The 55,280-nt window shown below is 71.6% G+C and carries 54 protein-coding genes and 1 pseudogene (2 of these 55 only partly in view); 25 read left to right on the top strand and 30 right to left on the bottom strand.

All coding sequences use genetic code 11. The features are described 5' to 3' along the window. On the top strand, window positions 1-400 hold the end of the coding sequence (locus ACO0M4_RS00795) for a phospho-sugar mutase (protein WP_430367565.1). 1,283 nt of this gene lie to the left of the window's left edge; the window shows 400 of its 1,683 coding nt (coding positions 1,284-1,683); its start codon lies off the left edge, out of view; it ends in the stop codon at window positions 398-400. A gap of 152 nt (window positions 401-552) precedes the next feature. On the opposite strand, the gene ACO0M4_RS00790 is transcribed toward ACO0M4_RS00795, so the two are convergent. After that, entirely contained in the window at window positions 553-1,179 is a 627-nt protein-coding gene (locus ACO0M4_RS00790) for a PH domain-containing protein (RefSeq protein WP_430367564.1), read from the bottom strand. Between the two features lie 155 nt (window positions 1,180-1,334). Between ACO0M4_RS00790 and deoC the strand changes: the two genes are divergently transcribed. The 3 genes from deoC to ACO0M4_RS00775 are packed head-to-tail and all read left to right on the top strand — an operon-like array spanning window position 1,335 to window position 4,619. Continuing rightward, window positions 1,335-2,333 (top strand): deoxyribose-phosphate aldolase, encoded by a 999-nt coding sequence (deoC, locus tag ACO0M4_RS00785; protein ID WP_430371170.1) that lies wholly within the window; start codon window positions 1,335-1,337, stop codon window positions 2,331-2,333. A 2-nt stretch (window positions 2,334-2,335) separates the two neighbouring features. Next, window positions 2,336-3,766, top strand: a complete 1,431-nt coding sequence (locus ACO0M4_RS00780; protein ID WP_430367563.1) for an aldehyde dehydrogenase family protein — start codon at window positions 2,336-2,338, stop codon at window positions 3,764-3,766. Then, on the top strand, window positions 3,759-4,619 hold the full coding sequence (locus tag ACO0M4_RS00775) for an aldehyde dehydrogenase family protein (RefSeq protein ID WP_430367562.1): 861 nt from the start codon (window positions 3,759-3,761) through the stop codon (window positions 4,617-4,619). Before ACO0M4_RS00780 ends, ACO0M4_RS00775 begins: the two co-directional genes overlap by 8 nt. 142 nt (window positions 4,620-4,761) lie before the next feature. Here ACO0M4_RS00775 and ACO0M4_RS00770 read toward each other — a convergent pair whose 3' ends face one another. Beyond that, complete coding sequence (locus ACO0M4_RS00770; RefSeq protein WP_430367561.1) at window positions 4,762-5,202, bottom strand: hypothetical protein; 441 nt, start codon at window positions 5,200-5,202, stop codon at window positions 4,762-4,764. A gap of 178 nt (window positions 5,203-5,380) precedes the next feature. Here ACO0M4_RS00770 and ACO0M4_RS00765 point away from each other — a divergent pair, with 178 nt between their 5' ends. Then, a complete protein-coding gene (locus ACO0M4_RS00765; RefSeq protein ID WP_430367560.1) occupies window positions 5,381-6,025 on the top strand; it encodes a uridine kinase family protein in 645 nt (214 codons plus the stop codon). 170 nt (window positions 6,026-6,195) lie between these two features. Here the strand turns inward: ACO0M4_RS00765 and ACO0M4_RS00760 are convergent, their stop codons facing one another. After that, window positions 6,196-7,017 (bottom strand): SigE family RNA polymerase sigma factor, encoded by an 822-nt coding sequence (locus tag ACO0M4_RS00760; protein ID WP_430367559.1) that lies wholly within the window; start codon window positions 7,015-7,017, stop codon window positions 6,196-6,198. 282 nt (window positions 7,018-7,299) lie between these two features. On the opposite strand from ACO0M4_RS00760, the gene afsQ1 reads away from it, so the two are divergent. The 5 genes from afsQ1 to ACO0M4_RS00735 all read left to right on the top strand — a co-directional run bounded on the left by afsQ1 (window position 7,300) and on the right by ACO0M4_RS00735 (window position 11,220). Next, window positions 7,300-7,977 carry a two-component system response regulator AfsQ1 gene (gene afsQ1 / locus ACO0M4_RS00755; protein ID WP_430367558.1) on the top strand — a complete coding sequence of 226 codons (678 nt, stop codon included), beginning with the start codon at window positions 7,300-7,302 and terminating at the stop codon, window positions 7,975-7,977. Beyond that, a complete protein-coding gene (locus ACO0M4_RS00750) occupies window positions 7,974-9,716 on the top strand; it encodes a sensor histidine kinase (protein WP_430367557.1) in 1,743 nt (580 codons plus the stop codon). The genes afsQ1 and ACO0M4_RS00750 overlap by 4 nt, the downstream gene beginning before the upstream one ends. Further along, window positions 9,713-10,345: a hypothetical protein gene (locus ACO0M4_RS00745; protein WP_430367556.1), complete on the top strand. Its 633-nt coding sequence runs from the start codon at window positions 9,713-9,715 to the stop codon at window positions 10,343-10,345. Before ACO0M4_RS00750 ends, ACO0M4_RS00745 begins: the two co-directional genes overlap by 4 nt. 67 nt (window positions 10,346-10,412) lie before the next feature. Next, window positions 10,413-10,964: a VanZ family protein gene (locus ACO0M4_RS00740; RefSeq protein ID WP_430367555.1), complete on the top strand. Its 552-nt coding sequence runs from the start codon at window positions 10,413-10,415 to the stop codon at window positions 10,962-10,964. 46 nt (window positions 10,965-11,010) lie between these two features. Then, complete coding sequence (locus tag ACO0M4_RS00735) at window positions 11,011-11,220, top strand: PspC domain-containing protein (protein ID WP_100605028.1); 210 nt, start codon at window positions 11,011-11,013, stop codon at window positions 11,218-11,220. 104 nt (window positions 11,221-11,324) lie between these two features. Here ACO0M4_RS00735 and ACO0M4_RS00730 read toward each other — a convergent pair whose 3' ends face one another. Both ACO0M4_RS00730 and ACO0M4_RS00725 read right to left on the bottom strand, forming a co-directional pair. Then, a complete protein-coding gene (locus ACO0M4_RS00730; RefSeq protein ID WP_430367554.1) occupies window positions 11,325-11,612 on the bottom strand; it encodes a hypothetical protein in 288 nt (95 codons plus the stop codon). A gap of 142 nt (window positions 11,613-11,754) precedes the next feature. Further along, window positions 11,755-12,948 (bottom strand): adenosine deaminase, encoded by a 1,194-nt coding sequence (locus ACO0M4_RS00725; protein ID WP_430367553.1) that lies wholly within the window; start codon window positions 12,946-12,948, stop codon window positions 11,755-11,757. Between the two features lie 103 nt (window positions 12,949-13,051). Here ACO0M4_RS00725 and ACO0M4_RS00720 point away from each other — a divergent pair, with 103 nt between their 5' ends. Continuing rightward, entirely contained in the window at window positions 13,052-13,819 is a 768-nt protein-coding gene (locus ACO0M4_RS00720; protein WP_430367552.1) for an alpha/beta hydrolase, read from the top strand. Window positions 13,820-13,857: 38 nt separating this feature from the next. Here ACO0M4_RS00720 and ACO0M4_RS00715 read toward each other — a convergent pair whose 3' ends face one another. Continuing rightward, window positions 13,858-14,841: a LysR family transcriptional regulator gene (locus tag ACO0M4_RS00715; RefSeq protein WP_430367551.1), complete on the bottom strand. Its 984-nt coding sequence runs from the start codon at window positions 14,839-14,841 to the stop codon at window positions 13,858-13,860. Window positions 14,842-14,937: 96 nt separating this feature from the next. Between ACO0M4_RS00715 and ACO0M4_RS00710 the strand changes: the two genes are divergently transcribed. Continuing rightward, window positions 14,938-16,260: an MFS transporter gene (locus ACO0M4_RS00710; RefSeq protein ID WP_430367550.1), complete on the top strand. Its 1,323-nt coding sequence runs from the start codon at window positions 14,938-14,940 to the stop codon at window positions 16,258-16,260. 111 nt (window positions 16,261-16,371) lie between these two features. Here the strand turns inward: ACO0M4_RS00710 and ACO0M4_RS00705 are convergent, their stop codons facing one another. Both ACO0M4_RS00705 and ACO0M4_RS00700 read right to left on the bottom strand, forming a co-directional pair. After that, the gene (locus tag ACO0M4_RS00705) at window positions 16,372-16,857 is read right to left on the bottom strand and encodes a hypothetical protein (protein WP_430367549.1); all 486 of its coding nucleotides are present in this window, start codon (window positions 16,855-16,857) and stop codon (window positions 16,372-16,374) included. A gap of 12 nt (window positions 16,858-16,869) precedes the next feature. Then, window positions 16,870-18,318, bottom strand: a complete 1,449-nt coding sequence (locus tag ACO0M4_RS00700; RefSeq protein ID WP_430367548.1) for a hypothetical protein — start codon at window positions 18,316-18,318, stop codon at window positions 16,870-16,872. 127 nt (window positions 18,319-18,445) lie between these two features. On the opposite strand from ACO0M4_RS00700, the gene ACO0M4_RS00695 reads away from it, so the two are divergent. Together ACO0M4_RS00695 and ACO0M4_RS00690 are read left to right on the top strand one after the other, a co-directional pair. After that, window positions 18,446-18,844, top strand: a complete 399-nt coding sequence (locus ACO0M4_RS00695) for a DUF6415 family natural product biosynthesis protein (protein ID WP_430367547.1) — start codon at window positions 18,446-18,448, stop codon at window positions 18,842-18,844. Beyond that, entirely contained in the window at window positions 18,844-19,044 is a 201-nt protein-coding gene (locus ACO0M4_RS00690) for a hypothetical protein (protein ID WP_430367546.1), read from the top strand. Before ACO0M4_RS00695 ends, ACO0M4_RS00690 begins: the two co-directional genes overlap by 1 nt. 278 nt (window positions 19,045-19,322) lie before the next feature. Here ACO0M4_RS00690 and ACO0M4_RS00685 read toward each other — a convergent pair whose 3' ends face one another. From ACO0M4_RS00685 to ACO0M4_RS00635, 11 genes are all read right to left on the bottom strand, one after another. Further along, on the bottom strand, window positions 19,323-20,600 hold the full coding sequence (locus tag ACO0M4_RS00685; protein ID WP_430367545.1) for a thymidine phosphorylase: 1,278 nt from the start codon (window positions 20,598-20,600) through the stop codon (window positions 19,323-19,325). 110 nt (window positions 20,601-20,710) lie between these two features. Then, window positions 20,711-21,112: a cytidine deaminase gene (locus tag ACO0M4_RS00680; RefSeq protein WP_430367544.1), complete on the bottom strand. Its 402-nt coding sequence runs from the start codon at window positions 21,110-21,112 to the stop codon at window positions 20,711-20,713. Between the two features lie 58 nt (window positions 21,113-21,170). Continuing rightward, window positions 21,171-22,451 (bottom strand): ABC transporter permease, encoded by a 1,281-nt coding sequence (locus ACO0M4_RS00675; protein WP_430367543.1) that lies wholly within the window; start codon window positions 22,449-22,451, stop codon window positions 21,171-21,173. Then, window positions 22,448-23,656, bottom strand: coding sequence for an ABC transporter permease (locus ACO0M4_RS00670; protein WP_430367542.1), 1,209 nt, complete (start codon window positions 23,654-23,656; stop codon window positions 22,448-22,450). Before ACO0M4_RS00670 ends, ACO0M4_RS00675 begins: the two co-directional genes overlap by 4 nt. Then, window positions 23,653-25,167: an ABC transporter ATP-binding protein gene (locus tag ACO0M4_RS00665; protein WP_430367541.1), complete on the bottom strand. Its 1,515-nt coding sequence runs from the start codon at window positions 25,165-25,167 to the stop codon at window positions 23,653-23,655. Before ACO0M4_RS00665 ends, ACO0M4_RS00670 begins: the two co-directional genes overlap by 4 nt. 190 nt (window positions 25,168-25,357) lie before the next feature. Then, complete coding sequence (locus tag ACO0M4_RS00660; RefSeq protein ID WP_430367540.1) at window positions 25,358-26,395, bottom strand: BMP family lipoprotein; 1,038 nt, start codon at window positions 26,393-26,395, stop codon at window positions 25,358-25,360. 204 nt (window positions 26,396-26,599) lie between these two features. Continuing rightward, the gene (locus tag ACO0M4_RS00655) at window positions 26,600-27,814 is read right to left on the bottom strand and encodes an amidohydrolase (protein WP_430371169.1); all 1,215 of its coding nucleotides are present in this window, start codon (window positions 27,812-27,814) and stop codon (window positions 26,600-26,602) included. A gap of 152 nt (window positions 27,815-27,966) precedes the next feature. Next, window positions 27,967-29,118 (bottom strand): hypothetical protein, encoded by a 1,152-nt coding sequence (locus ACO0M4_RS00650; RefSeq protein ID WP_430371168.1) that lies wholly within the window; start codon window positions 29,116-29,118, stop codon window positions 27,967-27,969. 151 nt (window positions 29,119-29,269) lie between these two features. After that, a complete protein-coding gene (locus ACO0M4_RS00645; RefSeq protein WP_430367539.1) occupies window positions 29,270-30,229 on the bottom strand; it encodes an N-acetylneuraminate synthase family protein in 960 nt (319 codons plus the stop codon). 111 nt (window positions 30,230-30,340) lie between these two features. Next, window positions 30,341-31,564, bottom strand: a complete 1,224-nt coding sequence (locus tag ACO0M4_RS00640) for a cytidylyltransferase domain-containing protein (protein ID WP_430367538.1) — start codon at window positions 31,562-31,564, stop codon at window positions 30,341-30,343. Window positions 31,565-31,689: 125 nt separating this feature from the next. Further along, window positions 31,690-33,066 (bottom strand): DUF6716 putative glycosyltransferase, encoded by a 1,377-nt coding sequence (locus ACO0M4_RS00635; protein WP_430367537.1) that lies wholly within the window; start codon window positions 33,064-33,066, stop codon window positions 31,690-31,692. Window positions 33,067-33,276: 210 nt separating this feature from the next. On the opposite strand from ACO0M4_RS00635, the gene ACO0M4_RS00630 reads away from it, so the two are divergent. From ACO0M4_RS00630 to ACO0M4_RS00620, 3 genes are read left to right on the top strand one after another with little or no spacing between them, the layout of a single operon-like run. Then, a complete protein-coding gene (locus ACO0M4_RS00630; RefSeq protein WP_430367536.1) occupies window positions 33,277-34,254 on the top strand; it encodes a glycosyltransferase family 2 protein in 978 nt (325 codons plus the stop codon). Next, entirely contained in the window at window positions 34,254-35,618 is a 1,365-nt protein-coding gene (locus ACO0M4_RS00625) for a polysialyltransferase family glycosyltransferase (RefSeq protein WP_430367535.1), read from the top strand. The genes ACO0M4_RS00630 and ACO0M4_RS00625 overlap by 1 nt, the downstream gene beginning before the upstream one ends. Next, on the top strand, window positions 35,618-36,853 hold the full coding sequence (locus ACO0M4_RS00620; protein WP_430367534.1) for an acyltransferase family protein: 1,236 nt from the start codon (window positions 35,618-35,620) through the stop codon (window positions 36,851-36,853). Before ACO0M4_RS00625 ends, ACO0M4_RS00620 begins: the two co-directional genes overlap by 1 nt. Before the next feature lie 76 nt (window positions 36,854-36,929). On the opposite strand, the gene ACO0M4_RS00615 is transcribed toward ACO0M4_RS00620, so the two are convergent. Next, a complete protein-coding gene (locus ACO0M4_RS00615; RefSeq protein ID WP_430367533.1) occupies window positions 36,930-37,610 on the bottom strand; it encodes a TetR/AcrR family transcriptional regulator C-terminal domain-containing protein in 681 nt (226 codons plus the stop codon). Window positions 37,611-37,648: 38 nt separating this feature from the next. On the opposite strand from ACO0M4_RS00615, the gene ACO0M4_RS00610 reads away from it, so the two are divergent. Continuing rightward, window positions 37,649-39,247, top strand: a complete 1,599-nt coding sequence (locus tag ACO0M4_RS00610; protein ID WP_430367532.1) for an FAD-dependent monooxygenase — start codon at window positions 37,649-37,651, stop codon at window positions 39,245-39,247. Between the two features lie 98 nt (window positions 39,248-39,345). Here the strand turns inward: ACO0M4_RS00610 and ACO0M4_RS00605 are convergent, their stop codons facing one another. Next, a complete protein-coding gene (locus tag ACO0M4_RS00605) occupies window positions 39,346-39,717 on the bottom strand; it encodes a winged helix-turn-helix transcriptional regulator (RefSeq protein ID WP_430367531.1) in 372 nt (123 codons plus the stop codon). 84 nt (window positions 39,718-39,801) lie between these two features. Here ACO0M4_RS00605 and ACO0M4_RS00600 point away from each other — a divergent pair, with 84 nt between their 5' ends. The 5 genes and pseudogenes from ACO0M4_RS00600 (at window position 39,802) to ACO0M4_RS00580 (ending at window position 43,582) form a co-directional block, all read left to right on the top strand. Then, window positions 39,802-40,710, top strand: a complete 909-nt coding sequence (locus ACO0M4_RS00600) for an NAD(P)-dependent oxidoreductase (RefSeq protein ID WP_430367530.1) — start codon at window positions 39,802-39,804, stop codon at window positions 40,708-40,710. Between the two features lie 180 nt (window positions 40,711-40,890). Then, a pseudogene (locus tag ACO0M4_RS00595) lies at window positions 40,891-41,316 on the top strand (Tn3 family transposase); the annotation flags it as partial. A gap of 105 nt (window positions 41,317-41,421) precedes the next feature. Continuing rightward, the gene (locus tag ACO0M4_RS00590; RefSeq protein WP_365210128.1) at window positions 41,422-41,751 is read left to right on the top strand and encodes a PadR family transcriptional regulator; all 330 of its coding nucleotides are present in this window, start codon (window positions 41,422-41,424) and stop codon (window positions 41,749-41,751) included. 2 nt (window positions 41,752-41,753) lie between these two features. Beyond that, entirely contained in the window at window positions 41,754-42,134 is a 381-nt protein-coding gene (locus tag ACO0M4_RS00585) for a DUF1048 domain-containing protein (protein ID WP_430367529.1), read from the top strand. Window positions 42,135-42,346: 212 nt separating this feature from the next. Then, window positions 42,347-43,582, top strand: coding sequence for a serine hydrolase domain-containing protein (locus ACO0M4_RS00580; protein WP_430367528.1), 1,236 nt, complete (start codon window positions 42,347-42,349; stop codon window positions 43,580-43,582). 196 nt (window positions 43,583-43,778) lie between these two features. On the opposite strand, the gene ACO0M4_RS00575 is transcribed toward ACO0M4_RS00580, so the two are convergent. From ACO0M4_RS00575 to ACO0M4_RS00560, 4 genes are all read right to left on the bottom strand, one after another. After that, entirely contained in the window at window positions 43,779-44,297 is a 519-nt protein-coding gene (locus ACO0M4_RS00575) for a hypothetical protein (protein WP_430367527.1), read from the bottom strand. A gap of 123 nt (window positions 44,298-44,420) precedes the next feature. After that, window positions 44,421-45,626: a helix-turn-helix domain-containing protein gene (locus ACO0M4_RS00570; RefSeq protein ID WP_430367526.1), complete on the bottom strand. Its 1,206-nt coding sequence runs from the start codon at window positions 45,624-45,626 to the stop codon at window positions 44,421-44,423. A gap of 383 nt (window positions 45,627-46,009) precedes the next feature. After that, window positions 46,010-47,437: a gluconate:H+ symporter gene (locus tag ACO0M4_RS00565; RefSeq protein WP_430367525.1), complete on the bottom strand. Its 1,428-nt coding sequence runs from the start codon at window positions 47,435-47,437 to the stop codon at window positions 46,010-46,012. A 153-nt stretch (window positions 47,438-47,590) separates the two neighbouring features. Beyond that, a complete protein-coding gene (locus ACO0M4_RS00560) occupies window positions 47,591-48,106 on the bottom strand; it encodes a gluconokinase (RefSeq protein ID WP_430367524.1) in 516 nt (171 codons plus the stop codon). Between the two features lie 200 nt (window positions 48,107-48,306). Between ACO0M4_RS00560 and ACO0M4_RS00555 the strand changes: the two genes are divergently transcribed. Continuing rightward, the gene (locus ACO0M4_RS00555; RefSeq protein WP_430367523.1) at window positions 48,307-49,017 is read left to right on the top strand and encodes a FadR/GntR family transcriptional regulator; all 711 of its coding nucleotides are present in this window, start codon (window positions 48,307-48,309) and stop codon (window positions 49,015-49,017) included. A 19-nt stretch (window positions 49,018-49,036) separates the two neighbouring features. Here ACO0M4_RS00555 and ACO0M4_RS00550 read toward each other — a convergent pair whose 3' ends face one another. Further along, window positions 49,037-49,249 carry a hypothetical protein gene (locus ACO0M4_RS00550; protein ID WP_067347577.1) on the bottom strand — a complete coding sequence of 71 codons (213 nt, stop codon included), beginning with the start codon at window positions 49,247-49,249 and terminating at the stop codon, window positions 49,037-49,039. Window positions 49,250-49,303: 54 nt separating this feature from the next. Continuing rightward, a complete protein-coding gene (locus ACO0M4_RS00545; RefSeq protein WP_430367522.1) occupies window positions 49,304-50,884 on the bottom strand; it encodes an acyl-CoA mutase large subunit family protein in 1,581 nt (526 codons plus the stop codon). A gap of 100 nt (window positions 50,885-50,984) precedes the next feature. Here ACO0M4_RS00545 and ACO0M4_RS00540 point away from each other — a divergent pair, with 100 nt between their 5' ends. Further along, complete coding sequence (locus tag ACO0M4_RS00540; protein WP_430367521.1) at window positions 50,985-51,341, top strand: peptidoglycan-binding domain-containing protein; 357 nt, start codon at window positions 50,985-50,987, stop codon at window positions 51,339-51,341. A 207-nt stretch (window positions 51,342-51,548) separates the two neighbouring features. Here ACO0M4_RS00540 and ACO0M4_RS00535 read toward each other — a convergent pair whose 3' ends face one another. From ACO0M4_RS00535 to ACO0M4_RS00525, 3 genes are all read right to left on the bottom strand, one after another. Further along, on the bottom strand, window positions 51,549-52,607 hold the full coding sequence (locus tag ACO0M4_RS00535) for a hypothetical protein (RefSeq protein ID WP_430367520.1): 1,059 nt from the start codon (window positions 52,605-52,607) through the stop codon (window positions 51,549-51,551). After that, window positions 52,607-53,344, bottom strand: coding sequence for an RNA polymerase sigma factor (locus ACO0M4_RS00530; protein WP_430367519.1), 738 nt, complete (start codon window positions 53,342-53,344; stop codon window positions 52,607-52,609). The genes ACO0M4_RS00535 and ACO0M4_RS00530 overlap by 1 nt, the downstream gene beginning before the upstream one ends. 520 nt (window positions 53,345-53,864) lie before the next feature. After that, window positions 53,865-55,280, bottom strand: partial view of a beta-N-acetylhexosaminidase gene (locus ACO0M4_RS00525; protein ID WP_430367518.1) — the 3' portion only. 294 nt of this gene lie beyond the right edge of the window; only the last 1,416 of its 1,710 coding nucleotides appear in the window; its start codon lies off the right edge, out of view; it ends in the stop codon at window positions 53,865-53,867.

Here is a 55,280-nt window from a genome sequence, read left to right as displayed (position 1 = left end):
CGACGACCTGGCCGTGGAGTTCGGCCTGCACGCCACCGACCAGCTCTCGGTGCGGGTTACGGACCTGTCGCTGATCGCCGACGCGATGGGCCGGCTGCGCGCCCAGCCGCCGACGACCCTCGCGGGCCTGACGGTGACCCGGGCGGACGACCTGAACGCGGGCAGCGCCGCCCTCCCGCCGACCGACGGGCTGCGCTACTACCTGGCGGGCGCGCCGGCGGACGGCATCGAGGCGGCCCGGGTCGTGGTCCGGCCCAGCGGCACCGAGCCCAAGCTCAAGTGCTATCTGGAGGTCGTGGTGCCAGTGGCCGGCCGGGACGGACTGCCGGACGCGCGGGCCAAGGCTGCGGCCACCCTGACGGCGGTCAAGAAGGACCTGTCGGCGGCGGCCGGGATCTGACGACCGGTGCGGCGGGCCGGGCGCGGGTGACGCGCTCCGGGCCGCCGCACGGCGTGTCCACGCGCGAAGGGGCCGGGCTCTCGACGAGAGCCCGGCCCCTTCGCGTACCGGGGGGCGACCGTACGCATCGGTCGCGGCGTCGGCCGGCGCGGCTACAGCGCCAGCATCACCGCCAGCCCCACCGCGCCCACCAGGCTCGGCGCGAGGACCGCGTAGGACCAGCGGACCTGCGGTGCGCCCTGGGCGGTGGTGCGGTGCTCCGCGCGTTCCTTGATCTCGCGCAGTTCGGCGAGGGTCTGGTCGGCCATCGCCTTCGGGACCGGTCCGGAGTCCGCGTTGAGGCCGAAGCGGGGCCGGGCGGCGCGCGGCCCGCGGGCGGCCTGCCGGGCCACCTTCTTGCGCTGCCGCAGCGAGACCGGGACGGCCCACAGCTGGTACTTGCCGGTGCTGGTGAACACCTCGGCGGAGAAGGCCGCGCGCAGTTCGTCGACGGCGGCCCAGGGCAGCGTGATGGTGCGGAACGGGTTGCGCACCACCAGTCGGTCCTCGTTCGCCCGGACCAACGGCCGCAGCGAGAAGGCGGCGACCAGTGGCACCCCGAGGAGCAGCAGGAAGAGCGCGGTGAGCTTGGTGTGGACGGTGCCGCGCAGCAGGGCGTCGGCGCCGAGCCAGAGCCCGAGCAGGATGAGCAGCGCGCCGCCGACCAGGGCCGCCGGCGAGCGGTAGCTGCGTTCCGCGTACTGCTGCGGGGGCGAGGTGGACCGTTCCGGGCTCGTCATGCCGCCGATTCTGCCTGACCGTCCGGATGCCGGACATTGCGTTACGGCATCGATGCGGGCGCCGCGCGCCCCCGGCCGTTCCCGGGTGCCCGGGAAGTGGATTCGGCCGGGGGCTGGCATGTCGCTACGCGCGTAGATATGCTCCCCTCGTGACCATGCCCACCACTGTTCCCGCATACGGCAACGAAGCCGCGGGGCGCCTGGCGTCGATGGCGGACGTGACCGCCTCGGACGGAGCGCTGCGCCGCTTCCTGCACGGACTCCCTGGCGTCGACGCGGTAGGGCTCCAGGCCCGCGCCGCCACGCTCGGCACCCGCTCGATCAAGACCACGGCGAAGGCGTACGCCATCGACCTGGCCATCTCGATGATCGACCTGACGACGCTCGAAGGCGCGGACACCCCCGGCAAGGTCCGGGCGCTGTGCGCCAAGGGCGTCCATCCCGACCCCACCGACCGCACCGCCCCCAAGGTCGCCGCGATCTGCGTCTACCCGGACATGGTGGCGACCGCCAAGGAGGCGCTCGGCGACTCCGGTGTCCACGTCGCGTCCGTCGCCACCGCCTTCCCGGCGGGCCGGGCCGCGCTCCCGGTCAAGCTGGCCGACACCCGGGACGCGGTGGCCGCCGGCGCCGACGAGATCGACATGGTGATCGACCGGGGCGCCTTCCTCTCCGGCCGCTACCTGGACGTCTTCGAGGAGATCAAGGCCGTGAAGGAGGCGTGCGCCCGGCCTGAGGGAGGGAGCGCCGCCCACCTGAAGGTCATCTTCGAGACCGGCGAGCTCCAGACGTACGACAACGTCCGCCGGGTCTCCTGGCTCGCGATGCTGGCCGGCGCGGACTTCATCAAGACCTCGACGGGCAAGGTGGCGGTGAACGCCACGCCCCCGGTCACGCTGCTGATGCTGGAGGCGGTGCGGGACTTCCACGCGGCGACCGGCGTCCAGGTCGGCGTCAAGCCGGCCGGCGGCATCCGGACGACCAAGGACGCGATCAAGTACCTGGTGATGGTCAACGAGACGCTGGGCGACGCGTGGCTGACCGCCGACTGGTTCCGGTTCGGCGCGTCCAGCCTCCTCAACGACCTGCTGATGCAGCGTCAGAAGCTCAGCACCGGCCGCTACTCCGGCCCCGACTACGTCACGGTGGACTGACCATGACCTTTGACTACGCACCGGCGCCCGAGTCGCGTTCCGTCGTGGATCTCGCGTCCTCCTACGGGCTCTTCATCGACGGCGAGTTCACCGAGGGGGCCGGCGGCGGTCTGCGCAAGACCGTCTCACCCGCCACCGAAGAGGTGCTGGCCGAGTACACCCAGGGCACCGCCGACGACGTCGACCGCGCCGTCAAGGCGGCCCGCGCGGCGTTCGAGAAGTGGTCGGCGCTGCCCGGCACCGAGCGCGCCAAGTACCTCTTCCGGATCGCCCGGATCATCCAGGAGCGCTCGCGCGAACTGGCCGTCCTGGAGACGCTGGACAACGGCAAGCCGATCCGCGAGTCGCGGGACGCCGATCTGCCGCTGGTGGCCGCGCACTTCTTCTACTACGCGGGCTGGGCCGACAAGCTCGACCACGCGGGCTACGGGCCGAACCCGCGCCCCCTGGGCGTGGCCGGCCAGGTCATCCCGTGGAACTTCCCGCTCCTGATGCTGGCGTGGAAGATCGCCCCGGCGCTGGCCTGCGGCAACACCGTCGTCCTCAAGCCCGCCGAGACCACCCCGCTGTCCGCCCTGTTCTTCGCGGACATCTGCCGCCAGGCCGGGCTCCCCAAGGGCGTCGTCAACATCGTCACCGGTGACGGCTCGACCGGCGCGGCGCTGGTGGCCCACCCCGGCATCGACAAGGTCGCCTTCACCGGTTCCACCGGGGTCGGCAAGGCGATCGCCCGTACGGTCGCCGGTACGGACAAGAAGCTCACCCTCGAACTGGGCGGCAAGGCGGCCAACATCGTCTTCGACGATGCGCCGATCGACCAGGCCGTCGAGGGCATCGTCAACGGCATCTTCTTCAACCAGGGCCACGTGTGCTGCGCGGGCTCCCGGCTGCTGGTCCAGGAGTCGGTCCAGGACGAGCTGCTGGACGCGCTCAAACGGCGGATGGCCACCCTCCGGGTCGGCGACCCGCTGGACAAGAACACCGACATCGGCGCGATCAACTCCGCCGAGCAGCTGGCCCGGATCACCGAGCTCGCCGACGCGGGCGAGGCCGAGGGCGCCGAGCGCTGGTCCCCGGCCTGCGACCTGCCCGGCTCCGGCTACTGGTTCGCGCCGACGCTGTTCACCGGCGTCACCCAGGCACACCGGATCGCCCGCGAGGAGGTGTTCGGCCCGGTGCTGTCCGTGCTGACCTTCCGCACGCCGGAGGAGGCGGTGGCCAAGGCCAACAACACGCCGTACGGCCTGTCGGCGGGCATCTGGACCGAGAAGGGCTCGCGGATGCTGTGGATGGCGAGCAAGCTGCGGGCCGGGATCATCTGGTCCAACACGTTCAACAAGTTCGACCCGGCCTCGCCGTTCGGCGGCTACAAGGAGTCGGGCTTCGGTCGCGAGGGCGGCCGGCACGGTCTGGAGGCGTACCTCAATGTCTGATCGTTTGAGCGTTCTCAAGACCTACAAGCTGTACGTCGGGGGCAAGTTCCCCCGGTCCGAGAGCGGGCGGGTGTACGAGGTGACCGACTCGAAGGACAGGTGGCTGGCCAACGCCCCGCTGGCCTCCCGCAAGGACGCGCGGGACGCGGTGGTCGCGGCCCGCAAGGCGTTCGGCGGCTGGTCGGGCGCCACGGCGTACAACCGCGGGCAGATCCTCTACCGCGTCGCGGAGATGCTGGAGGGCCGCCGGGACCAGTTCGTCGCCGAAGTGGCGGACGCCGAGGGGCAGTCGAAGGCCAAGGCCGCGGCGCAGGTGGACGCGGCGATCGACCGCTGGGTCTGGTACGCGGGCTGGTCCGACAAGGTCGCCCAGATCGCCGGGTCGTCGAACCCGGTGGCGGGTCCGTACTTCAACCTCTCCGCCCCGGAGCCGACCGGTGTGGTGGCCGTGGTGGCGCCGCAGGAGTCGTCGTTCCTGGGTCTGGTCTCGGTGCTCGCCCCGGTGATCGTCACCGGCAACACCGCCGTGGTCGTCGCCTCGGAGCGGGCCCCGCTGCCGGCGCTGTCGCTGGCCGAGGTGCTCGCCACCTCCGACCTGCCGGGCGGGGTGGTCAACCTCCTCTCGGGCCGGACCGCGGAACTGTCCGCCCCGCTCGCCGCCCACCAGGACGTCAACGCCCTCGACCTGACCGGCGCCGGGCCCGAGTTGGCGACGGAGCTGGAGGTCGCGGCGGCCGACAACCTCAAGCGGGTGCTGCGCCCGCGGGCCGCGGACTGGTCCGCCGACCCGGGCACCGGCCGGCTGCTGGCCTTCCTGGAGACCAAGACGGTGTGGCACCCGATGGGCGTCTGACCCGGCTCCGGCACGGCTCCGGAACGGACGAACGGCGCGGGACCTCGCCCTGGTGGGCGGGGTCCCGCGCCGTTGTGCGGGAACGGGGCGACGGTACGGGGCGCGGCGGAGGCGGACCCGGTTCTCGTCGGCCGGCGGCCGGTCAGCCGGGCAGCAACCGCATCGCGGTGCCGGTCACCGGCAGGTCCCGCAGCGCGCCGCCCTTGGTCACCGGGTCCGTCACCTGCGTGGTGCTCACCGGCTTGAAGTCGGCGACCTGGGTGCCGATGCCGTTGGCCAGCGGGTCGACGCCGGTGTTGGCCATCGGGTCCAGCTTGAGGTTCTTGACCGGACCGAGGCCCCGGCCGGTGGAGTCCGTCATCGCGTGGACCAGTGCGTGGCCCACGACACCGTCGTCGGACACGGGCTGCCGCGGGGTCGTACCGCCGGTCGTGCCGCCTGCGGTGCCGCCGGGCGCGGGGGCGGCCGCGCCCGCCGCCGCCGCGCCGCCCGTGAGCGCGACGCCGGCCGCGGAGATCACCAAACCGGCGCGCAGCAGACCGCGGGGCACGCGGCTGGGCTTGGGACGTGCGTGGGAGGGCATGTGTGCCACCTGCCTGTGGATCGGAGGAGCGGAATTGCGGTTTCGCACCGACTGCGCGAGGGAAATGTGAACCCTCTACGTAATCGATTGACTGCGTAGCGTAGTTGAGCGGTGGCGGGGGTTCCACCTCGCGCGCCAGGGGTACCCCCCACGGCGCAATGCCCGACAATGAGTGCCCGTGAACTCCCATTCGCCCACCCGGCCACCGTCCGCCCGCGTCCTGTTGTTGACCGGCCCCTCCGGCTCCGGAAAGACGTCCCTGGCCGCCGCGACCGGTCTGCCCGTCCTCAACCTCGACGACTTCTACAAGGAGGGCACGGACCCGTCGCTGCCGCAGTTGCCGGACGGCGGCGGCGCGGACTGGGACTCGCCGCTCTCCTGGGACGCGGGCGCCGCGGTCGCGGCCATCGAGGAACTGTGCCGTACGGGGCGGACCGCGGTCCCGGTGTACGACATCGCGACCAGCGCCCGGACCGGTTCCTCGGCGCTGGTGCTCGACGGGGCACCGCTGTTCGTCGCGGAGGGCATCTTCGCCGCCGACGTCATCGACCGGTGCCGGGCGGCGGGGCTGCTGGCCGATGCGCTGTGCCTGCGCGGGCGGCCCGCCACCACCTTCCGCCGGCGCCTGGCCCGGGATCTGCGCGAGGGCCGCAAACCGGCGGTCTACCTGGTGCGGCGGGGCCTGCGACTGCTGCGCAGCGAACGGACGATCGTGGCCCGGCACACCGCGCTCGGCGCCCACCCGTGCGCCGGGCCGGAGGCGCTGGCCCGGATAGCGGCAGCGCGGACGGGGTGCCCGGTGGAGACCGCGGCGCGGCGCTGACGCGCGCCTCTCCGGCACGCGGACCGGCGCACCCGGCACACCCGGCGCAAATGGAAGAGCGGGTTCGGGCAGACCCCCCGGCCGCCCGAACCCGCTCGCTTCCCCCGTGTTCCCCCGTGTCCCCCCTCGGGCTCTCCCCCCGGATCCCCCTCGGGCCTTACCCCCCGTCCTCAGGCGACCAGTGCGCCGAAGGACTCCTGCTCGTCACGGCCGAAGCTGAGGACCTCGTCCTCGCGCAGCCGGCGCAGCGAGCGCCAGATGCTGGACTTCACCGTGCCGACACTGATGTTGAGGATGTCCGCGATCTCCGGGTCCGTGCGGCCCTCGTAGTAGCGCAGCACCAGCATGGTGCGCTGCGCCTCGGGCAGCCGGGCCAGCGCCTGCCACAGGACGGCGCGCAGTTCGGTGCCGCGCATGGCGTCCGCGTCGGCGGCGGTCTCGGGCAGTTCCTCGGTCGGGTACTCGTTGAGCCTGCGCCGGCGCCAGGCGCTGATGTGCAGGTTCGTCATGGTGCGGCGCAGGTAGCCGCCGAGCGCCGCCTTGTCGCTGATCCGGTCCCAGGCCCGGTAGGTCGAGAACAGGGCGCTCTGGAGCAGGTCCTCGGCCTCGTAGCGGTCACCGGTCAGGTGGTAGGCGGTGGCGTACAGGGAGGCGCGGCGCTCCTGGACGTAGGCGGTGAAGGCCGCTTCGGCCTCGGCCGCTTCCGCCGCGGTGCGCCGGTCCCCCGTCTCCCTGTATCCCGTGCCCCCGTCGGTGCTCTCCTGGCCCCCGTTTCCCCCGCTGAGCCCCTGGGGCACCACCATCGCGTCAATGGCCACCATGTACGGCGGCCGCTGACGCCCGGTGCTGCGAGCGCACCCCCGCCCTCCCGTAAGCCCCCGGCTTCGCTCGGGCAGGGAGGTACCCCCATCGGCACCGGACTTCTCCCGCCCAATGTCGTGGAGGCGCGTGACGACTGCGCCGGAAGTCGTGCCGTGCAGTGTGTTCTTCATCGTGCTGCCCCCCGTCGGTCGAGCCAGTTCGTTCGGTGTGTCACCGGTCGGGATCCCACCTCGGCGGTGTTGATCTCTCCCGGCTGACCCAAAGACTGCCAACCCAGTTTCATCGCGTTGTCCGCCGTCTGTCACAGACGTGTCACAGGGGAGATCGCGGCGCGGCGTGGCTCCGTGAACGACGGTCGATCGGGCCCGGCGGGCGCCACCGGACGGCCACCGGGCGGACATCGGACGGCCACCGGTCGATCTACCGGCATCCCATGCGCCAGAATGGCGGACGTGCCTTTCCTGTTGCTGATCGAGGACGACGACGCCATCCGCACGGCCCTCGAACTCTCGCTGTCTCGCCAGGGTCACCGTGTGATGACCGCGGCGACGGGCGAGGACGGCCTGAAGTTGCTGCGCGAGCAGCGGCCGGACCTGATCGTGCTGGACGTGATGCTGCCCGGCATCGACGGTTTCGAAGTGTGCCGGCGGATCCGGCGGACGGACCAACTGCCGATCATCCTGCTCACCGCGCGCAGCGATGACATCGACGTGGTGGTGGGGCTGGAGTCCGGTGCGGACGACTACGTGGTCAAGCCCGTACAGGGCCGGGTGCTGGACGCCCGGATCCGGGCGGTGCTGCGGCGCGGGGAGCGGGAGTCCAGCGATTCGGCGACGTTCGGCTCGTTGGTGATCGACCGGTCGGCGATGACCGTCACCAAGAACGGCGAGGACCTGCAACTGACCCCGACCGAGCTGCGGTTGCTGTTGGAGCTGAGCCGGCGGCCCGGACAGGCGCTGTCCCGGCAGCAGCTGCTGCGGCTGGTGTGGGAGCACGACTACCTCGGTGACTCGCGGCTGGTGGACGCCTGTGTGCAGCGGCTGCGCGCGAAGGTGGAGGACATCCCGTCCTCGCCGACGCTGATCCGCACCGTCCGCGGCGTCGGCTACCGACTGGACGCGCCGCAGTGACGGCAGGCACCCCGCACGGCGGTGGGCCCGGGGAGGGCGAGCGGGGCACCGGGGACGGCGACGCGTCCGGCGGTCGGCTGGTGCGGCTGCTGCGCCGGGCCGCGGGCCTGCTGCGGCTGACGAGCCTGCGGCTGCGGCTGGTCGTGGTGTTCGCGCTGGTGGCGCTGACCGCGGCGGTCTCGGCGTCCGGGATCGCGTACTGGCTCAACCGCAACACGGTCCTGGACCGGACGCAGAACGCCGCCCTGAAGGACTTCCGCAAGTCGCTGGAGGACAGCGCCCACTCGCTGCCGCTGCGTCCGCGCTGCGCCGAACTCCAGGACGCGGCCCGCCAGATGGCGGCCGGCCCGCAGAACTACACGGTGCTGCTGATCGGAGTGGACAGCGCGGGCAAGGAGTGCGCGGCCACCACCGACAAGAACCTACTGACGCTGCAGACCATCCCGCAGTCGCTGCGCAACGCCGTCGACCAGGTGCGCCCGGTCGACGAGAACAACCCGTCCGCACACCACCTGTACTGGCAGCGCAAAGAGGTCCGGGACGTCCCGTACCTGGTCGCCGGGGCGAAGGTGATCGGCGGCGGGCCCACCGGCTACATGATGAAGTCGCTGGCCACCGAGCGGCAGGACCTGACGTCGCTGGGGTGGTCGCTGGGGATCGCCACGGCGCTGGCGCTGGTCGGTTCGGCGCTGCTGGCGCAGGCCGCCGCGACGACCGTGCTGCGGCCGGTGCAGCGGCTCGGGTACGCGGCGCGGCAGCTGGGCGAGGGGCGGTTGGACACCCGGCTGCGGGTCACCGGCACCGACGAACTGGCCGATCTGTCGCGGACCTTCAACCGCACCGCGGAGCGGCTCCAGCAGCGCGTCGAGGAGCTGAGCGGCCGGGAGGCGGCGTCCCGGCGGTTCGTCGCCGACATGTCGCACGAGCTGCGGACGCCGCTGACCGCGATCACCGCGGTCAGCGAGGTGCTGGAGGAGGAGGCGGACTCCCTCGACCCGATGATCGCGCCGGCCGTGCAGCTGGTGGTCAGCGAGACCCGGCGGCTGAACGACCTCGTGGAGAACTTGATGGAGGTCACCCGGTTCGACGCGGGGACGGCCCGGCTGGTGCTGGACTACGTCGACGTCGCCGACCAGGTGACCGCCTGCATCGACGCCCGGGCCTGGCTGGACGCGGTGGAGCTGGACGCCGACCGCGGCACCATGGCCCGTTTGGACCCGCGACGGCTGGACGTGATCCTGGCGAACCTGATCGGCAACGCCCTCAAGCACGGCGGTTCGCCGGTGCGGGTGTCGGTCCGTACGGAGCCCGCGGAGCCGGTGGCTGCGGCGCCGGCCGCGGACGGTGCGGAGCCGGCGGAGCCGGTGGCGGAGGAGGCCGGGCCCGGCGGGGATGCCGACCCGTTCGAACAGGGTCGGGAACTCGCGGGCGGGCAGCTGGTCATCCGGGTGCGGGACCACGGTCCGGGCATCCCGGAGGAGGTGCTGCCGCACGTCTTCGACCGCTTCTACAAGGCAAGCGCGTCCCGGCCGCGGTCCGAGGGCAGTGGTCTGGGCCTGTCGATCGCGCAGGAGAACGCGCACATCCACGGCGGCCGGATCAGCGCCGCCAACCACCCCGAGGGCGGCGCGGTGTTCACCCTGTGGCTGCCGATGGACGCCTCCCGGCTGACCGACGGCGACGAGCCGGCGGACGGCGGCGGGCGGCCGAAGGGCGAGGGCCCGGAGGGCCGACGATGATCCGGCGCGTCCGGCCCGGGTCGGGGCGGTACGCCGCCGCGGTGGCGGTGCTCGCACTGGCCGCCGCGGGCTGCGGGATCCGCGGCACGTCCGTGCCCGTCGACGCGGGCGGTGCCCCGTCGCGGGTGAGCTGCCACGCGCCGGAGTCCGATACGTCCACGGCAGCGGCGGGCGCGGCGCGGGTCCCGGTGTATTTGGTGTGCGGGTCGACGCTGGTCCCGGTGGAGCGGGCGGTGGAGCAGCCGCCGGGCACCCCGGGGGCCGCGATCCGGCTGCCGGCGGCTCGCGCGTTGCTGGCCGAGTTGCAGCGGCCGCCGACGCCCGACGAGGCTCGGGCCGGGTTCAGCACCGCGCTGCCCACGGCGCTGCGGGTGGCGGGGCCGCGCGCCGGCGACGCGCCGGAGGCGCTGCGGCTGTCCGTCGAGCCGGACGACCTGCCGTCGTTCGCGCTGGCGCAGTTGGTGTGCACCTACGGCAGGAGCGGCGCGCTGGGGCGTACCGGGGGCGCGCTGCTGGGCGGCCCGGGCCCGGCGGCGGCGCACCGCTACGACTGTTCGCCGGACGTCCAGGCCAACCCGGCCGTCGCGCAGCACGCGGGCTGGGGCGACCCGCAGGCCGAGGAGAGCTGAGCGCTTCCGGCCAAGACGGGCGCAACGGGGCGGAACCGCGGCCCCCGCTAGCGGCGTCCTGGCCTGTGTGCAGCGTCATGGCCCCGGCAACACCGTCGCCCCCCGTTTGCGCGCCACCGGGTTTCTCCTCCTTGTGGCGCATCTGCTGATCGTCGGCTGGCTGATGTTGCGTCCGCGTACGGTGCCGTGGGTGCCGGCCGCGAATCTGGAGCCGCTGGCGTCGATCCACGCCGAGCTGGTGCGGGGCGGCTGGTCGGCGGTGTGGCATCTGGGCGCGCCGATGTTGTTGCTGGCGCCGCTGGGGGTGCTGCTGCCGTTGGCCGGCGGGCGCGTGAACGTTTCCCCCTTGGGCTCGATGGCCCGTACCGTCTTCGCCGGGGCGATGATCTCGTTGACGATCGAGCTGCTGCAGACCGCGGTGCCGGGCCAGGTCCCGGACGTCGACACGGTGCTGCTGAATACGCTCGGGGTCGCACTGATGCATCTGGCGGTCGTTCCTGGGGCCCGGTCCCGGCTCCGCCGTCGGGACGAGCGGTGTGAGGGTGTGACCCCGAGAATCTCCAGGGTCGGCCTGGCCCCGCAGGCTGACGTTTTCTCCGGCGGCCGGACCTACTTTTGAGGCATCGGGGCAGCCGCCCCGGATCGTCGAGAAGGAGTAGCCCGTCATGGCCGCCGCACTGGTCCGTCCCGCCAACAACCGCATGATCGCCGGTGTCTGCGCCGGCCTCGCCCGCCGCTTCGGGACGTCCCCGGCGACGATGCGGGTGATCTTCCTGGTCTCCTGTCTGCTGCCCGGTCCGCAGTTCCTGGTCTACCTGGCGCTGTGGGTCCTCCTCCCCTCGGAGGACAAGGCGCGCGACGCCGCGGCCTGGTAGCCCGGCACGCCCCGGACACGACGGCGCCCCGGCCCGTACGGGATACCGCGTACGGACCGGGGCGGTCCTGGGGAGGCGTCCCCTGGGGGACGGCAGGGGCCGGATCAGCCGCCGATGGGGAGGTTCTTGGTGACCGCGCCGGCGGGGATGCCGCCGAGCAGCTGGTTGCCCTTCTTGTTCAGGTGGGTCTTGACGTCGCTGCCGCCGCCCCTGGTGTTGGTGGCCCCGGAGAGGGTGCTGGTGGCGTCCTTCACCGGCAGGCTGTGCAGCACACCGTTGGTGTCGATCGAGTTGCCCGCCGGGGTGGCGGCGGAGGCCGCACCCGCGGCGGTGGCTGCGATGGCGGCGCCGAGCGCGACGGCACCAAGAGTCTTGACCGTTCCCTGCTTCATTGCTTTACGTCCTCGTGATGGGGGCTAGACCGGCTAGGAAACCTAGTGATTCCGCCGGCGCTGCCGCAAACACCCCTGGCAAGCGGAAAAACGGCCGGTGGACAATCCACCGGCCGTTGCGCTAGACGCCTCACACGGGCGCTCACTCAGCGTCAGACTCCCTGCTGGGGGCGGGAGTTGTGGCCGACTGACGGAAGAGCCATTCCGAGCGCAATTCCGCGTATCCGGGCTTGATGACGTCATTGATCATGGCCAGACGTTCATCGAAAGGAAGGAAAGCAGACTTCATACCATTGACCGTGAACCACTGGAGGTCATCGAGCGTGTAGCGGAATGTCTTGACCAGGTGCTCGAATTCCCGGGACATGCTGGTGTCGCCCATGAGGCGGTTGTCGGTGTTGACCGTGCAGCGGAACTGCAACCGCCGCAGCAGGCCGATGGGGTGCTCCGCGTAGGAAGTGGCGGCCCCGGTCTGGAGGTTGGAGGTCGGGCACAGCTCCAGCGGGATGCGCTTGTCCCGGACGTAGGAGGCGAGCCGGCCGAGGGTGACGGAGCCGTCGTCGGCGACCTCGATGTCGTCGATGATGCGGACGCCGTGGCCGAGCCGGTCGGCGCCGCACCACTGGAGCGCCTGCCAGATGGACGGCAGGCCGAAGGCTTCGCCGGCGTGGATGGTGAAGTGGTTGTTCTCCCGCTTGAGGTACTCGAAGGCGTCGAGGTGACGGGTGGGCGGGAAGCCGGCCTCGGCGCCCGCGATGTCGAAGCCGACCACGCCCAGGTCGCGGTAGCGGTTGGCGAGTTCGGCGATCTCCAGCGCCCGGGCGGCGTGCCGCATGGCGGTCAGCAGGGCTCCGACGCGGATCCGCTGGCCGCGCTCACGGGCCCGTCGTTCGCCCTCCCGGAAGCCCTCGTTGACGATCTCGACCACCTCTTCGAGGCGGAGCCCGCTCTCCAGGTGCTGCTCCGGCGCGTAGCGGACCTCGGCGTAGACGACGCCGTCCGCGGCCAGGTCCTCGGCGCACTCGGCGGCGACCCGGAACAGCCCTTCGCGGGTCTGCATGACGGCGCAGGTGTGCGCGAAGGTCTCCAGATAGCGTTCCAGCGAACCGGAGTCGGCGGCCTCGCGGAACCAGATCCCGAGCTTCTCGGGGTCGGTCTCGGGGAGTCCGGCGATGGGGGCACCGCCCACGCCGTCCAGGCTGTGGGGGACGATCTCGCGGGCCAGGTCGACGACGGTGCCGGGGCGCAGCCCGCCGTCGAGGTGGTCGTGGAGCAGCACCTTGGGGGCACGGCGGATCTGTTCGGCGGTCGGGAGGTTGCTGAGCTCGCTCGTCATTTCGGCACTGTAGCCCCTACGCGCGTAGATCTCGCCGAACGATACGTAACAGTGACCCGTCCACAGGGTGGACAGGGCGCCGCCTTCTGCCATCGTTCTCGTCATGGCTCAGCAAGCACTGCCGGTGCGCGAGGCCCGGCTGGGAAAACCACTGGGAGCGGGCGGCTCGGACCGGACGGTGAACGCCGTCGCCCTCCTCCTGCCCGGGTGCGGACCGAACGGGCTGCGCCGGCCGTCGCCGGTGCCGGCCCTGACCGTACGCCCGCTGGCCGCCCGGCTGGCCCGGGCCGGCCGCCCCGAGGGGCTGACCGTCCACGTGGTCCACTACCGCTGCCGCGGCTGGAACGGCTCCGCGGCGCACCCGGCGCAGGACGCCACCTGGGCGCTGGAGGAGGTGGTCCGGCGCTACGGTGACGTCCCGGTCGCGCTGGTCGGCACCGGCATGGGCGCCCGCGCGGCCCTGCACGCCGCCGGCCACCCGGCCGTGCACGCCGTCCTGGCCCTCGCCCCCTGGCTGCCCGATCCGCGCCAGTACGGCAGCGGCCCCGACCCGGTGAAGCAACTGATCGGCCGTCAGGTCCTCCTGGTACACGGCACCAACGACGAACACATCGACCCCGACCTCTCCTACCGCTACGCCCAACGCGCCAAGAAGATCAACCGCGACACCTGCCGCTTCGAGGTCCACTCCGACAGCCACTCCCTGCACCAGCACCGCTCCGAGGTGCACGCCCTCGCCACCGACTTCCTCCTCGGCTCCCTCTTCACCCACGCCTACGCCCGCCCCGTCAAGGACGCCCTGGCCGCTCCCCCACCCCTGGGCCTCCGCATGCCTCTGGCATCGGGCTTCGGAACGTCACTACGGCACTGACCGCCGGGGCAACTCCGGTGCGGGGGTGGGGTGTCGGGTCACGACAGCAACGCCCCCCGGCGGCTCAGGAGGAACTTTTTGAAGGCGGCTACCGGGGGTGTGTCCAGCCGGCCGTCGAGCCAGGCGACGCCGATCTCGCGGACCGCTCGGGGGGCGGTGACGGTCAGTTCGGCGACGCCGGGGCGGGGGACGGCGGGTGGGGGAAGGAGGGCGACGCCCAGGCCGGCGGCCACCAGGCCGCGGAGGGTTTCGGCTTCTTCGCCCTCGAAGGCGACGCGCGGGGTGAAGCCGGCCTCGGCGCACAGTGCGTCGGTGATCCGGCGGAGGCCGTAGCCCGGTTCGAGGGTGACGAAGAGCTCGCCGGCCGCCTCCGCGAGGCGGATCCGCTTGCGGCCGGCCAGCGGGTGGTCGTCCGGGACGACCAGGCGGAGCTTCTGCTCGTCGAGGCGGCGCGCCGCCAGGTCCGGGTAGTCGGGGACCGGGGAGGTCAGGCAGAGGTCGAGGTCGCCGGCGCGGAGACGTTCGATCATCGCCTCGCCGTAGTTCTGGACGAGCTGGAAGCGGATGCCCGGGTGGTCGGCGCGGAAGCTGCGGATCAGGCCGGGGACGGTCTCGGAGCCGAGGGTGTGCAGGAAGCCGAAGGCGACCTTGCCGGCGGTCGGGTCGGCGTCGGCGCGGACGGATTCGGTGGCGCGTTCCAGGTCGGTCAGGGCGCGTTCGGCGGCGGCGCGGAAGGCGCGGCCGGCCGGGGTGAGGGAGAGGGTGCGGCCGTGCCGGGCGAAGAGGGCGACGCCGAGGTCGTCCTCCAGCCGGACCAGGGCGCGGCTGAGGGTCGGCTGGGGCATGCCGAGTTCGTGAGCGGCGCGGGTGACGTGCTCGTGGCGGGCGACGGCGGCGAACTGGGCGAGCCGCGGGGCGAGGGTCAGCGCCCAGGAGTCGGGGCCCAGCTCGGCGGCCTCGGGGGCGGTCGGCGGGACCGAGTGGGGGTGTTCCGAAATGTCTTTTCTGTTGCGAGCTTGCAACAGAGACGGTTGTGAGCTGCGATCATGTGTCACAGCATCGATTATCGCGTTTTGATGCATTGGACGCATGAGATGTCGTCCTTCTACCTTCGGAGCATGCCTCCCGCTGATACCGGGGCGTCCGTCACCGACCGTGCGGCCGCCTCTCCCCAGTCCTCCACAGACTCCCCTTCTCCTTCCGCCGCGGCCACCGACCCCGAGTCGGACAAGCTGCGGCCGGGCGGCCCCGGCTACCGCCGAATGAGCTTCGCCCTGTTCGCCGCCGGAGTGGCCACCTTCGCCCTGCTGTACTCCACGCAGGCACTGCTGCCGGCCATCTCCGCGGACCTCAACGTCGCACCGGACCAGGCGAGTTGGACCGTCTCCGCGGCCACCTTCGGGCTGGCCCTCGGGGTGATCCCGCTCAGCGCGCTCTCCGAGCGGTTCGGCCGCCGCACCATGATGACGGCCTCCCTCACCGTCGCCGCGGTGATCGCGCTGCTGGTGCCGTTCGCCCCCTCCCTCGGCACGTTGATCGCGCTGCGCGCCGTCCAGGGCCTCGCGCTGGCCGGGCTGCCCGCGTCGGCGATGGCGTTCCTGGCCGAGGAGGTGCGCGCCAAGGCGCTGGTGGCGGCGATCGGCCTGTTCGTGGCCGGCAACAGCATCGGCGGGATGTCCGGGCGGATCGTCACCGGCTGGGTCGCCCAGGCGTGGGGCTGGCGGGCGGCGCTCGGCGCGGTGGGCGTGCTGGCCGTGGTGTGCGCGGTGGCGTTCCGGCTGTTGGTGCCCCGGGCCCGGCACTTCGTGGCGCGCTCGGTGGGCCCACGGGCGCTGGCCCGTACGCTCGGCGGGCACCTCGCCGATCCGCTGCTGCGCCGCCTCTACGCCATCGGCGCCCTGTTCATGACGGTCTTCGGCGCGGTCTACACGGTGATCGGCTACCGCCTGGTCGCCGAGCCGTTCAACCTGCCGCAGGGCATCGTCGGCTCGATCTTCGTGGTCTACCTGGTCGGTACGGTCTCCTCGGCCGCGGCCGGGAAGCTGGTCGGCCGGGTCGGCCGGCGCGGTGCGCTCTACCTGGCCGTGGGCACCACCACCGTCGGTCTGCTGTTCACCCTGGCCTCGTCGGTGGGCGCGGTGCTGGCGGGCCTGATCCTGATCACCGCGGGCTTCTTCGCGGGCCACGCGGTCGCCTCGTCGTCGGTCAGCCGCACCGCCAAGACCGCCCGGGCCCAGGCGTCCGCGCTGTACCAGTGCGCGTACTACATCGGCAGCAGCCTGGGCGGCGCGCTCGGCGCCGCCGCCTTCCACTCCGCCGGCTGGTCGGGCACCGTCCTCCTCGGCCTGGCCGCGATGGTCGGCGCCGCCGGCATCACCCTGTACGCCACCCGCAAGGCGAGCGCCGAACGCCGCCTTCTGCACCTCCAGAAGGCCGCGTAACACCCCCCAGCGCGAAGGGCCCGCCCCGCCACCTGTCCTGGTGGGGCGGGCCCTTCGTCTTCGTCGCGCCCTTCGCCGCTCGGCCCGCAGCCGGACGTGCGGCGTGCACGGTCACGCACCGCGCGCGGCGCCGACCGGCCACACCACGTCAACGGGCAGTCCCGCACTCCGAGCCTGTTCGACCGTGTCCGCGGTCCCGCCTCCCTTGCCCGAGGGCGGGGTGCCGTCCCACACGGCCACGAGCCGATCGGCGCGCCTGAGCAGTTCGCCGTTGGCGGTCTCGTACGCCTGCCGGTTGGCGGCATCGTAGGGCATGGTCACGACATCGGCGTGGGCAGCGAGCCGGTCGAAAGTCGGCGCGTGGTCAGGCTTGACCTTGACCTGGCGGTAGTCGCGTGAGGGGAGGATGACGACGAGGCGCCCACCGGCTTCGACGACAGCCTCGGCGAACAGCGTGTCAGCACCGCGGGCAAGACAGGTGACGCCGACCAGTTCTTCCCGGGCGTATGCGCGCAGAAGCTCCTGCATGGCTCCTTGCACGAGCGGCACGGTGCTCGGGGTCAGGTCCATGTGGCCGGTTACGGCGATGGCGGTCATGGCGGGTCTCTTTCAAGCGACGGCGAGCAGCGTACGGATCTCCTCCCGGGCCTCGCGGAGAGAGCCGGGAGCCTCCCTACCGACCGTATAGGGATAGAGCCGGGACAGCTGATCGCGGACGCGGGCAGACTGTGTGAGCCCAGCGGCGTCTACCGCTCGCCGAGTGCAGGCGGCCGCTTCTGTGGTGTCTCCGACGAGGAAGTGGCACTCGGCGAGGCCGATCCAGTCGAGCGCGTGGCTTCGGCGAGCTTCAGGGCTGCGGTGATCAAGGGCGGTTCGGATCGCCTCCGCTGCGCTCCGTGCATGCTGTCGGGGGGCTTGCCTGGCCAGGTCGAGCAACCGACCGCCGGTGACGCCTGCCAGTTCGGCCGCGTCGAAGTAGCTGATCCAGTGAGGCTCATCGCTGTGGCCGGTGGACGCCAACGCCTCGTGAGATTGTCCAGTAGCACGCCGGAAAGCCGCACTTCGCCCCATGGCTGCGTAAGCCCATGCCTCGCGGGTGTGAAGCATCGCGCGCAACCGCGGACCGGCTGTGGTGCGGACTCCGTCCTGGGCAAGACGGACCAGTTCGAGAGCGTCTTGCGGACGGTCCCCGTAGAGCATCTGGCGCGCCATGCCGGCGAGCACGTTGGCACCGAATGCGGTGTCGCCGGCAGCATGCGCTGCGCGTAGCGCGAGCAAGTAATAGTCCTGGGCGCGCCGCTGGAGCCCTGAGTCCCAGGCCATCGTGGCCGCGGTGCCCGCGAGTTGGGCCATGACGCCGTGCAGCCGCCGTTCGATAGCTCGGGGCTGGTTCTCGTCGAGCGCGGAGGCGACCTCGTTCAACTGTCCGAGGACCGCTTTGCGACGCAGCCCTCCGCCGTATTTATGGTCCCAAGCGCGAAATGTTCGCGCGGTGGTTTCCAGATCGTCCAGGTCGCATGCTCCCAAACGCCCGGGGCGTCGGTCACGATTATCCGCGGTGGCGGGTTGCAGCCAGCCTTCGAGGGAGTCGAGCAACGTGACCCCGGTAACTGCTGCTGCGGACAGAGTGCGTGCGGCGACGCGGCGGGTCATCACGAGATCGCTCCTCGTCAGGTGGTGGGCTAAGCCGACTGTGGCATCAGGGCACCACGGCACCCCCTTGGAAGGCTGACGATCATCCGTGGTCGGGGGTTTGGAATCGGGAGGTGACGTCGCTTCCCATGGCCGTGAAGCGAGCCCGAGCATGGCTCCCGGGATGGCAAGACCGTCGGAGATACGGCGGATGACGGCCATCGAAGCGATCTGGTGCTTCCCCGTGATGACGTGTGAAACCTTCCCGGGCGTCAACGCGCAGGCCACAGCGATCTTGTTCTGGCTGAGGCCGCCCCACTTCTTGATCAAAGCGAAGACAGCGGCGAAATCGTGCTCTTCGAGCGCTCGGCGCAGATCGTCACGCTCCAGCACCTCATGGCCGTGCAGGGGACCGGGGGTGTCCATAGGGCCCACTTCCAGGGTGATCCTCGGCGCGATCAATCATCGCGTCGCACCGGCAACGAGTCTATTTCCGCCTCGGTAACCCCTGCCGGTCATTCCCGTAGCCCCGCATCCCGACAAAGCTCGTCGCATGCCAACGAGAGGGGCGCAGGATATGAACAATCCTCAGAAAACCGTGCTCGGTTTGCAGCAGCGGTTGCGACTCGACACAGAGACGATCTCTGCGACCATCCGCTGGGCTTTGCACTTCGGCGCCGGCCGTCCCACTCCGGGGGAACTGGCGGAGGCGGAGGGACTTCTCCGAGGGCACATCGCGGTGCTTCTCACTGAGGTACGAGAAGAAGCTCCTGATCAGAAAAATCCCAGCGGCGCCGAGGTATGTCAGATGACCAGCCGGCTCAAGGCCATTGGGCGGCAGATGGCAGAGGGACTCGGTGACAGCCCACTGGCCGCCCACGTCAAGGTGCGGCACCTCGCCCGGGACTGCCAGTGGCTGCTGGCGCACTACACGGCGAGGGCAGGCTGGTGATGCCCAGGACGACGGCCCACGGACCATCCGGAATGGCCGGCACGGTCGGAGACGACGTCATCACCGTCCACGAGATCGTCCAGGTTGGCGAAGCGCTGCGCACCAAGTGCGGCGATGGAGGGCCCGACGACGAGGTCGAGGAGTGGTTGCGCGCCGTGAACTGCCCTGCGTGCCTGGAGACGAGATGGGCTCCAGCATGAGCGGACCGAATGCGTTCAGCAGGATCCGTGGGGACATGAAGCGCCATGCTCACGCCGCAAAGGACGACGTGAAACGACGGCCTGGGGGCGGACCCCCCGACACCAGAGGCTCCGCCTCATACCGGACCGCCGGCACCCACGACCTGAAGGGCCCGCCCCGCCACCTGTCCTGGTGGGGCGGGCCCTTCGTCTTCGTCGCGCCCTTCGCGGGCGGAACGTGGCGAAGGGGAACGGTGGCGGGCCTCCGGTCCCCTTCGCCTGCGTGGGGGAGGCGCAGGTCAGGCGATGCGTTCCAGGACCACCGGGCGGGTGGTGAAGGTCGTGTCGGACGGGCCGATTTCGATGCCGCCGTCCAGGGCCCGGAGCGCGTAGTCGAACTTCTCCGGGGTGTCGGTGTGGAGGGTGAGGAGGGGCTGGCCGGCGGTCACCGGGTCGCCGGGCTTGGCGTGGAGTTCGATGCCCGCGCCGGCCTGCACCGGGTCCTCCTTGCGGGCCCGGCCGGCGCCCAGGCGCCAGGCGGCGAGGCCGACGGCGTAGGCGTCCAGGGTGGTGAGGGTGCCGGTGGTGGTGGCGGTGACGGTGTGCTGTTCGCGGGCGACGGGGAGCGCGGCGTCCGGGTCGCCGCCCTGGGCGGTGATCATGCGGCGCCAGTGGTCCATGGCGGAGCCGTCGGCCAGCGCCTTGGCCGGGTCGGCGTCCTTCAGGCCGGCCGCGTCGAGCATCTCGCGGGCGAGGGCGAGGGTGAGGTCGACGACGTCGGACGGGCCGCCGCCGGCCAACACCTCGACGGATTCGCGGACTTCGAGGGCGTTGCCGGCCGTGCGGCCGAGGGGGGTGGCCATGTCGGTGAGGAGGGCGACCGTCTTGACGCCGTGGTCGGTGCCCAGACCGACCATGGTGGAGGCGAGTTCGCGGGCGTCGTCGAGGTGCTTCATGAAGGCGCCGGAGCCGACCTTGACGTCGAGGACGAGGGAGCCGGTGCCTTCGGCGATCTTCTTGGACATGATGGAGGAGGCGATGAGCGGGATCGACTCCACGGTGCCGGTGACGTCGCGGAGGGCGTAGAGCTTCTTGTCGGCGGGGGCGAGTCCGTCGCCGGCGGCGCAGATAACCGAGCCGACGTCGCGCAGGACGTCCAGCATCTCGGCGTTGCTGAGCTGGGCGCGCCAGCCGGGGATGGACTCCAGCTTGTCGAGGGTGCCGCCGGTGTGGCCCAGGCCGCGGCCGGAGAGCTGCGGGACGGCGGCGCCGCAGGCGGCGACCAGCGGGGCGAGCGGGAGGGTGATCTTGTCGCCGACGCCGCCGGTGGAGTGCTTGTCGGCGGTGGGCCGGGTCAGTGCGGAGAAGTCCATCCGCTCACCGGAGGCGATCATGGCGGCGGTCCAGCGGGCGATCTCCTTGCGGTTCATGCCGTTGAGGAAGATGGCCATGGCGAGGGACGACATCTGTTCGTGGGCGACGTCGCCGCGGGTGTAGGCGTCGATGACCCAGTCGATCTGTTCCGGGGTCAGCTCACCGCGGTCGCGCTTGGTACGGATGACGGAGATGGCGTCCATGGACGGGTTCCTTTCGAACGGGTAGCTCCCGTTCTACACGCATAGACGCGACGGCCGCCAGGGCAGGCGGCAGGCGGCGCCACCCGCTGTCCGCGGGGCGCCGCCCGCCGTCATTCCGCCAGGTGTCCCGGACCGAACGCGTCCGGCAGCAGTTCCGCCAGCGGCCGGATGCCGGCCGCGGTGTCCACCAGCATCTGCGGTCCGCCGTGCTCGTGGAGGAGTTGTCGGCAGCGGCCGCACGGCACGAGCAGCTCGCCCTTGCCGTCGACGCAGGTGAACGCGGTCAGCCGGCCCCCGCCACTGGCGAACAGGGCGGAGACCAGGCCGCATTCGGCGCACAGCGCGAGACCGTACGAGGCGTTCTCGACGTTGCAGCCGGTGACCGTGCGGCCGTCGTCCACCAGGGCGGCGGCGCCGACGGGATAGCCGGAATAAGGGGCGTAGGCCCGGGACATGGCGTCCCGGGCCTGCGTCCGCAGTGCGGTCCAGTCGACCGGCACTTGGTGCGTCATGCGCGCTGTCTTCCTTCGTTTCTTGCTTCGCGCGGGGTGCGGGGATCCGCTCCCCGCGTCAGTGGCCCTGGCCCTTGCGGTAGGGCTTGCCGATCGCCTTCGGGGCCCGCAGGCGCTGTGAGAAGAGCGCCAGGACCAGCAGCGTAGCGATGTACGGGCTGGCCTCGACCAGTTCCAGCGGGACGTTGTCGGAGAGGGCGTACCAGACCACCAGAACGGCGGCGGCCACCGCGGCGACCGCGGCCTGGGCCCGCTTGGCGGCGCGCAGCCGCACCAGCGCCAGCCCGGCGAGCAGCGCGGCCAGACCCAGCAGCAGGGCGTGCACGGTCGGGCCGCCGCTGCGCAGCTGCATGGCGTCCATGAAGCCGAACAGGCCCGCGCCGAGGGCGACGCCGCCCGGCCGCCAGTTGCCGAAGATCATCGTGGCCAGGCCGATGTAGCCGCGACCGCCGGTCTGGCCGTCCTGGTAGAAGTGCACGCTGATCGCCAGGAAGGCGCCGCCGAGGCCGGCCAGCGCGCCGGAGACCAGGATCGCCGCGTACTTGTAGCGGTAGACGTTGACGCCCAGCGACTCGGCGGAGAGCGGGGCCTCGCCGCAGGACCGCAGCCGCAGGCCGAACGACGAGCGCCACAGCAGGAAGAAGGTGCCGACGAAGAGGCCGACGGTCAGCAGGGTCAGCCAGGAGACGCCGGTGACCGCGCCGCCGAGGACGCCGGCGAGGTCGGAGACCAGGAACCAGTGGTGGCTCTCGATCCCGTTCAGCCAGTCCGCGAGGCCGGGGACGGTGAAGGTCGGCATGTCAGGCATCGGCGGGGACTGCTTGTCGTTGCCGCCGGCCACCATGGCGGCGCTGCCTTCCTGGCCGAACCACAGGGTGGCGAGGTACTGGGTGGCACCCAGCGCCAGGATGTTGAGGGCGACACCGGAGACGATGTGGTCGACGCCGAAGGTGACGGTGGCCACCGCGTGCACCAGGCCGCCCAGCGCACCGCCGAGGACGCCGGCCAGCGCCGCCGCCCAGGGGCCGTGCTGCCAGCCCACCGCGCCGGCCGCGAACGAGCCGAGCATCATCATGCCTTCGAGGCCGATGTTGATCACGCCGGCCCGTTCGGACCACAGACCGCCCAGACCGGCCAGCCCGATCGGCACGGCGGCGCTGAGCGCGGCCCCGAACTGGCCGCCGGAGGTGAGGTCCCCGGCACCGCTGATGGCCCGCAGGGCGGAGATCGCGACCAGCGCGCCGGCGATGATCAGCAGCACCCAGGGGTAGGTCAGCTTCCGCCGTCCGCCCGTGCCGGGGGCCGCGGGCCGCGCCGCGGACTTGAGTTCGGTACTCACGCCGTCACCTCCGGCTTGTCACTGTTGTCGGCGTTGCCGGTGCTGCCGGAGCTGCCGTCGCCGTCACCGGCGCGGGCCAGCACGGCCAGTTCCTCGCCGACCTTGCGCTGCTGGAGGCGCAGCCCGTAGCGGCGGACGACCTCGTAGGCGATGACCACGCAGAGCACGATGACGCCCTGGATGACGCCGACGATCTCCTGGGCGTAGCCCTCGAACTCCAGCCGGGAGCCGGTGCGGTCGAGGAACGCCCACAGCAGTGCGCCGAACGCCATCCCCGCCGGGTGGTTGCGGCCGAGCAGCGCGATGGCGATGCCGGTGAAGCCGATGCCGGCCGGGAAGTCGGTGCCGTACTGGAACGATTCGCCGAGCAGGGTCGGCATCCCGACCAGGCCGGCCGCGGCACCGGACAGCAGCATGCTGATGACGATCATCCGCTTGACGCTGACGCCGCTGGCCTCGGCGGCCGGCTCGGAGGCGCCCACCGCCCGCAGGTCGAAGCCGAAGCGGGTGCGGTTGATCAGGAACCAGTACAGGGCACCGGCCAGCACCGCGACCACCACGAAGCCCTCGACCGGCTTGGGGTGGGTGGAGAAGGAGAAGAAGTGGCTGGACTCCGGCAGGAACTTGGTGTGCAGGAGGTTGCCGTCCTTGATGGCGAGCCGGCCGTCCTGGAGGAAGTAGCCGATCACCGAGGCCGCGATGGAGTTCAGCATGATCGTGGTGATCACTTCGCTGACCCCGCGGGTGGTCTTCAACAGACCCGCGATGCCCGACCAGATCGCGCCCACCAGCATCGCGACGACGATGAGCAGGATGATCTGGAGGGCGCCGGGCAGGGCGATGGCGCCGCCGACCGCCGCCGCGGCGAAGGCGGCCAGGCGGTACTGCCCGTCCACCCCGATGTTGAAGAGGTTCATCCGGAAGCCGATGGCCACCGCGAGCGCCGAAAGGTAGTACGGCACCGCCTTGTTGATGATCCAGACCTGGCTGTCGCTGTAGTGGCCGTAATCGGCCATGATCCCGTAGGCCCGGAACGGGTTCTCGCCGGACGCCAGGAAGACCAGCGAGCTGATGACGATCGCGGCGACGATGGCCAGCACCGGTGCGGCGATGCCGAGCAGGACCTTGTCCCGGGCGGCGCTGCGCGCGAGGGCGGCAACGGCCGGATTCTTCTTGGCCGTTGGGGTAGTGGTGGACGTGCTCACTGCTCGCCACCCCCTTGGGTGGCGGCGGTGTCGTCCGACGCGCTGAGGTGGCCGCTGGCGGCACCGGTCATGGCGGAGCCCAACTCCTCCGGGGTGATCACGGCGGGGTCGGCGTCCGCGACCAGCCGGCCCCGGTACATCACCCGCAGGGTGTCGGACAGCCCGATCAGCTCGTCCAGGTCGGCAGAGATCAGCAGGACCGCCAGGCCCTCCCGGCGCGCGGCGCGGATCTGCTCCCAGATCTGGGCCTGCGCGCCGACGTCGACCCCGCGGGTGGGGTGGGCGGCGATCAGCAGCTTGGGGTGGTGGCTCATCTCGCGGCCGACGATCAGCTTCTGCTGGTTGCCGCCGGAGAGCGAGGCCGCGGTGACCTCGATGCCGGGGGTGCGGACGTCGTACTCGGCGACGATCCGCTCGGTGTCCTTGCGGGCGCCGGCCAGGTCGAGGAGCTTGCCCTTGCTGTTGGGGCGCTCGGTGACGTGGCCGAGGATGCGGTTCTCCCACAGCGGGGCGTCCAGCAGCAGGCCGTGCCGGTGCCGGTCCTCGGGGATGTAGCCGATGCCGCCCTTGCGCCGGGCGCGGGTGGAGGACCGCGACAGGTCCGTGCCGTCGAGGGTGATGGTCCCGCCGTCGGGCGTGCGGGTGCCCATGACGGCCTCGACCAACTCGGCCTGCCCGTTGCCCTCGACGCCGGCGACGCCCAGCACCTCGCCCTTGCGGATGGTGAACGAGACGCCGTCCAGCACCGTGCGGACCTCGCCGCTCGCGTCGGTGGTGGTCAGCCGCACGTCGCTGACCCGCAGCAGTTCCTCGTCCGTGACGGTGGACTCGCGGGTCTCCGGGGAGGGCAGTTCGCTGCCGACCATGAGTTCGGCCAGCTGCTTGGGGGTGGTCCCGGCCGGCTCGACGGACGCCACCGTCGTACCGCGCCGGATGACGGTGATGTCGTCGGCGACCGACAGCACCTCGCCGAGCTTGTGCGAGATGAAGATGACGGTCAGGCCCTCGGACTTGAGCTCGCGGAGGTTGTCGAAGAGCGCGTCGACCTCCTGCGGGACGAGGACCGCGGTCGGCTCGTCGAGGATCAGCGTCCGGGCGCCCCGGTAGAGGACCTTGAGGATCTCCACCCGTTGCCGGTCGGCGACGCCCAGGTCCTCGACGAGCACGTCCGGCCTGATGTTCAGCCCGTACGCGTCGGAGATCTCCCGTATCTTCGCGCGGGCGCCGGCGCCGATGCCGTGCAGTTTTTCCGCGCCGAGGACGGTGTTCTCCAGGACGGTGAGGTTGTCGGCGAGCATGAAGTGCTGGTGCACCATGCCGATGCCGCGGGCGATGGCGTCGCCCGGGGAGTGCAGGGCGACGTGTTCGCCGTCGAGCGCGATGGTGCCCTCGTCCGGCTTCTGCATGCCGTAGAGGATCTTCATCAGGGTGGACTTGCCGGCGCCGTTCTCGCCGCACAGGGCGTGGACGGTGCCGCGGCGGACCGTGAGGTGGATGTCGTGGTTGGCCACGACGCCGGGGAACCTTTTGGTGATCCCGCGGAGTTCTACAGCAGGGGCGTCCTGGCCGGGCGGGCTGCTGCTGGTGGGCGCTGCGTTGATGGCGCACTCCCCTCAGGGGCGAAGGAGCAGAAGGGACGGAAGAAGATGGGGACGGAGCGGGGAGGAGCGGGGCGAGGGCCGGCGGCCCGGCCCCGGGAGGCTACGACTTCGGCGTCTCCTTGACCTTCACCTGACCCTCGATGATCTGCTTCCGGGCCGCGTTGATCTGCGGCTGGATGTCCGAGATGAAGCCGCCCGAGGTGGCGAGCGAGACACCGCCGTGCTTCAGGTCGTAGGTGTGGATGCCGGTCAGCGGCTTGTGCTGCTCGCAGCTCTTGATCAGGTCGAAGACCGCCACGTCCACGTTCTTCACCACGGAGGTCAGGATGTGGTCCTTGTAGCGGGCCAGTCCCGGCTGCTGGTACTGGTCGGAGTCCACCCCGATCGCCCAGGCGCCCTTGACCTTGCTGATCGCCTCGATGGAGCCGGCGCCGGACTGGCCGGCGGCCGAGTAGATGATGTCGATCCCGCTGTCGAGCATGCCCTGGGCCTTGGCCTTGGCGGCGGCCGGGTCGTTGAACCCCTTGTCGTTGTTGGGGTACAGGTACTGCGAGACGACCTTGGCCTTCGGGTCGGTGGCGCGGACGCCCTGCTCGAAGCCGGCCTGGAACTTCTGGATCAGCGCGTTGTTGACGCCGCCGATGAAGCCCACCTTGTGGGTCTTGCTCTTCAGCGCGGCCGCGACCCCGGCGAGGTACGACCCCTCGTGCTCGGCGAACACCATCGCGTCGACGTTCTTGCCGGTCGGCACCGCGTCGACCACACCGAAGGTGGTGTCCGGGAAATCCTTGGCGACGTTCTGCACGGACTGGCTGTAGGCGAAGCCCACCCCGATCACCGGGTTGTACCCGGCCTCGGCGAACGACGTCAGCCGCTGCTCGCGGTCCGCCTCGGTCTCGCCGTTCTTCGCGGTGAGCATCTTGACCTTGATGCCCAGCTGCTTGCGGGCGTTCTCCGTACCGCGGGCGGCCGCCTCGTTGAACGAGTGATCGTCCCGACCGCCGATGTCGAAGGCCAGCCCGACACCCGCGTGGGTGGCGCGGTTGACCTCGGCGAAGCTCTGTCCGCAGGCGGTGGCGGTGAGCGCGAGACACGCGGTGGCGGTGGCCGCGGCGGCAACCCTGATAACCCGACGCACGGGGCCTTCCCTTCGCTGTAAGCGCCCCCAGTGGCGCTGGCTTGTCGGGAGATTAACGCGCGTAGACCTGGCGCAAAACCCTCCACTGCATCGCCGTTACCGATTCGTCTCTCAGGGCACGGCCCGGAAACACAGCGGGCGGCCGGCGCGGGGCCGGCCGCCCGTAGTGGCGGGGTGTGGCTCGTTTTATACGCTCCACGGGGTTCAGAGCAGTGCCGCCGCGGTGAAGAGTTCCACCCCGACGGTGATCGCGTACTCGTCGACGTCGAAGTCGCCGCGGTGCAGATCGAGGCCGCTCAGCTCGCCGGGCGGGCGGACGCCGAGCCGGGCCATGGCGCCCGGGACGTGTTCGAGGTACCAGGAGAAGTCCTCGCCGCCGAGGGACTGCTCGGTGTCCTCGATGGCCTCGGCGCCGCGCCGGGCGGCCATCGCGTCGTGCAGCAGCTGGACGCTGGCGGCCTCGTTGACCACCGGGGGGACGCCCCGGACGTAGTCGATCTGGGACTTGGCGCCGTGCAGGGTGGCGACCTCGTCGATCGCGGCGTGGACGAGGTCCGGCGCCTGCCGCCAGGCGTCCAGGTCCAGGCAGCGGAGGGTGCCGGAGAGTGCGGCCCGCTGCGGGATGACGTTGCAGGCGTGGCCGGTCTCCAGGCGGCCCCAGGTGACGGCGAGGCCGGCCCGGGCGTCGACCCGGCGGGCGATCACCGCCGGCACGTCGACCGCGACCCGGGCCGCGGCGGTGACCATGTCGGTGGTCAGGTGCGGGCGGGCGGTGTGGCCACCGGACCCTTCGAGGGCGACTTCCAGCCGATCGCAGGCGGAGGTGATCGGGCCGATGCGCAGGCCGATCCGGCCGGCGTCCACCCGGGGGTCGCAGTGCACCGCGAGGATCTGCCCGACGCCGTCCAGCACCCCGCACTCGACGGCCTCGGCGGCGCCGCCGGGCAGGACCTCCTCGGCGGGCTGGAAGAGCAGCCGCACCGGGCGGGGCAGTCGGCCCTGGCGGGCCAGCTCGGCGAGGACCAGACCGGCGCCGAGCACCACGGTGGTGTGCACGTCGTGGCCGCAGGCATGGGCGCGACCGGGGACCGTGGAGGCGTAGTCGACGGTCTTGGTGTCGGGAATGGGGAGGGCGTCGATGTCCGCACGGAGGGCGAGCGCCTCGCCAACCGGGCTGCCCGGGGTGCCGTCGACCGTACCGATGTCACAGATGAGGCCGGTGCCGGTGGCGAGGACCCGGGGGCGGAGCCCGGCCCGCTCCAGTCGGTCCTTGATCGCCGCGGTGGTCCGGAACTCCTGGTTGCCCAGCTCGGGGTGCATGTGCAAGTCGCGGCGGAACGCGAGGAGTTCGGCGCGTAGTGCCTCGGGGAGCGTGCCGGGCAGTGCGGGGGCGAGCGGGTCGGCGGCGGGGTGGGACATCAGTTGGTTCACCCGTTGAAGGTTACGGGCCCGAACCGGGCAACTGGCCCTCGATCAACAAAAGTTCAGCCCGTCAGGGGAAGAAATTTTAGGCAGCTGGGTGCATGGACAGATTTTGAGCGGGGTATGAAGGAGGGCTTTATCGCTCCCTGTCAGGTTCTGCTCTCAGGTTCAGTTCTGCTGTGTGGTTCTGCTTCCGCTTCTGCTTCTGCTTCCGGTTCTGGTTCTGGTTCTGCTGTCAGGTCCGGTCGTCCCGGTAGCCGTTGTACGTCCCGGGCGGTGCCGGTGACGTCGTCGAGGAAGCCCTGGGCGCGGGGCGAGGCGTGTGCGGTGAGCCAGGCGGGGTCGATGTCGCAGACCGCGACCCGGACTCCGGTGCCCTTCAGGGCCAGCGGCAGGGTGTGGACGACGGTGGAGGGGAAGCTGAGGACCAGCCGGCCGACCGGGCCGCGGCGGGCGATCAGTTCCAGCGGGAGGTCGGGGCGGACCACCTCCAGGCCGGTCTCGGTGGCCAGCCGGTGGAGTTTGTCGGTGCGTTCCCGGCGGTGGGCGAAGTAGCGGGTGGCGCCGTGCGTACGGGCCAGGCGGGCGACCGCGGCCACGTAGCGGTCGGCGTCGACCACACCGGTCTCGACGAGCGAGGTGCCGACGATGTCGGCGGTGCGGGTCAGGCGGGGTGGGCCGAAGCGGCCGCGGGTCCAGGCGAAGTCGTTGGCGGTGACCGCCATGCCCTCGGGCACCTCGACCGGCATCGAGCTGAAGAGGGCGACGGTGCGGCGGCGCCGGGCGCCTTCGAGGTCGGGGGTGAGGCGGCGGCGGGCGGTGGCGGCGAACGGCCCGAAGAGCAGGTCGCGCGGGCCGCGCCCGGAGCCGTGCCGGTGCCAGCGCACCAGCCGTTCACCGCGGGCGAGTTGGCCGATGAACTCCATGGTGGCGGTGCCGTCGTCGACCACGACCAGGTCGCGGGCCCGGGTCAGGCTCAGGAGCAGCTGGACGTAGCGGGAGAAGGGGTCGCCGAGGACGACCCGGTGGGCCCGGCGGAGGAGCCGGGTGAGGCCGCCGATGGTGCGCAGCGGGGCGGTGGCGCCGCCGCGGGCCTCCTCCCAGCGCACGGTGTGGCCTTCGTCGCGGGCGAGTTCGGCCATCCGGCGCAGCTGGCCGCGGGTCATCGGGTCGTGCGGGGCGAGCACGACGACGGTGAGGGCGGCGGCTCGGGCGCTGTGCGCCCATTCGAGGACGTTCAGCAGCTGCACCGGGCTCTCGACGAAGGCGAGGGTGCCGGTGTCCGCGGGGGCGGGTCTCATGTCGTCACCGCCGGGTTCGGTCCGGTTGCGCTGCCGGGGCACCCCGCGGAGGCGGCGGGCGGGAGTCCCCGCCGCCTCCCGGGGCGGGACCTCGGCGCCGGCGGCGCGGGTCCCTTCGGGTGAGTTCACGTCGCGAACTCCGCTCGGCCCGTCAGACGGCGGCCGGCGCGCGGTCGGCGGCGGTCTCGGCGTCCGCGTCCTGTGCGGCGTCGGCCTCGGCGACCACGCCGGCGACCCGGCGCAGCTTCTTCATCGGGCCGAGCTCGCTCTCGTAGACCTTCTTGACGCCATCGCCGAGGGAGTCCTCGATGGTGCGGATGTCGCGGACCAGGCGGGTCAGGCCCTGCGGCTCGACGGAGGCGGCCTGGTCGGAGCCCCACATGGCGCGGTCGAGGGTGATGTGCCGCTCGACGAAGGTGGCGCCGAGGGCGACCGCGGCGAGGGTGGTCTGGAGGCCGGTCTCGTGGCCGCTGTAGCCGATCGGGACGTTGGGGTACTCGGCCTGGAGGGTGTGGATCATGCGGAGGTTGAGCTCTTCGGCCTTGGCCGGGTAGGTGCTGGTGGCGTGGCAGAGCACGATGTTGTCGCTGCCCAGGACCTCGACGGCGTGCCGGATCTGCCGGGGGGTCGACATACCGGTCGACAGGATGACGGTGCGGCCGGTGGCGCGCATGGCGCGCAGCAGTTCGTCGTCGGTGAGCGAGGCGGAGGCGACCTTGTAGCAGGGCACGTCGAACTTCTCCAGGAAGGCGACGGACTCGACGTCCCAGGGGGAGGCGAACCACGCGATGCCGCGCTTCTTGCAGTACTCGTCGATGGCGCGGTAGCCGTCCTCGTCGAACTCCACGCGGTGGCGGTAGTCGATGTAGGTCATCCGGCCCCAGGGGGTGTCGCGCTCGATGTCCCACTGGTCGCGCGGGGTGCAGATCTCCGGGGTCCGCTTCTGGAACTTGACCGCGTCGCAGCCGGCGTCCGCGGCGGCGTCGATCAGCGCGAAGGCGTTCTCCAGGTCGCCGTTGTGGTTGATGCCGATCTCGCCGGTGACGTAGACAGGGCGGCCGGGGCCGACCGGGCGGTCGCCGAGGGAGCGGAAGCGGGAGTCGCTGCTCATGGGAGGTTCCTTCGTTCTGTTCGAGGGTGGTGGAACGGGGGGATCGGGGGGCGGGTCAGGGGGCGGCGGGCCGGGGTCCTGTAACGGCGTTACAGGCTGGGCGGGTGGGAGTCAGAGGGACGGGCCCAGGAGCCAGCCGGCGATCTCGCGGACGGCGCCGCTGCCGCCGGGCGTGGCGGTGACCGCGCGGGCCGCACCGCGCACCACGTCGTGGGCGGAGGCGACCGCCACCGGCCAGCCGACGAGGTCGAAGCAGGGCAGGTCGTTGACGTCGTTGCCGACGTAGAGCACCCGCTCGGGGGTGACGCCGGCCTCCTCGCACCACTGCTTGAGGGCGATGTCCTTGCGGTCGATGCCGTGCAGGACGGGCACCTTGAGCTTGCGGGCCCGGGCGGCGACCACCGGGTTCTGCTCGGTGGACAGGATCAGCAGGTTCAGCCCGGCGCGGCGCAGCGCCGCGATCCCCAGGCCGTCGCCGCGGTGCACGGTGACGGTCTCCCGGCCCTCGGCGTCGACCAGGACCCGGTCGTCGGTCTGGGTGCCGTCGAAGTCGAGGACGACGGCGTCGACGTCCTCGCGGGTCGGCAGGGAGCCGGGGCGCGGAGCGTCCAGGAGCGGGGCGAGGGCGCGGGCCCGGGCCAGGTCGTGCGGGTCGTCGATCTCCAGCACCCGGGCCGGGTCGGTGCGGACCAGTTCGGTGCGGCCGAAGAAGCGGTGGCCGCTGGTGCGGAAGCCGGCCGCGTCCATGGCGTAGGCGGCGCCGGTCTCCAGCAGGTCCTGCGGGCGGTCCTGGCGGCGCGGCCGGAAGGACTTGTCGTGGTTGACGCCGTGGCCGCCGTCGGTGGCGGTGCTCCCCGCGGCGACCGCGGCGACCGCGGCGACCTCGATGTCAGCGTCTCGCCAGACGAAGCCGTGGAAGGGCGCCACGGTCAGTGCGCTGTCGGCGCCGGCCTCGACGACCGCGGCGGCCACGGCGTCGATGTCCTCGCTGGTGAGGAACGGACTGGTGCACTGGACGAGCAGCACCGCGTCGACCGGGCGGCCCTGTTCGACCTCGTAGGTGTCCATGGCGTGCCGGACCGCGGCCTCACTGGTGGCGGTGTCGCCGGCGATCTCGCCGGGGCGGGCTATGACCATCGCTCCGGCGCCGCGGGCGGCGGCGGCGATCCCGGCGTCGTCGGTGGAGACGATCACGTCGGTGACCAGCCGGGCGGCCCGGCACTCGCGGACCGCGCGGGCCACCAGGGGCACGCCCCCGACGGCGGCGAGGTTCTTGGCGGGGACGCCCTTGGAGCCGCCGCGGGCGGGGATGACGGCCACAACGGTGGGGGGCATGGGGCTCTCCTTGGTCGGGCGGGGGCCGGTCGCGGTTCCTGGTGGTGCGCCGCCGTGCCGGGCGTCACGCACGGTTCTCGGTCGTTCGCTTCTTCCGGCGGGTCGTTCGCCTCTTCCGGCGGCGCTCACAGTTGCCCCCAGCGGCGGATGGCGGGGGCGACGCGTTGGACGCCGTGCCGGTACGCGCCCCGGGCCGCCTCGCGCACCGTGTCGCGGGCGAACTTCCGTAGTCCGCCGGCCTCTTGGGCCGCATCGACGTGGCCGGCGAGGGGTGCGCCCCGCGGGTCCAGGCCGTAGCGGGCGAGGATGCCGGGCAGGTAGCCGGGGGCGGTGCGGGGCGTGTAGTACGGGGTGAGCGGCGGCAGGTGGTCGGCGGCGGCCAGTGCGGTGACCCGGTCGCGGGCGGCGTCGAAGGCGGTCTCGTACGCCCCGTCCGCGGCGACCCCCTGGCGGGCCAGCCACTCCGGGTGGGGCTCCGGGCGGTGGCCGGCGTCGAGTTCGTCCCAGGAGGCCAGACAGCCGGAGCCGAGGAAGTGGTGGTTGCCGAGCGCCTCGCGGATGCCGAGGTCGGTGAGGACGGCGGTGGGGATGCCGCGGTGCAGCGACTCCAGGGCGGCGGTGGAGCTGACCGTGACCATCAGGTCGGTGCGGTCCAGGACCTCGCCCATGTTGCCGTACACCAGGCGGCAGTTGGCGGGCAGTCGGCCGGGGAGCTTGGCGGCGAGCTTCTGGTAGGGCAGTTCCTCGATGTGGGTGGTGTGCTCGCCGGGCTTGCTGCGGAGTTTGACCAGCACCTCGCGGTCGGGGTGCCGACGGGCATGCTCAACTGCCCGCCGCAGCAGGTAGGTTCGCGCCTCGCGGCTGTCGGGGACGGAGGGCTGGGCGGCGAACACCACGGTGTAGGGCCGGTGTTCCTGCTCCGCGGACGGGGTGTGCGGCTCCTGGTAGGGGGCGCCGCCGAGGAAGGGCAGCGCGCACTCCACGACGCTGTCGTCCGGTGCGCCGACGCCCTGGTAGACCGCGCGGAACCGGTCGGCGTCGTGCCGGGAGTTGGCGAGCACCACATCCGCGCCGTGCCGCAGCAGCAGGCCGTCGGCAAGCTTCTCGTAGACCACGCCGACGTAGCCGGTGACGACGACGGGGCGGCGGCCGCCGGCCGGAGCTTCGGCGCGCCAGGCGTGCCGGAGCCCGTGCAGCATCGCCTGGACGGCGCCGCCGACGCAGGCCAGCACCAGCACGTCGTAGCCGGTGTCGTCCCCGGCCCGCGCGTCGCGTTCCATCAGGTCGAGGAAGTCGACGCCCCGGATTTCCCGCAGCGAGTCCGCGCGGGCGCCGACCTCGCCGAGTTGGCGGACGGTGGGGGTGGCGCGGCCGCGGAGCAGGTAGCCGTCGAGCCGGGCGTCCGGTTGGAGTCGGCGGGCGGTCAGGGCGCCCCACTTCCACCGGGTGTCCGAGTCGGCGAGCACCGCGACCCGCGGTGCGGAATGGGTACGTGATGGCACGTCGAAGACGCTAGGAAGGCGCGACGGGCGGCGGACCAACTGGGAAGCAACAAAGGGTTAACAGCCGACCGACGAATGTCTAACCCACCCGGATACCGCCCGGATACCGGCCGATCACTGTCCTGGTTAACCATCCCGACATTCTTCGTTCACCGCCAAGTACGCGCCACGTCAAGACGAATGCCGGGCGCCGCCCCTAACGTCACGGGGGTGGTTAAGCTCTCCGTCGTCGTGCCGTTCTACAACGTGCAGACATACGCGCCCGATACTCTGAAAAGCCTGGCGGCGAACTCTCGCGAGGATTTCGAATTCCTGCTCGTCGACGACTGTTCACGCGACGGCACGCCGGAGATCCTCACGCGCGCCGCGGCGGACCTCCCGGGCGCCCGGGTGCTGCGGCACGAGAAGAACGGCGGCCTGGCCACCGCCCGGAACACCGGGCTGGACGCGGCCCGCGGCAAGTACCTCACCTTCCTCGACGGGGACGACTGGCTGGCCCCCGGCTACCTTCCCGAACTCCTTTCCACCATCGAGGAGTTGGGGTGCGACTTCGTCCGAACGGACCACGTCCAGTGCACCGCCCGGACGCGCACCGTGCACCGGGTCCCGCACGGCCGGCGGGGGGTGGTGATGGATCCGCGGAGCGTGATCCTGCCCGCCGACCGCTCCACCTCGGTCGACTACGCCTACGCCTGGGCCGGGATCTACCACCGCCGACTCCTCGACGACGGGCTGCTGCACTTCACCGACGGGCTGCGCACCGCGGAGGACCGGCCGTGGATCTGGCGGCTGCACCGCGAGGCGAAATCCATGGCGGTGACCGGTCTGTTGGGGGTTTTCTATCGGCGTGGAGTCGCATCCTCACTGACCCAGATCGGCGATGTCCGGCAATTGGACTTCATTCGCGCTTTCGATCAGGTGATCGAGGAAACGGCGCGGGACCCCGAGGCGCATCTGCTGTTGCCGAAGGCGGTCCGTACCTATTGCGCGATCATTTCCCACCACCTCGGTTCGATCGAACGATTCGAGCCACCGGTCGCCCGTAAATTGCGGGCGATGAGCGCCGCGGCCATGAAACGCATGCCGCAGGACGTACTGAAGGAAGCCCTGGATTCCATGGATGTACAGCGCGCGTCCCGGCTGCGGCGGCTGCGTCGTCGCAGCGTCCCGGCGGAGGTCGCCGCCTGATGCCCGGCCGGCCCCGTACCCAGATCTTTCTGGCGTCCACCCTCTACGGCGCGGCGACCCTGGCCGCCGCCCTGGACGCCGACCTGTTCGCCCCGGCCGACCGCCGACTGCTGCTGATCAGCAACAACGCGACGACCCCGGAGACCACCCCGGCGCTGGACGCCATGCCCGGTTTCGCGCGGCTGCGCGACCGCTTCGACCGCGTCCTGTCCTGGAACGAGACGATCCGCCCGTTCCACCCCGGCGGCTGGTCCCCGCGCCTCGACGACGTCCCGCTGTGGGAGCGGCAGCTACGACTGCTGTGGGAACTGGGCGACGACGACGTCGAGTTGATCGTGGAGTCGATCCAGGTCAACCCGGCGCTGGCGCTGGCGCAGCTGTTCCCCGGCGCGCCCGTCCACGTCTACGCCGACGGGCTGATGAGCTACGGCCCGACCCGCAACAAGCTCGACCCACTGGTCGGCACCCGGATCGACCGGCTGCTCCACCTGGACCTGGTGCCGGGCCTCAAACCGCTGCTGCTCACCGAGTTCGGGGTCGAGCCGGTGACCGTGCCGACCGCCGCCTTCACCAAGGTGCTGGCCGAACTCGCCGACGACGCCGAGGCACCGGACGATCTGGCCGACGTCCCGGAGGGCGCGGCGCTCCTGCTCGGCCAGTACCTCTCGGCACTCGCCATCCTCACCCCGCAAGAGGAAGAGGAACTGCACGTCCGGATGGTGCGCGGGGCGGTCGAGCGGGGCCACCGCGAGATCGTCTTCAAACCGCACCCGTCGGCACCGGCCCGCTGGTCGCGGCTGCTGGAGCAGGAGGCCGAGAAGCTCGCGGTCTCGCTGACCGTGCTGGACCGGCCGGTGCTCGCCGAGGTCCTCTACCAGCGGGCCCGGCCGGCGCTGGTGGTCGGCTGCTTCTCCACCGCGCTGCTGACCGCGTCCGTCTTCTACGACCTGCCGGTGGCCCGGACCGGCACCGGGCTGCTGCTGGAGCGGCTCAGCCCGTATCAGAACAGCAACCGGGTGCCGGTGACGCTGGTGGACGCGCTGGTGCCGGACCTCGCCGACCGCAGCGAGCGGCCGCTCGCCACCGCCCGCCCGGAGGACGTCGCCCCGCTGGTCACCGCGGTCGGCTACGCGATGCAGCACCAGATCTACCCGCACCTGCGGCCGGCCGCCGAACGCTACCTGGCGGCCCACCTGAGCCCGCACACCCGGCGCTACTTCAAGCGCCGCCGGCTCACCGCGCTGGCGCTGCCCGGCGCGCTCCCGTCCCAGCTGTCGTTCATCCCGCGCAATGCCGCGGTCCGCCGGGTGGCGCGCCGCGCCCGGGCCGTGCAGCGCCGATTGAGGAAGCGGATCGCCGCCTGATGACCACCACCTCACCGGCGGCCGGGGCGCCCCGTGTGGCACCGGACCGCACCGCGGCCGGCACGACGGGCGCCGCTCCGGCCGCGGCCCGGGACCTCGCGATACCGGGCGGCGGCCGGAGCGGTGGCGCCGCCCGGCTGCGCGCCCTGGACGGGCTGCGGCTGCTCGCCGCCCTGATGGTCGCCGCGTACCACTACGGCGGCCGCAACGGCGACATCTCCCGGGCCTGGGGCGACTCCCCGGTCCACCAATTCCCCTACGCCTCCAGCGCGTTCGCCTACGGCTGCCTGGGCGTCCAGATCTTCTTCGTCATCAGCGGCTTCGTCATCTGCCTCAGCGGCTGGGTCCCGCCCGTCGCCCACCACCACCCTTCGCCGGGCCGGGCTACGCCCGGACTGAGACGATTGCGGTCCTTCCTCGCGAGCCGTGTCTCCCGCCTCTATCCCGCCTACTGGGTGGCGATCCTCCTGGTCACCGCGGTCTTCGCGCTCCCCTGGGTCGCGTTCAAGGCCCTCTCGCCGAGCGAGGTGCTGACGAACCTCACCATGCTCCAGTACCCGCTGGGCGTGCACCGGGTCCTCGGCGTCTGCTGGACGCTCTGGGCGGAGATGCGGTTCTACGCCCTCTTCGCGCTGTGCGTCGTCCTCCCGGGCGCCACCCGCGGCCGGGTCGTCCTCTTCTGCGCCGGCTGGACGCTGGCCGCGGCCCTGGCGCAGTCCGCCCACGACCCGTTCCTCAGCACCGTCCTGATGCCGCAGTACGCCCCGTTCTTCATCGGCGGTGTGGGCCTGTACCTGCTGCACCGCTTCGGCCCCCGGGACCCGGTCGCCTGGACGATCGTGCTGGTCAGCTGGCTGATCGGCCAGCATTACGCGGTCGCCGGCCTGTGGCACGCGCCGTCCGTGCACGCCTTCTCCTACCGCTCGGCGACCGTGATCATCGCCATCGTGACCTTCGGCTTCGCCGCGGTCGCCGCCGTCGCCCTGGGCGCACTCCGCTGGGCGAACTGGCGCTGGCTGACCGTCGCCGGGGCGCTGACCTACCCCTTCTACCTCGTCCACGAACACCTGGGCTGGGTCGTGATCGGCGCACTGCACCGCCGCGCCGGGCTGCCCTCGTACGCCACGTTCCTGCTGACCGTCGGCCTGATGCTGCTGCTGGCGTGGGTGCTGCACCGGTGGGTCGAGCGTCCGCTGACCCCGCGCCTGCGCCGCGCGATCGACCCGCGCCGCTGACCGCCACCCCGCGGGGCGCCTCGCCCCCGCCCCGCGGCCCCCTCAGCCCCTCAGCCGCCCGACTCCCCTCCCCCACTCAACTCCCCTCCCCCTTCAGGTGGTTGGCCTCGATGCCGGCCACGATGATCCGCAGTCCGGCCTCGAACGCCTCCTCGATGTCGCCGAAGAGCGTCCGTCCGGCCCGCGCGGCGAGCGGGTACGTGGCGCCCAGCCGCCGCTCGCGGTCGTCGAGGTCGTAGGACGGATCGCGGACCTCCGGACGCTCGGGTTCGGGGTGCACCGACTGCTCCTCGATGACCAGCCCGACCGTGTAGTTGTACGCGGTCCACCAGGCGCGGGCCGCCTCGGTGAGGGTGAAGCCGACCGCGGTGAAGTGGCTGAGGAAGAGTTCCAGCGGGGCGGCGAAGCTGTCGTCCGTCATCCGCGTCCCGGCGACGACCTTGCCGCCGTCGCGGTAGGCGAGCAGTTCCCGGCGGAGGGTGGTGCAGGTGCGCAGGACCATCTCCTGCCAGGACGGCCACCGGCCGTCCGCCCCCGGCCCGCCCGCGGGCAGCGTCGACCGGAACAGCCGCCGGAAGATCTCGGTCGCCATCTCGTCCAGCAGCTCCTGCTTGTTCTTGAAGTGCCAGTAGAGCGCCGGGGCCTGAACGTCGAGTTCCTTGGCGATCCGCCGGAGGGTCAGCCCGTCCAGGCCGCTCTCGTTCAGCAGCCGCAGGGCGGTCTCCACCACCAGTTTCCGGTCAATGCGCGAAGCCATGTTGACAACTTAACACCGTTAAGGGCAGTCTCGAAAGCATGGCACTTAACAGCGTTAAGGAAACCTTCGTGCACCCCACCGAGGGCACCTTCGAGGCCACCGCCGGGGACGCCACCGCGCCGCCGGTCGACGTCCTGATCTCCGGCGCCGGCCCGACCGGCCTCGCGCTCGGCATCGACCTCGCCCGCCGGGGCGTGACCACCCTGATCGTCGAGCGGCAGAGCACCCTCTCCCCCGGCGCCCGCGGCACCGGGGTCCAGCCGCGCACCCAGGAGGTCTACGACGACCTCGGCGTGCTCGCCGCCGCGCAGGCCGCCGGCGGCGTCTACCCGCCCACGGCGCTATGGGAGGACGGCCGGATCACCCGCACCCACCAGATGATCGCGCGAGTCGCCCCGACCCCGTCCACGCCCTACGCCGAGGGCCTGATGCTCCCCCAGTGGCGCAACGTCCAGCTGCTCCACGACCGCCTGCGGGATCTCGGCGGCAGCGTCCAACTCGGCGTCGCACTCACCGACTTCACCCAGGACACCGACGGCGTCACCGCCCGCCTCACCCGCCCCGACACGGGCGTCCGTACCGTCCGCGCCCGCTACCTGGTGGCCTGCGACGGCGGCGGCAGCACCGTCCGCAAGCGGCTCGGCGCCCGGATGACCGGGCCGGAACTCGCCCCGGGCCACGCCATCCTCGCCGACCTCCGCCTCGACGGCCTGGACCGGGACCACTGGCACCGCTGGACACTGCCGACCGGCGGCTTCCTCAGCCTCCTCCCGCTCGCCGGCACCGACGACTTCCAGATGCTCGCCGCCGCGGCCACCGCCGAGCCGGACACCTCCCACGAGGCGGTCCGCGACCTGATCGCCGCGCACACCCACCTCACCCGCGACCACGTCCGCGAGGTCCTGTGGACCTCCCTCTACCGCCCCAAGGCCGGCATGGTCGACGCCTACCGCCACGGCCGGGTCTTCCTGGCCGGCGACGCCGCGCACATCCACTCCCCAGCCGGCGGCCAGGGCCTGAACACCAGCGTCCAGGACGCCTACAACCTCGGCTGGAAGCTCGGCCAGGTGCTCCGGCACGGCGCCCCGGACACCCTCCTCGACACCTACGGGACCGAGCGCCGCCCGATAGCCGCCGACATCCTCGCGACCAGCACCCGACTGCACCGCTCCGGCAGCCTCCACCGCGGCCGCGACCTCCACCAACTCGGCATCGGCTACCCGGACAGCCCGCTCACCCGCGAACTCCGCACCGACCTCCCCGAGGGCGCCCGCACCGCCGGCGACCGCGCCCCCGACGCCCCCTGCACCACCCCCGACGGCACGCCCACCCGCCTCTTCGACGCCTTCCGCGGCCCGCACTTCACCGTGCTCGCCCTCGACGCCCCGGACCTGGACACCGCCGCCGTCACCAAGGCCGCCGGCTCCACCCCCCTGCGCACCCTCCACGTCGGCGGCCCCACCCCCGACCTCCTCGACCCCGACGGCCACCTCCACGCCGCCTACGGCACCACCCCCACCGTCTTCCTCATCCGCCCGGACGGCTACATCGCACTGGCGGCCCCGCCGGAGGAGGCGACGGCCGCGATCGGCGGCGCGTTGGAGGCGTACGCCGGTGGGGCCCGGGTCGCGGTCTGACGGAGCGGCCCCGGGCCACGGCGGGCGCCCGGGGCGGTGCCCCGCAGCGTGCAGCCCTCAGGAGTGGCGCGCACGCACGGGGTTGGCGGCCGGGATGCTCACCCGTGTGAGGTCTCGGCCACGTCGACCGCTGCGGAGCCTTCGCGACGCATCCGCTCGGCCCCCCAGGCGCCGAGCGGCCCGAGCGCTTGATTGAGCGTGCGCCCGTGCTCGGTCAGGGAGTACTCCACCCGCGGCGGCACCTCGGCATAGACCTCTCGGTGCACGAGATCGTCCTCCTCCATCTCGCGCAGGTGCTGCGTCAGCATCTTCTCGCTCACTCCCGGCAGACCGCGCCGGAGCTCGGCGAAGCGGCGTACGCGATGGGCATCCAGTTCCCACAGGATCAGTCCCTTCCACTTGCCGCTCACCACGTCGAGCGCGGCGTCGATGCCGCAGATGTAAGGCCCGCATCTCGGTGCCTTGGCCATCACTGATCCCCCTTACGAAAAGGTAAGTACCGCAGAAAATAGTAGGTACTTCCGGGAGTGGGGACACTCTCCGAACATGGAGGGGTGAACGAACAACAGCACCACACCACCAGGCAGAACAGCGCTGTCACCGTGATCGGGCTCGGCCCGATGGGCCAGGCGATGACCCGCACCCTGCTCGCCGCCGGCCACCCGGTCACCGTCTGGAACCGCACCGCCAGTCGGGCCGACGGCCTCGTCGCCGACGGAGCAACGCTCGCGGCGACACCCGGCGAAGCGGTCGAAGCGAGTGACCTCGTGATCCTCAGCCTCACCGACTACCAGGCGATGTACGACACCCTCGACAGCGCCACCGCATCGCTCACCGGCCGGACGCTGGTCAACCTGAGCTCCGACACTCCCGACCGCTCACGCGAGGCGGCAACCTGGGCAGCGGGCCACGGCGCCACCTTCCTCACCGGAGGCGTCATGGTCCCCGCGCCGATGGTCGGCACGGAGGCGGCCTATGTCTACTACAGCGGCCGCGCCCACGTGCTGGAGAGCCACCTGGCGGCGTTGACACTGCTGGGAACGCCAAAGTATCTGGGCGAGGACCCGGGCCTCGCCCAGATGATGTACCAAGCCCAACTCGCGGTGTTCCTCACCACCTTGTCCGGCCTGATGCAGGCCACCGCGATGCTGGGTACCGCAGGCATGAAGGCCAAGGAAGCACTGCCGGAGTTGCTCTCCTCCGCCGACTCGATCGGCGCCATCCTCAGGGCCGGCGAAGCGAACCCCGGCACCGCGCTCGATGCCGGAGAACATCCCGGCGACCTCAGCACGGTCACCATGATGGGCGCGACGTCCGACCACATCGTCGAGACCAGCACGGCACTCGGCCTCGACCTCGCGCTCCCCCTGGCCGTGCAGGCCCACTACCGGCGCGCGATCGAGAACGGACACGGCAGCGACAACTGGACCCGCATCATCGACAGCATCCGAGGGCCGCGCTGACCACATGCGGGACCGCTGCCCACACGCCCAACCGCGACCCCACAAAGGGCGAGGCCCAGTAGCACCCTCCCGCCCGGAGGCCGGGCGCCGAGGCGCCGGACGGGTCCGCCCTCCCCTCCCCTGCGGCCAGGGGAGGGCGGACCCCGTTTCCCTCACCGCGCGGGCGACCCGAACAACAAGGCGCTGACCCGCTCGCGCCTCTCGCACGTCGATCAGAACTACGTGCGCGCCGACACCATCGCCGCGGCGAACGCCGCGCTGATCGGCGCCCAGTCCCGCATCGAGCTGGCCCAGATGTGGGGCGGTGGCCTGCTCGCCTCCGTCGACGGCCTGCGCTTCGTCGTCCCCGTCAAGAGCATCAACACCGGGCCCTCGCCCAAGTACTACGGCTACAAACGCGGCGTGACCTGGCTTAACGCCGTCAATGACCAGGTCGCGGGGATCGGCGCGATGGTCGTGCGCGGCGCCCCGCGCGACAGCCTGTACACGCTGGACACCTCGCTGAACCTCGACGGCGGGGTGAAGCCGGAGATGGTGGCGACCGACAACGCCTCCTACTCCGACATGGCGTTCGGTCTGTACAAGATGCTCGGCTTCCGCTTCGCCCGCGCTTCCGCGACCTCCGCTATTCCTTCTTGCTAAGTACTAGTAGTCAGCGTTACTGTGTACCGGTACTCAACGGCGCTAACTAGCGTGGAAGGGAGGCGTTCCATGGCCAAGCTGCTCACCGAGATGCTCAAGGGGACTCTGGAGGGCGTCATCCTCGCGTCCCTGTCCGGCCGGCCCGCCTACGGCTACGAGATCACCACGCGGTTGCGGGAGCAGGGGTTCTCCGACCTCGCCGAAGGGACCATCTACGCGCTGCTGCTCCGGATGGAGAAGCGCGGTCTCGTCGACGTGGAGAAGGTCCCCTCAGAGAAGGGGCCGCCACGCAAGGTGCACTCGCTCAATGCCGAGGGGCGCAAGTACCTCGAAGAGTTCTGGGAGACCTGGAACTTCCTCACCCAACGGCTGGAACAGCTACGCGAAGGAGACAAGTAGCCATGCCCGACGCCGAGAAGAGCGGCTTCATCGCAAAGATGATCGGACCCAAGAAGCGCTGGAGAGCTTACAAGGCGCGTGTCGCGGAACTGCCCGAGAATTACCGGACCGGGGTCGAGGCGATCGAGCGGCACCTGATGCACTTCGTCCCCATCGACGGCGACGCCAACGCGTCGATGTTCGAGGATCTCGCCGACCTGTTTGAGCAGGCCGCAGCAAACGGGACGCCGATCCGCGAGGTCGTCGGCGAAGACCCGGCGGAGTTCGTCAAGGAGTTCGCCGAGAACTACTCGGACGGCGGCTACGTCCCCGCCCGCGCCCGCAAGCAGCTGACCGACAGCATCGAGCGCGCGGCCGGCGGACAGACCGGAGCGGAAGGCTAAGCGCCCTGACAGCAGCCCGGCACATACGCGTCCAGGGCCGCCCCTTGCCGCCCGCCAGCGGCTGCGTACGAGCCGGTAGATGTCATGAACGGCTCAGCGACTGCTGCTCGCAAGGCTGCGCGCCAGCCACCGCTGATCCACCCGTGCACAGCCCATGAGCGCCACGCCGTGACGCTCCCGCAAGAGCGAATACCCAATTGAGGAGATCCATGATGAGCAAGGGCAACAACGGCTTCTCCGAGGCCGGACTGCGCAAGCTCCGTGAGGTACTGGCACGCCACGTGGAATCCAAGAAGATACCCGGGCTCGTCGCCCTGGTCAGCCGGGGCGAGGAAACCCACGTCGAAGCGCTCGGAACGATGCGCCACGACGGCGGAGCCCCGATGCGCCGGGACACCATCTTCCGCATGGCCTCGACGACCAAGCCGGTCGCAGCCGCCGCAGCGGTGGCCCTGCTGGACGACTGCCGGTTGCGCCTGGACGACCCGATAGATGCCTGGCTGCCGGAACTGGCCGACCGGCAGGTCCTCAAGCGGCCCGACAGCCCGCTGGACGACACCGTCCCGGCGCGGCGCCCCATCACCGTACGGGACCTGCTCACCTCCACCTGCGGGCTCGGGCTGGACATGACGGCGACGGGCTCCCCGATGATGAGCGCCTACTTCGAACGCAAGATCTACGGCGAGAACGGATGGCTGCTCCCCGCGGTCGATCCCGACGAGTGGATGCGCCGCCTGGGTTCCCTCCCGCTGATGCACCAGCCTGGCGAGCGGTGGCTGTACAACGTCAGCGACGACCTGCTCGGGGTGCTCGTGGCCCGCGTCACCGGCCAGCCGTTCGAGGCGTTCCTGCGGGAGCGCATCTTCGACCCGCTGGGCATGAAGGACACCGCCTTCCACGTACCCGCCGACAAGATCGACCGGTTGCCTCCGCTGTACGCCCCCGACCCGCAGACCGGCGAGTTCACCATCGAGGACCCGGCCGAGGGCGGGCGCCACAGTACGCCCCCGGCTTTCCCGTCCGGCGGCGGCGGACTCGACTCCACCGCCGATGACTACCACGCCTACTTCCGCATGCTGCTCAACCACGGCAAGCACGGCACCGAACGCATCCTGTCCCGGCCCGCAGTCGAGCTGATGACCACCAACCGGCTCACCCCCGAGCAGCTGGCCGCCCGGGAGGGCTGGGCCCGCAACGTCGTCCACCTCTCGTACGGCCAGGGGCAGCACGGCGGCTGGGGCTTCGGGATGGCGGTCCGCACCTACCGCGGCGACTACGCGCCCGTCGGCCAGTTCGGCTGGGACGGAGGAGCCGGCACCACCACGTACGCCGACCCGCACCACCAACTCGTCGGCATCCTGCTCACCCAGACCGGAATGTCCACGCCGGACTCAGCACGGGTCATCCACGACTTCTGGACCACCCTGTACCAAGCCGTCGACGACTGAGCCGCCTCTCAGACGAAGTCGATCTGACGAACCTCACAGGTCAACGCTCGCCGCTCCTGTCGTCAAACCTTCGTTTGCCGACATGCGATCCGCGCGTCCAATGAACCCGGACTTTCCGGGGCCTCACGGCGACACGAATCCAATCGGATCCGATGGCGGCTGACGACAGGGTTTAGCGGCACTTCCTGTACCGCAACTACTCACACCCGGGAACCGTGAGCCGAGCCCGTGGGCTCGACCGGGACGTGTGCCGCCCCTCCTCAGGGCCGTTCCGATCGGGGGAGTCACCCGCGAGCGAGCACCCGCATCCGCCCTCACCCGCATCGCCCACCACCAAATCACCACCCGCGCCGCCCCCGACACCCCCACCGCCCCCATCGCCCCCACCCTCCTCATCATCCTCATCATCCGCATCGGAATCGCTCTCCCACTGGAGCAACCGGGCGCCCCGACTCTCCGAAACGCGGTGGACCCTGGCCAGGTGGGCGTTCAACTCAACGGCCAGCAGGTGAAGTTCACCCGGACTCCAGGACCGCCCGGCAAGGACGTCGCCGGCTTCCTCGATGAGCTCGGCCGCCGAGTCCATCTGCTCGGCTTCCACCCTTTCGGCGAGGCGGGAGACGTACCCGGTCCCGGTCCCACCGAGCAGGAAGCACGGCTTCCCCTCCGGGCTACTCCACGGCAACAGCCGTGCGGTGTCCATGGGGTTCAGCACCTTCACGCTCCTCAACAGCACGGGCCACGCCCCGGGAAGCCGCTCCACCACGACTTCGCCCGGGGCCTCGTCCCTTCATGCTGCTGCCGGAAGCACCCAGCGAGTTTCACGACTTGTGAAACGTCATGTGATGCCGAGCCAGGCCACGAAACCGGACAGCGGCTCGTTGCCGTACCGCTGGAGTCGCACCAACGCATGGACGGTTTCCCGTACTTGGGGGTGGTTCCGGGTCTGCTCGGGCGCCACCCGGCGGGCAGCTTGCAGCGCGGTGAACGCCTTCTCGCGATTGCCGTAGTCGAGCCAGCCCTTCGCCGCGTCCATGTACCAGCGGCCCGCCCGGACGGGCGCCACGTCCGCGGGCAGCCGGGTACGCCGCATGAGGCGGACGATTTCGGGCCCGTCGTGCAGTTCCACCGCCACCCCCAGCCGGTGCATCGCGACGTTGGTGGGCCCGAACTCAAGACCGTAGTGATTGCTGTCCCGACCGAGCCGCCGTGCGGTGTCCGCCGCGGCGTCGAGGTGCGCGCGGGCGGTGGCCGCGTTCCCGTCCCGCGCGGCGAACATGGCCGAACGCAGGTGCACGGAACCGTGCATGCTCAGCTCGGGTGCCGCCATGCGGCCGATGTCCTCGCCCAGGTCGTGGCGTACCCGGTCCAAAAGCCGCATCCCGCGGTCGTACGCGGCTGCCTGTAGGAACAGGGTGGCGCGCTGCCACTGCGTACGTCCGACGCGCAGGGGATCGTGCGACTCCCGCGCCGCCCACTGCACCCGGTCCATCGCCTGTGAACGCAAGTCGAAGAACCCCACGGCGTACGCGATGGCGGTCACCCCGCTGTACGCCTCGGCGAGCAGCCCGAACAACTTCTCCCGTTCGGCCCCGTCGGCGGAGTGGCAGGCGGCCGACAACTCGTCGAGGAGTGACGGAAGCATCGTGCCGAGCGTCGCGTACCGGGCCTTCCGCCCGAGCGCGGAGGCCCGCGCGACATCGGCCGCCAAGGCGTCGAACGACCGGACCGGAAGGTCCTCTTCGGGCAGGTCCCACGACAGCATGGACGTCTGGATGTCCGGCACGGTCGCACGCACCCGCCCCCGGTGGGGGTCCTCGTACGGCTGCCCGGTGAGTTGCTCCAGGCGGACCCCGAGGGCGCGAGCGGCGCCTGCGGTGAGGGACGGCGTGGCGGGCTTGTGGCCGCGCTCCACCTGGGCGATGAGCGACTTCGAGCACGGGACGCGCTGGGCGAGTTGAAGCTGCGTCAGGCCACGTGCCTTGCGGACCTCCGCGATGCGCTGCCCGATGCGCTCGCTGGCGTTGCCACTGGCGTAGGGCATCCGGGAATCCCTTCGGATCTCGACATTCCCGAAGGTACCCCCGGGCCAGCCACCGGGGAACGGCGATCGCTCTCCGTCACCCTACGGAGGCCGGGCGCCGCAAAACGATCTGTGCTCCCGCTGCGAGCCGTGCCGACACGACCGACTGGGCGAGCTTGACCGCGGCCTCGCGGGTCTCCGTCGCAGTGGATACCTGAAGGAAGTCCGCCATGTGGCGAGCCTATCGGCGCCTGCTCCGCTCCTCGGCAAACATGCGCGCCTGGTGCAAAGCCCCCGCCCGCCACCCGTAAAGGCAGCCGACAGGGGCTCGTCCGTGGCCGTGAGGCCCGTCAGGACCGTCAGGGCTGTCAGGGCCGTCAGGACCGTCGCGCCCGCGACGCCCGCTATACGACCAGCGAGAGCAACAGCACCCCCACGATCCCGACGACCGAGATCAGCGTCTCCATCACCGACCAGGTCTTCAGGGTCTGGCCGACGTCCATGCCGAAGTACTCCTTGACCATCCAGAAGCCGGCGTCGTTGACGTGGCTGAAGAAGAGGGAGCCGGCGCCGATGGCGAGGACGAGGAGGGCGGCGTGGGTGGTGCTCATCTCGGCGGCGAGGGGAGCGACCAGGCCCGCGGCCGAGATGGTGGCGACCGTGGCGGAGCCGGTGGCGAGGCGGATGGTGACCGCGATCAGCCAGGCCAGCAGCAGCGTGGAGATGTTCCAGTCCTTGGAGATCTCCAGGATCATCTGGCCGACGCCGGAGTCCACCAGCGTCTGCTTGAAGCCGCCGCCGGCGCCGACGATCAGCAGTACGCCGGCGATCGGGCCGAGCGAGGACTCGACGGTGGAGGCGATCTTGCCGCGGGTGAAGCCGGCCGCCCGGCCGAGCGTGAACATCGCGACGACGACGGCGGTGAGCAGCGCGATCAGCGGCGAGCCGACGACGTCGAAGACCCGCTGGAGGGTGTGCGCGGGGTCGTCCACGACGACGTCCACGAGGGCCTTGGCCAGCATCATCACGACCGGCAGCAGCACGGTGGCGACGGTGATCCCGAAGCCGGGGCGCTTGTCCAGGTCGTCGGCGGTGCGCTGGGCCTGGGGGTCCGAGGTCTCCCCGGAGGAGAACAGCATCTTCTCGGGCGGGGTGATGTCGACCCAGCGGGCCGCGTAGCGGGAGAAGAGCGGGCCGGCGATGATCGCCGCGGGGATGGCGATGACGACGCCCAGCGCCAGCGTGACGCCGAGGTTGGCCTTGACCGCGTCGATCGCGGCGAGCGGCCCGGGGTGCGGGGGAATCAGGCCGTGCATCACGGAGAGTCCGGCCAGCGCCGGGATGCCGATCCGCATGAGGGAGAAGTTGCCGCGCTTGGCGACCAGCAGCACCACGGGGATCAGCAGCACGATCCCGACCTCGAAGAAGATCGGCAGCCCGACGATCCCGGCGATCAGCACCATCGCCCAGGGCATCGCCCGCCGTCCGGCCTTCGCCAGGATCGTGTCCACGATCTGGTCCGCGCCGCCGGAGTCGGCGAGCAGCTTGCCGAGGACGGCGCCCAGCGCGATCAGTACGCCGGTGCCCGCGACCGTGGTCCCCAGCCCGGTGGAGAAGCTGGCGATGGCCTTGTCGAGGGGCGCTCCGGCCACCGCGCCGACCACCAGCGAACCGATGATCAGCGACAGGAAGGCGTGCAGCTTGAACTTGGTGATCAGCAGGACGATGACGGCGATACCCGCCAGAACGGCGATGCCCAGCTGGGCGTGACCGGCCGAGGTGATCGGCGTGGTCGCGTCCGCTGCGAGCATCTCGACGCTGAGATGTGGCACGGCGATTCCCTTGGTTGGAGGGGATTGGAGGGGAGAGCGGAGAAGGGAGAAGGGAGAGAGGGGAAGCGGCGGAGGGGGGGCGGGGTGGGGAGCCGGGCCCCTCGGGGGGAAGGGAGGGGCCCGGCGGTCTGGGGGTTCGGCCTCGGCGCGGGGTTACGCGGCCGGGGCCGGGCGGCGCAGTGCGGTGGCCGCCCGGTCGGCGATCTGCTCCGGGGTGCCGGAGACGTCGACGACCACGCCCGCCTCGTCCGGTCCGAGCGGTTCGAGCGCGGCGAACTGGGAGTCCAGCAGTGCGGTGGGCATGAAGTGGCCCTTGCGTTCGGACATCCGCGCCTCGATGAGCGCGCGGTCACCGGCGAGGTGGAGGAAGACCACGCCCGGGGCGGCGGCCCGCAGCCGGTCGCGGTAGGCGCGCTTGAGCGCGGAGCAGCTGACCACGCCGCCGTGACCGGCCCGTCCGTGCGCCCAGGCACCGATGGCGTCGAGCCAGGGGCCGCGGTCGGCGTCGTCCAGGGGGGTGCCCGCCGACATCTTGGCGATGTTGGCCGGCGGGTGGAAGTCGTCGCCCTCGGCGTACGGGACGTCCAGCGCGTCGGCCACCAGGGGGCCGATCGTCGTCTTGCCGGTCCCGGCCACACCCATCACGACGATGACGTCGGCGCTGCCCATCCCGAATACCTCGATACCTCGTATGCAGGACATCGCACGCCAGCCCGCCGTTACCGGCGCAATCGGTATGACGCTGTCCTCTTCGACCTCGTGCGCTCCCCACTGAAACTCATTAGGTACGACGTATTCAAGCCCCTGTGACGCAAACGTCATACTTAATTGGCTGAAGTGGCGGAGCGGCAGGAACGTAGGCTTGGCCCATGGAAGCGACGGGGAACGGGGAGAAGGGGCTGCACGCCCGCGTGCTGGAGTCCCTAGGGCCGGCGATCACCGCGGGCGACTACCCTCCGGGCACGGTCCTGCGCACCGATGAGCTCGCCGGGCGGTTCGACGTCTCGCGCACGGTGATCCGCGAGGCGATCCGGGTCCTGGAGTCCATGCACCTGGTCGCCTCCCGGCGCCGGGTCGGGGTGACCGTCCGCCCGACCGAGGAGTGGAACGTCTACGACCCGCGGGTGATCGGCTGGCGGCTGGCCGGCCGGGACCGTCCCCGGCAGTTGCGCTCACTGACCGTGCTGCGCTCGGCCGTCGAACCGGTGGCGGCCGGACTGGCCGCCCACCACGCCACCCCCGCCCAGTGCGCCGAACTCACCGAGCACGCCATGGGGATGGTCTCCACCTCGCGCGGCCAGCAGCTCGACGCCTACCTCGTCCACGACATGGCGTTCCACCGGGTGGTGCTGTCCGCCTCCGGCAACGAGATGTTCGCCCGCCTCGCCGAGGTCGTCGCCGCCGTGCTCACCGGCCGCACCCACCACCACGTGATGTTCACCGACCCCGACCCGGCCGCGGTCACCCTGCACGTCCAGGTCGCCGAGGCGATCCGCACCGGGGACGCGGTCCGCGCGGAGGCCCTCACCCGGGAGATCACCACCGGCGCGATGGCCGAACTCGACGTCCTGGCACCGTAGTTCGCCCCGGGAGCGCCGGTCAGAACAGCGGCTGCTGACCGGGCATCGGCGGTTCCTCGGGGTCGAAGAGCTTCTCAGCGGGCGCCATCATCGGCGCGGTCCGCCGCGATCCCGGGCAGGAGATCAGCTCGATCCCGGTCCGCCGCCCCGGCGGGTCGTGGCGGGCGTACCGGCCGCCGACCACGGCGATCTCTCGGGTACAGATGGGGCAACGGCGGCGAGGTGCGGACATGCCTCCAGTGTGGCGGACGCGTTCCGGGCACCGCACCCGGCACCCGGCACGGCCTCAGAACGCATCCGTCGGCACGTACGTCCCCCACACCTCGCGCAGCGCGTCGGACACCTCGCCGAGCGTCGCCCGGACGCGCAGCGCCTCCCGCATCGGGTAGAGCACGTTGTCCGGGCCCTCGGCGGCCTTACGGAGCGTGCCGAGCGCCGCGGTGACCGCGTTCTGGTTGCGGCGGGCGCGCAGCCGCGCCAGCCGCTCGGCCTGCTGCGCCTCGATGGCGGGGTCCACCCGCAGCGGCTCGTAGGGCTCCTCCTCGTCGGTGCGAAAGCGGTTGACGCCGACCACCACCCGCTGGCCGGCGTCGGTCTCCTGGGCGATCCGGTAGGCGTTGCGCTCGATCTCGTCCTTCTGGAAGCCCCGTTCGATGGCGGCGACCGCACCGCCCAGGTCCGCCACCCGCGTCATCAGTGCCAGCGCCGCGTCCTCGACGGCATCGGTCAGCGACTCGACGGCGTACGAGCCGGCGAACGGGTCGACGGTGGCGGTGACGTCGGTCTCGTGGGCGAGCACCTGCTGCGTCCGCAGGGCGAGGCGGGCCGCCTTCTCGGTGGGCAGCGCGATCGCCTCGTCGAAGGAGTTGGTGTGCAGCGACTGGGTCCCACCGAGCACCGCCGCGAGCCCCTGCACGGTCACCCGGGCGAGGTTCACCTCCGGCTGCTGGGCGGTCAGTTGCACCCCCGCGGTCTGCGTGTGGAACCGCAGCATCTGCGACTTGGGGTCGCGCGCCCCGAATTCCTCCCGCATCAGCCGCGCCCAGATCCGTCGCGCGGCACGGAACTTGGCGACCTCCTCCAGCAGCGTGGTGCGGGCGACGAAGAAGAACGACAGCCGGGGCGCGAAGTCGTCGACGGCCATGCCGGCGGCGAGCGCGGTGCGGACGTAGGCGATGCCGTTGGCCAGGGTGAAGGCGATCTCCTGGGCGGGCGAGGCGCCGGCCTCCGCCATGTGGTAGCCGGAGATCGAGATGGTGTTCCAGCGGGGGATCTCGGCGCGGCAGTAGCGGAAGATGTCCGCGGTCAGCCGGAGGGACGGCTGCGGCGGGTAGATGTACGTGCCCCGCGCGATGTACTCCTTGAGCACGTCGTTCTGCACCGTGCCGTTGAGCTGATGGCCCGCCACCCCCTGTTGTTCGCCCACGAGTTGGTACATCAGCAACAGCACGGCGGCCGGTGCGTTGATGGTCATCGACGTCGAGACCGCCCCCAGCGGGATGCCGCCGAACAGCGTCTCCATGTCCTCGACGGAGTCGATCGCCACGCCGACCTTGCCCACCTCGCCCGCCGCGATCGGGGTGTCGGAGTCGTGGCCCATCTGCGTCGGCAGGTCGAAGGCGACCGACAGCCCGGTGGTCCCGTGCTCGATCAGCCGGCGGTAGCGCGCATTGGATTCCCGCGCCGTCCCGAACCCGGCGTACTGCCGCATCGTCCAGGCCCGCCCGGTGTACATGGTCGGGTAGACCCCCCGGGTGTACGGGTACCCGCCCGGCTCACCCAGCTCGGCGTCCGGGTCCCACCCCGCCAGCCCCGCCGGCCCGTACACCGGCTCGACGGGCAGCCCGCTCTCGCTGTACCGCACCATGTCCGCTACGCCTCCAAACAGGTGAACAGTGCAGGTTTGCACCGCCTTCACAGCATGCCTGGAGGTTCGCCCCACCGCACCGTTGGGAAAGGGGTGGGTCGTGCGAAGGAACGGGAGAAGAGGACCGGCGGTCGCGGTGGCACTGGCCGTGCTGACGTTGGCGACGGCCTGCCACCCGGCGAAGGCCACTCCCCTGCTGGCGCCCGGCGCGCACGGCCCCGCCGTCCGCGACCTCCAGGCCCGCCTGGCCCAACTGGGCATCTTCCGGCGCACCCCCACCGGCCACTACGCCACAAAGACCACAACGGCCGTCCGCACGTTCCAACACCAGGCCGGCCTCCCCACCACAGGCACCTACACCACGGCAGACCGAAGGGCCCTCACGTCCCGCACCAGAAAGCCACGACACGACGAGCTCCACCACACCAGGGATTTCCCTGACCGAAGCGAAAATTGAGCAAACCCACTCACGGCAACCACGTCCGCGAAAGCGGCGCCGGTTTAGGCGCAAAGGGGGGCGCAAAGAGCAGGCGCGGGCAGGGCCGGGGGAACGTGCCCCGCCCGCGCCATGTGCGCTGAGCCACGGGTACGGGGGGAACCCTGGCTCTTGCGCCGCCGATGACCAGTCGGCTCATTTCTTACAGCGTCACGGCGTCAAAAAATGTCACACCGGACCGGTGGGAAGGGTTCCGGTTGGGGTCGGCACGGGTGTGCTGGGGTCCGGTGCGGGGGTGGTGCCGGCGGGCGGGGTGCTCGGGCTGGGCGAGGCGGACGGGTCGCCCTCCTCGTCGCCGCTGCCGCCACCGTTGTGGCCGCCGCCGCCGTTGCCGCCGTCCCCGCCCTGGCCGCCGCCGCCCTGGCCGCCGCCTCCGCCTCCGCCATCGTTGTCACCCGAGCCGCCGCCCTGCTGTCCCGCCTGGGCGAGGTACTGGCGACAGAAGGCGTGCACCTTCTCCGGGCCACCGGCCTTGGATTCGAGCCGCTTCAGGGTGTCGCGGTCCAGGTCGCCCCGCTTGCCGGATTCGTAGTCCTTGCAGAGCGCCAGCAGCAGCCGCTTGTTGTTCTTGCCGTCGGGGTCCGATGGCGACTGGCCGTCCTCGCCGGGGGTGCCGGTGCCGGGCGTCTGGGCGCCGGGCACCGGGCCGGTGCCGGGGCTGCTGCCGGGGGTGGGGCTGGCGCCGGGGGAGGTGGTCCGCCCGTCGGGCGGGGTGGCCGGGGTCCGACCGGTCTCGCCGGTGGTGGTGGCGGACTCTTGGGTCTCGAAGGTGCTGGGCGTCTCGGCGGCCGAGACGCTGGCGCCGGGCTGCGGCTCGCCGCCCCGGAACGGGGTGGGCAGGACGCCGGTACCGGCGGCGACCGCGATACCGCCGATCGCACAGACCGCGAGGGCGACCGCGAAGCCGCGTCTGAAGGGGCGGGCGAGCCCGTTGCGTTCGGCGACGCGGCTGCCGCGGCCGGCGCGCACGGTGGGCAGTGCGGCGCCGCGGGCGGCCTCGCGCGGATGGGCGCCGGGACCGTGGTGGGTCTGCCGGAAGGCGGCCAGCGCGGCTTCCTCGCCGGGCAACGCGGCGGTTTCGGGCCGGTCGGAGCCGGCCGCCGCGGCGGCCTTCAGCAGGTGTTCGAGTTCGCGTGCGCCGTCGCCGACCTGGGAACCGGCCAGCTCACCACGCAGCAGTCGCTCCGCGGCGTCCTTGTCGAGCCAGCTATACCGGTCGTCGGCCATCACATGTCCTTCTGCGTTCGTGCGGCCGTTTCCGTCACACCTGGTACGTACGAATCCGCCACACCGTCAGGGTGTCTTCGGTCCTGTACGGGCAGCTCACCGACTGTGCCACCGCCCGTGCCCGGTCCGGCGGACAGCCCCCGGGGTACCCCGTCTCCCTCGTCCCCACCACCGTCCTCGGTGAGGAGTTCGGCCAGCTTCTTCAGACCGCGGTGGGCGGCGGTGCGCACCGCGCCGGGCCGCTTGCCCAGGACCTGTGCCGCGCTCTTGGCGTCCAGCCCGACGACCACCCGCAGGGTCACCGCCTCGGCCTGGTCCTGCGGGAGCCGGCCTATCAGGCGGAAGGTGTGGCCCGTGCCCAGGGCCTCCAGCGCCTCGCCCGCGGTGTCGGACGCGGCGGGGGTGTCGGTGAGTTCGCTCTCGTCGCCCCCGACGGCCGGGCGGCGGCCGCGCATCCGGATGTGGTCCAGCGCCCGGTTACGGGCGATCCGGGCGGTCCAGCCGCGGAAGCGGTCCGCGTCGCCGCTGAAGCGGTCAAGGTCACGGGTGATCTGGAGCCACGACTCCGACGCCACGTCCTCGGCGTCCGCTTCGCCCACCAGGGTCCGGACGTAGCCGAGGAGCCGGGGCTGTATGGCGCGGTAGACGAGCCGGAACGCCGTCTCGTCGCCGTTCTGCGCCGCCTGCACGGCAACCGTCAGCCGTCCGTCGTCCGGCTGAATGTCGTCCCCTCGCACGGGTCCATCCTGTCGCACGCTGAATGTCCGCCGCCCGGTCCTTGCCGCTTCGCGCTGTCGCTGTTTCTTCGTTGCTGGTTGGTCGTCTGGCCCGCCGTGGTCACCGCGGCGGCCGGTCCGTTCTTCCGCCGCGCCGGCGGTGGGCCGTCCGGCCGTTCCTGCTGACCGTAACGGGTGAGACTCGGTGCCCGGCACCCGGGCCACCTCTTGGGCCGGGCGGCGCACCGGCACGACGTGCCCACGCTCGCCACCGAACTCCCCAGTAACCAGCCGTTCTTCCGGTCGCCGGGTCCCCGCGAGCGGCGCGCCCGGCGGCGCATTCCGGCACGTTACGGGCCCTGCCCGGCCCGCGTCCAGACCACTGGCCGTGCCGCCGCCCGTACCCCGTGTGACGCTTTCGGGCCCGCTGGCGCTGTATCGATTAGGAGCCCGTCTCGGGCTCCTCGTGAGCGACGGCCGGGGCCTCTCCTGTGGGGGGTGGCGGCCCCGGCCGTCTCTCGCAATTCTCCCGCCCGGCCGCTCAGAGCCGGTTGACCAGCGCCTTGAAGTCCGTCCAGGACAGCGCGGGGGTCCGCGGGTCCCAGGTCTTCTGCGCCAGCGCCGCGAGCGGCAGCTTGATTCCGGCCGCGATCTGCTGCGCGGTCTGCGCCTGTGCGTGGTCGCACCAGATCCCGAACCGCGCGCCCGGGATGCGGTCGGCCCCGGTCTGGCTCTCCGGCACGTTCACCGGTGAGGTACCCCGCAGCACCCGCGGGGTCCAGCTCTTGTAGATCCGCTCGCCGGTCGGGTACGTGAAGTTGTTGGGCTCGCCGAGCACGTAGTAGAGGTACTCGTCGTTGAGGTTGAGCACCGTACGGCCCTCGCGGAGGAACTCGGCGGGGTCCCGGGCGCCGATCTCCTTGCCGGTCCAGTAGGCGACCCTGCGGTTGCTGTCCGCGGCCACCTTGCCGCCGGCGAAGAAGCCGTCGTTCCAGGCTTCGATCCGGTTCTTGCCGGCGGCCTGCACGGTCTTCTGCCGGTCGTTGAGCCAGCCGGTCGTCAGGTCCTTGATGGTGGCGCCGGAGCCGTACTTGTCCCGCGCGGCCTTGGCGAGCTGCGGGTACGACGCCTCGGGGTTGCTGGCCGTCAGTGCCTGGTACTCGTCGCCGCCCAGGTGCCAGTACGGGCCGGGGAAGAGCTGTCCGAACTCCTTCAGCAGCGAGTCGATCAGCTCGCCGGCCTGGGGCTTGGAGATGTCGATGGCGCCGCGGAGCACCGTGCCGGAGGCGTTGCGCAGCTGGAGGTCGGGGTGGTGGTCGAGGACGGCGCCGAGGTGGCCGGGTGAGTCGATCTCCGGGACGAGGGCGACGTGCAGGCTCTGTCCGACCTTGATCAGGTGGCGGACCTGGGCCTTGGTCAGGTGGTCGGCCGAGACGATCTCGGGGTGGCTGTCGCTCTGGATGCGGAAGCCCTGGTCGTCGGAGAAGTGCAGTTGGAGCTGGTTGAGCTTGAGGTCGGCGAGCTGCCGGATGCGGGCCTCGATCCAGTCCGCGGTGAACGGCTTGCGGGCGTTATCGAGCAGCATGCCGCGCTCGGGGCGGTCCGGGCGGTCCTCGATGGTGCCCTCGGGGAGGCCGCCGGCATTGTGGACGGCCTGTTTGACGGTGCGGGTGCCGTTGAAGATCCCGGCGTCGGTGGGGGCCGTGAGGGTGAGCCGGCCACCGCGGGCGGCCAGGGTGTAGGACTCGTCGGCGGTGTTGCCGGGCGGGGCGTTGTCGGGGCGGTTGGCACCGGCCGAACCGCTGAGCTTCACCTCGATGTCACCGGGCCGGACGTCCTGCTTTCCCCACACCACCGCCAGCCCGCCGAGATCCTTGGCCATGAGTTGCGCTTCATCGGCGACGGTGCTCTTCTCCCCGGCCGGTACCACGACCCGAGCGCCCTTGGTCGGCCGCCA

This window comes from Streptomyces sp. RGM 3693 (assembly GCF_050471125.1).
Taxonomy (GTDB): domain Bacteria; phylum Actinomycetota; class Actinomycetes; order Streptomycetales; family Streptomycetaceae; genus Streptomyces.
Note: the sequence above shows the minus strand (reverse complement) of the source record. Positions and strands in the feature narration are given on the sequence as shown.

Bases quoted from the DNA above. Each gene is read 5' to 3' on its own strand.
- ACO0M4_RS00790 (WP_430367564.1), bottom strand. From the start codon at position 1,179: ATGACGAGCCCGGAACGGTCCACCTCGCCCCCGCAGCAGTACGCGGAA.
- deoC (WP_430371170.1), top strand. From the start codon at position 1,335: ATGCCCACCACTGTTCCCGCATACGGCAACGAAGCCGCGGGGCGCCTG.
- ACO0M4_RS00780 (WP_430367563.1), top strand. From the start codon at position 2,336: ATGACCTTTGACTACGCACCGGCGCCCGAGTCGCGTTCCGTCGTGGAT.
- ACO0M4_RS00775 (WP_430367562.1), top strand. From the start codon at position 3,759: ATGTCTGATCGTTTGAGCGTTCTCAAGACCTACAAGCTGTACGTCGGG.
- ACO0M4_RS00770 (WP_430367561.1), bottom strand. From the start codon at position 5,202: ATGCCCTCCCACGCACGTCCCAAGCCCAGCCGCGTGCCCCGCGGTCTG.
- ACO0M4_RS00760 (WP_430367559.1), bottom strand. From the start codon at position 7,017: ATGAAGAACACACTGCACGGCACGACTTCCGGCGCAGTCGTCACGCGC.
- ACO0M4_RS00745 (WP_430367556.1), top strand. From the start codon at position 9,713: ATGATCCGGCGCGTCCGGCCCGGGTCGGGGCGGTACGCCGCCGCGGTG.
- ACO0M4_RS00735 (WP_100605028.1), top strand. From the start codon at position 11,011: ATGGCCGCCGCACTGGTCCGTCCCGCCAACAACCGCATGATCGCCGGT.
- ACO0M4_RS00730 (WP_430367554.1), bottom strand. From the start codon at position 11,612: ATGAAGCAGGGAACGGTCAAGACTCTTGGTGCCGTCGCGCTCGGCGCC.
- ACO0M4_RS00725 (WP_430367553.1), bottom strand. From the start codon at position 12,948: ATGACGAGCGAGCTCAGCAACCTCCCGACCGCCGAACAGATCCGCCGT.
- ACO0M4_RS00720 (WP_430367552.1), top strand. From the start codon at position 13,052: ATGGCTCAGCAAGCACTGCCGGTGCGCGAGGCCCGGCTGGGAAAACCA.
- ACO0M4_RS00710 (WP_430367550.1), top strand. From the start codon at position 14,938: ATGCCTCCCGCTGATACCGGGGCGTCCGTCACCGACCGTGCGGCCGCC.
- ACO0M4_RS00705 (WP_430367549.1), bottom strand. From the start codon at position 16,857: ATGACCGCCATCGCCGTAACCGGCCACATGGACCTGACCCCGAGCACC.
- ACO0M4_RS00700 (WP_430367548.1), bottom strand. From the start codon at position 18,318: ATGGACACCCCCGGTCCCCTGCACGGCCATGAGGTGCTGGAGCGTGAC.
- ACO0M4_RS00695 (WP_430367547.1), top strand. From the start codon at position 18,446: ATGCCAACGAGAGGGGCGCAGGATATGAACAATCCTCAGAAAACCGTG.
- ACO0M4_RS00690 (WP_430367546.1), top strand. From the start codon at position 18,844: ATGCCCAGGACGACGGCCCACGGACCATCCGGAATGGCCGGCACGGTC.
- ACO0M4_RS00685 (WP_430367545.1), bottom strand. From the start codon at position 20,600: ATGGACGCCATCTCCGTCATCCGTACCAAGCGCGACCGCGGTGAGCTG.
- ACO0M4_RS00680 (WP_430367544.1), bottom strand. From the start codon at position 21,112: ATGACGCACCAAGTGCCGGTCGACTGGACCGCACTGCGGACGCAGGCC.
- ACO0M4_RS00655 (WP_430371169.1), bottom strand. From the start codon at position 27,814: ATGTCCCACCCCGCCGCCGACCCGCTCGCCCCCGCACTGCCCGGCACG.
- ACO0M4_RS00650 (WP_430371168.1), bottom strand. From the start codon at position 29,118: ATGAGACCCGCCCCCGCGGACACCGGCACCCTCGCCTTCGTCGAGAGC.
- ACO0M4_RS00645 (WP_430367539.1), bottom strand. From the start codon at position 30,229: ATGAGCAGCGACTCCCGCTTCCGCTCCCTCGGCGACCGCCCGGTCGGC.
- ACO0M4_RS00640 (WP_430367538.1), bottom strand. From the start codon at position 31,564: ATGCCCCCCACCGTTGTGGCCGTCATCCCCGCCCGCGGCGGCTCCAAG.
- ACO0M4_RS00625 (WP_430367535.1), top strand. From the start codon at position 34,254: ATGCCCGGCCGGCCCCGTACCCAGATCTTTCTGGCGTCCACCCTCTAC.
- ACO0M4_RS00620 (WP_430367534.1), top strand. From the start codon at position 35,618: ATGACCACCACCTCACCGGCGGCCGGGGCGCCCCGTGTGGCACCGGAC.
- ACO0M4_RS00615 (WP_430367533.1), bottom strand. From the start codon at position 37,610: ATGGCTTCGCGCATTGACCGGAAACTGGTGGTGGAGACCGCCCTGCGG.
- ACO0M4_RS00610 (WP_430367532.1), top strand. From the start codon at position 37,649: ATGGCACTTAACAGCGTTAAGGAAACCTTCGTGCACCCCACCGAGGGC.
- ACO0M4_RS00605 (WP_430367531.1), bottom strand. From the start codon at position 39,717: ATGGCCAAGGCACCGAGATGCGGGCCTTACATCTGCGGCATCGACGCC.
- ACO0M4_RS00590 (WP_365210128.1), top strand. From the start codon at position 41,422: ATGGCCAAGCTGCTCACCGAGATGCTCAAGGGGACTCTGGAGGGCGTC.
- ACO0M4_RS00585 (WP_430367529.1), top strand. From the start codon at position 41,754: ATGCCCGACGCCGAGAAGAGCGGCTTCATCGCAAAGATGATCGGACCC.
- ACO0M4_RS00580 (WP_430367528.1), top strand. From the start codon at position 42,347: ATGAGCAAGGGCAACAACGGCTTCTCCGAGGCCGGACTGCGCAAGCTC.
- ACO0M4_RS00570 (WP_430367526.1), bottom strand. From the start codon at position 45,626: ATGCCCTACGCCAGTGGCAACGCCAGCGAGCGCATCGGGCAGCGCATC.
- ACO0M4_RS00560 (WP_430367524.1), bottom strand. From the start codon at position 48,106: ATGGGCAGCGCCGACGTCATCGTCGTGATGGGTGTGGCCGGGACCGGC.
- ACO0M4_RS00555 (WP_430367523.1), top strand. From the start codon at position 48,307: ATGGAAGCGACGGGGAACGGGGAGAAGGGGCTGCACGCCCGCGTGCTG.
- ACO0M4_RS00550 (WP_067347577.1), bottom strand. From the start codon at position 49,249: ATGTCCGCACCTCGCCGCCGTTGCCCCATCTGTACCCGAGAGATCGCC.
- ACO0M4_RS00545 (WP_430367522.1), bottom strand. From the start codon at position 50,884: ATGGTGCGGTACAGCGAGAGCGGGCTGCCCGTCGAGCCGGTGTACGGG.
- ACO0M4_RS00535 (WP_430367520.1), bottom strand. From the start codon at position 52,607: ATGGCCGACGACCGGTATAGCTGGCTCGACAAGGACGCCGCGGAGCGA.